The organism is Streptomyces sp. PsTaAH-124 (assembly GCF_000373685.1).
Classification (GTDB): Bacteria; Actinomycetota; Actinomycetes; order Streptomycetales; family Streptomycetaceae; genus Streptomyces; species Streptomyces andamanensis.
Genome location: NZ_KB892175.1, coordinates 1 through 57,671, shown reverse-complemented (window position 1 = coordinate 57,671; position 57,671 = coordinate 1). Strand labels below are relative to the sequence as shown.

General features: G+C 73.6%; 45 protein-coding genes, 1 tRNA gene and 4 pseudogenes (1 of these 50 running past the window's edge). 18 read left to right on the top strand and 32 right to left on the bottom strand.

Annotated features, from left to right (window positions below; genetic code table 11):
* Nucleotides 1-165, top strand: partial view of a hypothetical protein gene (locus tag B086_RS0121175; protein ID WP_018568427.1) — the 3' portion only. It extends 285 nt beyond the left edge of the window; 165 of the gene's 450 nt are visible here — the last part of the coding sequence; its start codon lies beyond the left edge, outside the window; it ends in the stop codon at nt 163-165.
* 115 nt (nt 166-280) lie between these two features.
* Nucleotides 281-811 (top strand): HAD domain-containing protein, encoded by a 531-nt coding sequence (locus B086_RS0121170; RefSeq protein ID WP_018568426.1) that lies wholly within the window; start codon nt 281-283, stop codon nt 809-811.
* A gap of 90 nt (nt 812-901) precedes the next feature.
* On the opposite strand, the gene B086_RS0121165 is transcribed toward B086_RS0121170, so the two are convergent.
* The 4 genes from B086_RS0121165 to B086_RS0121150 all read right to left on the bottom strand — a co-directional run bounded on the left by B086_RS0121165 (nt 902) and on the right by B086_RS0121150 (nt 7,351).
* Nucleotides 902-2,368 carry a Cys-Gln thioester bond-forming surface protein gene (locus B086_RS0121165; RefSeq protein ID WP_018568425.1) on the bottom strand — a complete coding sequence of 489 codons (1,467 nt, stop codon included), beginning with the start codon at nt 2,366-2,368 and terminating at the stop codon, nt 902-904.
* Nucleotides 2,369-2,625: 257 nt separating this feature from the next.
* On the bottom strand, nt 2,626-3,153 hold the full coding sequence (locus tag B086_RS0121160; protein ID WP_018568424.1) for a single-stranded DNA-binding protein: 528 nt from the start codon (nt 3,151-3,153) through the stop codon (nt 2,626-2,628).
* Between the two features lie 244 nt (nt 3,154-3,397).
* Nucleotides 3,398-5,599 (bottom strand): GTPase, encoded by a 2,202-nt coding sequence (locus tag B086_RS0121155; RefSeq protein ID WP_420712556.1) that lies wholly within the window; start codon nt 5,597-5,599, stop codon nt 3,398-3,400.
* Between the two features lie 129 nt (nt 5,600-5,728).
* The gene (locus B086_RS0121150) at nt 5,729-7,351 is read right to left on the bottom strand and encodes a dynamin family protein (protein ID WP_026252625.1); all 1,623 of its coding nucleotides are present in this window, start codon (nt 7,349-7,351) and stop codon (nt 5,729-5,731) included.
* 321 nt (nt 7,352-7,672) lie between these two features.
* Here B086_RS0121150 and B086_RS0121145 point away from each other — a divergent pair.
* A tRNA-Arg gene (locus B086_RS0121145) sits at nt 7,673-7,748 on the top strand.
* Nucleotides 7,749-8,021: 273 nt separating this feature from the next.
* Nucleotides 8,022-8,537: a potassium channel family protein gene (locus B086_RS0121140; RefSeq protein ID WP_018568421.1), complete on the top strand. Its 516-nt coding sequence runs from the start codon at nt 8,022-8,024 to the stop codon at nt 8,535-8,537.
* Nucleotides 8,538-8,547: 10 nt separating this feature from the next.
* Here the strand turns inward: B086_RS0121140 and B086_RS0121135 are convergent, their stop codons facing one another.
* The 4 genes from B086_RS0121135 to B086_RS0121120 form a co-directional block, all read right to left on the bottom strand.
* Nucleotides 8,548-8,976, bottom strand: coding sequence for an STAS domain-containing protein (locus tag B086_RS0121135; RefSeq protein ID WP_018568420.1), 429 nt, complete (start codon nt 8,974-8,976; stop codon nt 8,548-8,550).
* Nucleotides 8,977-9,170: 194 nt separating this feature from the next.
* Nucleotides 9,171-9,935: an IclR family transcriptional regulator gene (locus B086_RS0121130; protein ID WP_018568419.1), complete on the bottom strand. Its 765-nt coding sequence runs from the start codon at nt 9,933-9,935 to the stop codon at nt 9,171-9,173.
* Between the two features lie 238 nt (nt 9,936-10,173).
* Entirely contained in the window at nt 10,174-13,374 is a 3,201-nt protein-coding gene (locus B086_RS0121125; RefSeq protein ID WP_018568418.1) for a M28 family peptidase, read from the bottom strand.
* 240 nt (nt 13,375-13,614) lie between these two features.
* Nucleotides 13,615-15,132 carry a helix-turn-helix domain-containing protein gene (locus B086_RS0121120; RefSeq protein WP_018568417.1) on the bottom strand — a complete coding sequence of 506 codons (1,518 nt, stop codon included), beginning with the start codon at nt 15,130-15,132 and terminating at the stop codon, nt 13,615-13,617.
* Nucleotides 15,133-15,409: 277 nt separating this feature from the next.
* On the opposite strand from B086_RS0121120, the gene B086_RS0121115 reads away from it, so the two are divergent.
* Nucleotides 15,410-15,691, top strand: coding sequence for a chaplin (locus B086_RS0121115; protein ID WP_018568416.1), 282 nt, complete (start codon nt 15,410-15,412; stop codon nt 15,689-15,691).
* 158 nt (nt 15,692-15,849) lie between these two features.
* Here B086_RS0121115 and B086_RS0121110 read toward each other — a convergent pair whose 3' ends face one another.
* From B086_RS0121110 to B086_RS0121085, 6 genes are all read right to left on the bottom strand, one after another.
* Complete coding sequence (locus B086_RS0121110) at nt 15,850-16,716, bottom strand: tyrosinase family protein (RefSeq protein WP_018568415.1); 867 nt, start codon at nt 16,714-16,716, stop codon at nt 15,850-15,852.
* Complete coding sequence (locus B086_RS0121105) at nt 16,700-17,236, bottom strand: tyrosinase family oxidase copper chaperone (protein WP_018568414.1); 537 nt, start codon at nt 17,234-17,236, stop codon at nt 16,700-16,702. The genes B086_RS0121110 and B086_RS0121105 overlap by 17 nt, the downstream gene beginning before the upstream one ends.
* 256 nt (nt 17,237-17,492) lie before the next feature.
* Entirely contained in the window at nt 17,493-18,005 is a 513-nt protein-coding gene (locus B086_RS0121100) for a hypothetical protein (RefSeq protein ID WP_018568413.1), read from the bottom strand.
* 154 nt (nt 18,006-18,159) lie between these two features.
* Entirely contained in the window at nt 18,160-18,444 is a 285-nt protein-coding gene (locus B086_RS0121095) for a hypothetical protein (protein ID WP_018568412.1), read from the bottom strand.
* Between the two features lie 209 nt (nt 18,445-18,653).
* On the bottom strand, nt 18,654-19,511 hold the full coding sequence (locus tag B086_RS40475; RefSeq protein WP_018568411.1) for a hypothetical protein: 858 nt from the start codon (nt 19,509-19,511) through the stop codon (nt 18,654-18,656).
* A gap of 271 nt (nt 19,512-19,782) precedes the next feature.
* The gene (locus B086_RS0121085) at nt 19,783-20,022 is read right to left on the bottom strand and encodes a chaplin (RefSeq protein WP_018568410.1); all 240 of its coding nucleotides are present in this window, start codon (nt 20,020-20,022) and stop codon (nt 19,783-19,785) included.
* 244 nt (nt 20,023-20,266) lie between these two features.
* Here B086_RS0121085 and B086_RS0121080 point away from each other — a divergent pair, with 244 nt between their 5' ends.
* Genes B086_RS0121080 through B086_RS0121045 form a run of 8 tightly spaced genes read left to right on the top strand, consistent with a single transcriptional unit; the run spans nt 20,267 to nt 29,830 of the window.
* Nucleotides 20,267-21,532, top strand: a complete 1,266-nt coding sequence (locus B086_RS0121080; RefSeq protein WP_018568409.1) for a glycosyltransferase — start codon at nt 20,267-20,269, stop codon at nt 21,530-21,532.
* A complete protein-coding gene (locus B086_RS0121075) occupies nt 21,529-22,980 on the top strand; it encodes an exopolysaccharide biosynthesis polyprenyl glycosylphosphotransferase (protein WP_018568408.1) in 1,452 nt (483 codons plus the stop codon). The genes B086_RS0121080 and B086_RS0121075 overlap by 4 nt, the downstream gene beginning before the upstream one ends.
* A gap of 5 nt (nt 22,981-22,985) precedes the next feature.
* Entirely contained in the window at nt 22,986-24,377 is a 1,392-nt protein-coding gene (locus B086_RS0121070; RefSeq protein ID WP_018568407.1) for an O-antigen ligase family protein, read from the top strand.
* Nucleotides 24,374-26,071 carry a murein biosynthesis integral membrane protein MurJ gene (gene murJ, locus B086_RS0121065; protein WP_026252623.1) on the top strand — a complete coding sequence of 566 codons (1,698 nt, stop codon included), beginning with the start codon at nt 24,374-24,376 and terminating at the stop codon, nt 26,069-26,071. The genes B086_RS0121070 and murJ overlap by 4 nt, the downstream gene beginning before the upstream one ends.
* Entirely contained in the window at nt 26,055-26,828 is a 774-nt protein-coding gene (locus B086_RS0121060) for a polysaccharide deacetylase family protein (RefSeq protein ID WP_018568405.1), read from the top strand. The genes murJ and B086_RS0121060 overlap by 17 nt, the downstream gene beginning before the upstream one ends.
* 1 nt (nt 26,829) lies before the next feature.
* Complete coding sequence (locus tag B086_RS0121055) at nt 26,830-28,014, top strand: glycosyltransferase (protein ID WP_018568404.1); 1,185 nt, start codon at nt 26,830-26,832, stop codon at nt 28,012-28,014.
* Complete coding sequence (locus tag B086_RS0121050) at nt 28,011-28,664, top strand: hypothetical protein (RefSeq protein ID WP_018568403.1); 654 nt, start codon at nt 28,011-28,013, stop codon at nt 28,662-28,664. The genes B086_RS0121055 and B086_RS0121050 overlap by 4 nt, the downstream gene beginning before the upstream one ends.
* Nucleotides 28,661-29,830 carry a GNAT family N-acetyltransferase gene (locus tag B086_RS0121045; RefSeq protein ID WP_018568402.1) on the top strand — a complete coding sequence of 390 codons (1,170 nt, stop codon included), beginning with the start codon at nt 28,661-28,663 and terminating at the stop codon, nt 29,828-29,830. The genes B086_RS0121050 and B086_RS0121045 overlap by 4 nt, the downstream gene beginning before the upstream one ends.
* Here the strand turns inward: B086_RS0121045 and B086_RS40470 are convergent.
* From B086_RS40470 to B086_RS0121025, 4 genes are all read right to left on the bottom strand, one after another.
* Nucleotides 29,816-31,423 carry a glycoside hydrolase family 26 protein gene (locus B086_RS40470; protein ID WP_158690407.1) on the bottom strand — a complete coding sequence of 536 codons (1,608 nt, stop codon included), beginning with the start codon at nt 31,421-31,423 and terminating at the stop codon, nt 29,816-29,818. The genes B086_RS0121045 and B086_RS40470 overlap by 15 nt on opposite strands.
* Nucleotides 31,424-31,639: 216 nt before the next feature.
* Nucleotides 31,640-32,224 (bottom strand): chaplin, encoded by a 585-nt coding sequence (locus B086_RS46110; protein ID WP_026252620.1) that lies wholly within the window; start codon nt 32,222-32,224, stop codon nt 31,640-31,642.
* Between the two features lie 134 nt (nt 32,225-32,358).
* The gene (locus B086_RS0121030) at nt 32,359-32,586 is read right to left on the bottom strand and encodes a chaplin (RefSeq protein WP_018568399.1); all 228 of its coding nucleotides are present in this window, start codon (nt 32,584-32,586) and stop codon (nt 32,359-32,361) included.
* Between the two features lie 254 nt (nt 32,587-32,840).
* The gene (locus B086_RS0121025) at nt 32,841-33,233 is read right to left on the bottom strand and encodes a rodlin (RefSeq protein ID WP_026252619.1); all 393 of its coding nucleotides are present in this window, start codon (nt 33,231-33,233) and stop codon (nt 32,841-32,843) included.
* A gap of 247 nt (nt 33,234-33,480) precedes the next feature.
* Here B086_RS0121025 and B086_RS0121020 point away from each other — a divergent pair, with 247 nt between their 5' ends.
* A complete protein-coding gene (locus B086_RS0121020; protein WP_018568397.1) occupies nt 33,481-33,873 on the top strand; it encodes a rodlin in 393 nt (130 codons plus the stop codon).
* An 81-nt stretch (nt 33,874-33,954) separates the two neighbouring features.
* On the opposite strand, the gene B086_RS0121015 is transcribed toward B086_RS0121020, so the two are convergent.
* The 5 genes from B086_RS0121015 to iolC all read right to left on the bottom strand — a co-directional run bounded on the left by B086_RS0121015 (nt 33,955) and on the right by iolC (nt 42,472).
* Nucleotides 33,955-34,827 carry an ABC transporter permease gene (locus B086_RS0121015; RefSeq protein ID WP_018568396.1) on the bottom strand — a complete coding sequence of 291 codons (873 nt, stop codon included), beginning with the start codon at nt 34,825-34,827 and terminating at the stop codon, nt 33,955-33,957.
* Nucleotides 34,824-37,484 carry a CocE/NonD family hydrolase gene (locus tag B086_RS0121010; protein ID WP_018568395.1) on the bottom strand — a complete coding sequence of 887 codons (2,661 nt, stop codon included), beginning with the start codon at nt 37,482-37,484 and terminating at the stop codon, nt 34,824-34,826. Before B086_RS0121010 ends, B086_RS0121015 begins: the two co-directional genes overlap by 4 nt.
* Nucleotides 37,485-37,634: 150 nt before the next feature.
* A complete protein-coding gene (locus B086_RS0121005; RefSeq protein ID WP_018568394.1) occupies nt 37,635-39,053 on the bottom strand; it encodes an APC family permease in 1,419 nt (472 codons plus the stop codon).
* A 385-nt stretch (nt 39,054-39,438) separates the two neighbouring features.
* On the bottom strand, nt 39,439-40,941 hold the full coding sequence (gene mmsA / locus B086_RS0121000; RefSeq protein ID WP_018568393.1) for a CoA-acylating methylmalonate-semialdehyde dehydrogenase: 1,503 nt from the start codon (nt 40,939-40,941) through the stop codon (nt 39,439-39,441).
* A 580-nt stretch (nt 40,942-41,521) separates the two neighbouring features.
* Complete coding sequence (gene iolC, locus B086_RS0120995; RefSeq protein WP_018568392.1) at nt 41,522-42,472, bottom strand: 5-dehydro-2-deoxygluconokinase; 951 nt, start codon at nt 42,470-42,472, stop codon at nt 41,522-41,524.
* Nucleotides 42,473-42,803: 331 nt separating this feature from the next.
* On the opposite strand from iolC, the gene B086_RS0120990 reads away from it, so the two are divergent.
* From B086_RS0120990 to B086_RS0120980, 3 genes are all read left to right on the top strand, one after another.
* Nucleotides 42,804-43,004, top strand: a complete 201-nt coding sequence (locus B086_RS0120990; protein WP_018568391.1) for a helix-turn-helix transcriptional regulator — start codon at nt 42,804-42,806, stop codon at nt 43,002-43,004.
* A gap of 887 nt (nt 43,005-43,891) precedes the next feature.
* Nucleotides 43,892-44,131 (top strand): heavy-metal-associated domain-containing protein, encoded by a 240-nt coding sequence (locus B086_RS0120985; protein WP_018568390.1) that lies wholly within the window; start codon nt 43,892-43,894, stop codon nt 44,129-44,131.
* A gap of 144 nt (nt 44,132-44,275) precedes the next feature.
* Entirely contained in the window at nt 44,276-46,537 is a 2,262-nt protein-coding gene (locus B086_RS0120980; RefSeq protein ID WP_018568389.1) for a heavy metal translocating P-type ATPase, read from the top strand.
* A gap of 782 nt (nt 46,538-47,319) precedes the next feature.
* Here the strand turns inward: B086_RS0120980 and B086_RS0120975 are convergent.
* The 3 genes from B086_RS0120975 to B086_RS44640 all read right to left on the bottom strand — a co-directional run bounded on the left by B086_RS0120975 (nt 47,320) and on the right by B086_RS44640 (nt 51,487).
* Entirely contained in the window at nt 47,320-48,609 is a 1,290-nt protein-coding gene (locus tag B086_RS0120975; RefSeq protein WP_018568388.1) for a citrate synthase, read from the bottom strand.
* Nucleotides 48,610-48,922: 313 nt separating this feature from the next.
* Nucleotides 48,923-51,193, bottom strand: coding sequence for an ATP-dependent RecD-like DNA helicase (locus B086_RS0120970; RefSeq protein ID WP_078531151.1), 2,271 nt, complete (start codon nt 51,191-51,193; stop codon nt 48,923-48,925).
* A gap of 78 nt (nt 51,194-51,271) precedes the next feature.
* Nucleotides 51,272-51,487: a hypothetical protein gene (locus tag B086_RS44640; RefSeq protein ID WP_158690406.1), complete on the bottom strand. Its 216-nt coding sequence runs from the start codon at nt 51,485-51,487 to the stop codon at nt 51,272-51,274.
* Between the two features lie 134 nt (nt 51,488-51,621).
* On the opposite strand from B086_RS44640, the pseudogene B086_RS42975 reads away from it, so the two are divergent.
* Nucleotides 51,622-51,987: pseudogene (locus B086_RS42975) on the top strand (hypothetical protein); the annotation flags it as partial.
* A 12-nt stretch (nt 51,988-51,999) separates the two neighbouring features.
* On the opposite strand, the gene B086_RS0120960 reads toward B086_RS42975, so the two are convergent.
* The 6 genes and pseudogenes from B086_RS0120960 to B086_RS44635 form a co-directional block, all read right to left on the bottom strand.
* Complete coding sequence (locus B086_RS0120960) at nt 52,000-52,878, bottom strand: hypothetical protein (protein ID WP_158690405.1); 879 nt, start codon at nt 52,876-52,878, stop codon at nt 52,000-52,002.
* Nucleotides 52,879-53,262: 384 nt separating this feature from the next.
* Nucleotides 53,263-53,508 (bottom strand): SUKH-3 domain-containing protein, encoded by a 246-nt coding sequence (locus tag B086_RS46105; RefSeq protein WP_324604693.1) that lies wholly within the window; start codon nt 53,506-53,508, stop codon nt 53,263-53,265.
* A 36-nt stretch (nt 53,509-53,544) separates the two neighbouring features.
* Nucleotides 53,545-54,006, bottom strand: a pseudogene (locus tag B086_RS45045) (GNAT family N-acetyltransferase); the annotation flags it as partial.
* Nucleotides 54,007-54,180: 174 nt separating this feature from the next.
* Nucleotides 54,181-54,435: pseudogene (locus B086_RS46265) on the bottom strand (pentapeptide repeat-containing protein); the annotation flags it as partial.
* Between the two features lie 165 nt (nt 54,436-54,600).
* Nucleotides 54,601-55,386 (bottom strand): hypothetical protein, encoded by a 786-nt coding sequence (locus B086_RS45035; RefSeq protein WP_199785722.1) that lies wholly within the window; start codon nt 55,384-55,386, stop codon nt 54,601-54,603.
* A pseudogene (locus tag B086_RS44635) lies at nt 55,386-57,671 on the bottom strand (hypothetical protein); the annotation flags it as partial. The gene B086_RS45035 and the pseudogene B086_RS44635, both read right to left, overlap by 1 nt.

Sequence of the window (57,671 nt, the reverse complement as noted above, 5' to 3'; positions counted from 1 at the left end):
GTCGAGAGCGCCGGCCGCGCCACCCTCGGCGTCCTCGACTTCCATGACGCGGTGGCCGCGGGGCACGCCCCGGACTCGGCGCAGTACGTCCACGCCTGGCGCGCAGCCGGCCGGGCCCGTACAGCGCTGATCGAAGAGATGCGGACCGCCCTCCGCCGGACCTGAGGCTCCCAGGCTCCCCACGGCCGGTCCGAGCGGATACGCGTCGGCCCGGGACACCTGACCGGGGAGTCACTGGTGACGGCCGGGACTCGCCGCCCGGCCGGGCTACCGTACCGCTGTGACCAGCGCAGCGGAGCCTCCCCTCCTCTTCCTCGACGTCGACGGCCCGCTCATCCCCTTCGGATCCTCGAACGCCCCGCCGCCGGCCGCCGCCCTGCCCGCCGGGCCCGGGGGGAACCCGCTGCTGGACCGGCTGGACCCCGCCATCGGACCACGCCTCCTGGCCCTGGGCTGCACGCTCGTCTGGGCCACGACATGGATGCAGGACGCGAACGAGACCGTCGCCCCGCTCCTCGGCCTGCCGCGGCTTCCCGTGGTGCAGTGGCCGGCCACCGACCCGGACGACGGCCCCCGGGGCCTGCACTGGAAGACCCGCCCCCTGGTCGAGTGGGCCGACGGCCGGCCGTTCATCTGGCTGGACGACGAGATCACCGCCATGGACCACACCTGGGTCACCGCGCAGCACCCGGGCCGGTCCCTGCTCCACCGCGTCGACCCGGCCAGAGGGCTGGCGGACACCGACTTCCACGCGGTCGCGGGCTGGCTCGCCGCCATGGACCACCCACCGGGCGGACCGGCCACGCGGTGACATCCGAACGCTTCCCAGCTCGGCCACCGTCATCCGTCCCGGATGCGGGGATCGGTCGTGGAAATGAGCCCCGCGCGCATCCGGATCCGGTCAGTCCTGAGTGGTCCTCTTCTTGTGGAGGATGCTCAATGCCGTGGCGCCGAGGACCAGGAGGCTGAGGCCGATGGCGGCGATCAGGGGGGTGGTGTCGGAGCCGCCGGTGGCCGCGAGGTCGGGGGTGGTGGGGACGTTGCCCGCGGTGACCGGGGTGGGGGCCGGGGCCGGGGTGTCGAGGGTCTGGGTCTTGGTGCCGATCGCGGCACCCTGGGTCTTGCAGTCGAGGACGCCGGTGAAGCGCTGGGCGCGGCCGTCGGGGCCCACGAGGGTGAAGTCGTAGGGCTGGTCCTCCTGGAGGGGGATCGCGATGGTGCGGGTGGCGCCCGCGGGGACGCTGTGGGCGGTGCCCATCAGGTCGAAGGTGTACGGCTGGTCGCCCTTGTTGGTCACGCGGATGTCCAGGGTGCCCTTGGCGCAGTTCTTCTCGGCGGACAGGGCCGGTATCGGGCCGTGCTCGCCCCAGGTGGCGACGGCGGTCGCGGAGACCGTGGACTCGCTGGAGCCGGCCAGGATCTGGGTCTGGCTGCGGCTGTCGGAGGTGAAGGCGCGGCCGACCGGCACGGTGGTGGAGGCCAGGACGGTCAGTTCGGCGGAGCCCGCCGCGGCGTCCGGGGTCCGGGGGGTGCCGTCGGTGCTCTCGCCCGAGTCGGTGGCGCCCGTGGGGCTCTTGGGGATGTCGAAGTAGAGGCGGGTGCCGTTCTTCGCGGTGGTGACCGGCTTGCCGTCCTTGCCGACGATCCGTACACCGCCGGCGTCGGCGGGGGGCGACACCGTCACGCTGCTCGCGCCGGTGCGCACGGTGACCGGGCCCAGGCGTCCGCCGGGGCGGCCGGAGACGGCGGGCGGGTCCAGGCTGAGCGAGGCGCTCGGTTCCGCCTCGTCGCGGGCGCTGCGCTGGAGGTAGTCGGCGAGCTTCTCGGCGCGGGAGTCGACGGCGTCGACGCGGGCACCGTCGGAGTAGCGCCAGATGGCCACCTGGGTGCCGGCCGCCGCGTCCTGCTCGGTGAGGTTCTTGACCCCGGCCTTGGCGGCGAGCGCCGCGAGGTCGTTCACCTGGGGGTAGGAGTGCCCCAGGATCCAGCGGATCCTCCCGGCGTTCTTGTTGGCGCCGAGGGAGGTGCCGCTCCAGGGGGTCTCCTGGTACTTGGCGTCCTTCTGCGTGGGGTTGTGGATGTCGACGCAGTACGTCTGGAGCATGCCGCCGCCGTCCACGGCCATCTCGAACAGCCCTGCGGAGATCTGGTGGTTGCCGGTCTCGTCGTGCAGGACGGCGGCACCGTACGTCTTCAGACCGCCCATCACGGCGGTGGCCCCGCCCTGGCTCTGCGGCCTGCCGTCGGCGGCCGCCGGGCCGGCGGTTGCCAGCACGGCGGCGACGGCGAGCCCGGACGCCAGCGCCGCGGCGGCGAGACGGGCCGCCCCTCGCCCGCGCGCGGACGGCGCAGAGTACGAAGCACACACAGAATTCCCCTTCGAGCAGGACCCATTCACGTGGGGGTGCGGTCCCACCAGCAGAATCTCCAGGCCCATGAGCTACGTTCGGCATCCTAAGGACCCCTTGCACCGGCACTTGCTGTCAGGTCGTCAGGGGGCTGATCCGAATCGGAATCGTTATCGCCGCCACCGCCCGCGAGCAGGGCTTGTCGACAAATCAACCCTGCTCGCGGACGGAGGGCGGGTCCGGGCGGGTCCGGGCGGGTCCGGTGGACAGCCTGTCGTCAGGCCACCGCGGCAGGTTCCCGGTCCTGTTCACGGTTCTGCTCCCGATCCGGTTCCCGGTCCTCCGGCTCCGGACCCGATCGCTGTCGTGGCTGTGCGCGCGGTGCCGGATCCGGGGTCTCCCAAGAAGGCTCGGGGCGCGGCGGCTCGGTGGTCGCGGCCTGCTCCGGGCGGCCCGAGCGGCGGAACGCCGACGTACCCCGCGCCAGGTCGTGGCCGATGGCCGTGGCGTCGATGTCGGCCCAGGTCCTGCTGGTGCCGTCGCGGGTCTCCGTCCGTACTTTCAGGCGGCCCTGCACGAGCACGGGGTCGCCCACGTTCAGCGAGGCCATCGCGTTCGTGGCGAGCTGGCGGTTGGCCCACACCGTGAAGAAGTTGGTGTGCCCGTCCGTCCAGGCGTTCTTCTCCCGGTCCCAGTAGCGCGCGGTGACCGCGAGGCGGAACCTCGCCGAGGCACCCCCGGCCGGTTCGCGGTACACCGGCTGCGTCGCCACGTTGCCGACCACGCAGACCGTCGTCTCGTTCATCGTCCTGCCCCTCCCTCGCCCGGCCTTCCGGTCCGGGCGGACACCCGCACGGGTCCGTCCCGTACGGCTGCGTCCGCCGCATCCGCTGCGGCTGCCGCGCCGACCGCTTCCGTCGCAATCGCCGCGGCACCAGACTGCCGCCGCCGGGACGAGCCCGCCGGGCCCTGTGGAGCACCCCCCGCCTGTGGACAACCCGCTCACCCGATCGGGCGCCGAGTGCCTTCCGGCCCCGCCAGGGCTCCGCTCACCGCCCGCTCGCCCCCGTCACCCGGGCGTACTGCTCGCGAACCTCCCGGTAGCGCAGCAGTTCCGACGCCACCGGATCCAGCACCCGGGCCCGTCCGCACCCGGCGGCGGCCTCCCGCAAGCGGCGTTCGGCCTCCTGCCCGTATCTGCGGGCCGGGCCGCGGGCCGCGATGCGGCAGCTCCACTCCACGATGGGTCCGCCGACGATCCCGGCGATCATCAGCAGCACCGGCACACCGAGGTTCGGGGACAGGACACCGGCGATCTGGCCGACCAGCCACAGGCCGCCGACCACCTGGAGAATGGTCATCGACGCCTGCGCCATGACCGCCGCGGGCCACCAGCCCGGCCGCGGCGGACGGCCCGGGGGCAGACCGGCCCGCGCCGCGAGTTCGTCCAGGGCCTCGGACAGTCCCTGGGACCCGCGCACCGCGGCCTCGCGCACCGCCTGCGCCCAGGGCGCGGGCAGTCCGGCCGCCGCCCGTTCGGCCACCGTGCGCACCGCCTGTTCGACGCGCTGGCGCGCGGTGGCCTCCTCGTCGGGCTGCGCGCGTACCGGCAGCCGGCCCGTGGGGGGTTCGCGCCGGTCCTGGTACCAGCGCCACAGCCGCAGCCAGGGCGTGCCGCACGCGCGCCCGGCGTTGCGCAGCCAGGCGCGTTCGGCCGCCTCGCCCGCCGCGGTGGCGCCCACCGCGTCCGCGAGACGGGCCGCGAACTCCTCGCGCGCCTCCTCGCTCAGTCCGGGCCGCCGCCGGGTGTCGTACACCGGCCGGAGCCGGTCCGCCGCCGCGTCGACGTCGGCCGCGACCCGGCGGGCGGCGGCCCCGCGTTCGGCCACGAACTGGCCGAGCGACTCGCGCAGTTCCGGGATGCCGTCCCCGGTGAGCGCGGACAGGGCGAGCACGGTCGCGCCCGGTTCGCCGTACTCCCCGAGGGCCACGCCGTCCTCGTCGAGCAGTCGCCGCAAGTCGTCGAGGACCTGGTCGGCGGCCTCGCCGGGGAGCCGGTCGACCTGGTTGAGGACGACGAACATGACCTCCGCGTGGCCCGCCAGGGGGCGCAGATAGCGCTCGTGGAGGACGGCGTCGGCGTACTTCTCCGGGTCGACGACCCAGATGACCGCGTCGACGAGCCCGAGGATGCGGTCCACGTGCTCGCGGTGCTGCACGGCGGCCGAGTCGTGGTCGGGCAGGTCGACCAGGACCAGGCCGCGCAGCTGCGGGTCGGCGTCCGGGCCCTGCACGGGGCGCCTGCGCAGCCGGCCGGGGATGCCCAGGCGGTCGATGAGGCTCGCGGCGCCGTCGCTCCAACTGCACGCGATGGGGGCGGCGGTGGTCGGCCGGCGTACCCCGGTCTCCGAGATCGCCACGCCCGCGAGGGCGTTGAACAGCTGCGACTTGCCGCTGCCGGTGGCGCCCGCGATGGCGACGACGGTGTGCTGCCCGGACAGTCGGCGGCGCGCCGCCGCCTCGTCGAGGACGCGCCCCGCCTCGGCGAGGGTGCGGCTGTCCAGCCGGGTGCGGGAGAGCCCGACGAGTTCGCGCAGCGCGTCCAGCCGCGACCGCAGCGGTCCGTCGTAGGCGAGCGGCGGCACGGGCAGGGTCCGGGCGGGCCGGGGGTCCGCGTGCACGAGGTCGGCGGCGCTCGTGCCCGTGCCGGTCTCGGTGACCCGGCGCGCGATCAGCCCGTCGTCCCAGGCCCCAGAGCCGGACCCGGCCCCGACTCCGGACCCGTCGGCGCCGCCGCGGCCCGGGGCGTCGCCCTCCGTGCCGTGCGGGTGCCGGTCGTCGTCCCGCACGCGCGCGTGCGTCTCGTCGTCCCTCACGCGCGCGTGCCGCTCGTCGTCGTGCCCGCGCGCGTACCGCTCGTCCCGGTCCGCCTGCCGCGCGAGCGCGGTGGCGGCGGTCCTGCCGTCCCCGCCGCTCCTGCTGTCCGCACCGTCCCTGTCCTCCCTTTCCTCCCTGCCGCCACCGCTGCCCTCACCGGCCGGGGCGGCTCCGGCGGACCGGCCCGCCGGAACACCGCCGCCACCGCCACCACTGCTGCCGCCGCTGCCGCCGCCGCTGCCGCCACGGGCGTCGGCCCGTCCCGGATCGGGCCTCCCGGGGCCGGACCGCCCGGCCCCCCGCCCCGGCGCGTCCCGCGCCCCGTACCTGCCGGTGGCTACCGCACCGGCACCGGCACCCGCACCCGAGTCCACGTCCGCTCCCCCGCCCGGCCCCTCCGCGGCCTCCGCAGCCTCCGCGTGCTCCGCGTGCTCCGCACGGCCCGTGCGCGGGGCATGGGCGGTGTGTTCCGTTCGGTCCTGATCAGTGACGGCGGTCACCGGTCACCTCTCCTTCAGCAGTACGGACAGCGCGGCGATGAGTTCGGCCTGGGGTTCGGGGTGCACTTCCAGGGCGTCGAGCGGGGCCAGCCGGCGTTCCCGTTCGGTGTGCATCACGCGGTCCAGGTAGTCGGCGAGCAGCCGGCCGGCCCGGTCGCGCAGCCGCAGGGCGCCGTGCGCGCCGATCCGCTCGGCCAGCCCCTCCCCCGCGGACCGGCCCCGGCGGCCGCCCAGCAGTCCGGTCGCGGCCAGGGCGGCGACGACCTCGGGGTCCGGCGCGACGCTGCGGTCCAGCTCGCGCACCTCGTCCTCGGCGTACTCCTCCAGCTCGCGCCGCCAGCGCCGTACGGCAAGACCGATGCGGTGCTCGGCGCCCTCAGCGGCGGGGGCACGGTCGGCGAGTCCGGGCGCGGTGGCGGCTGGTTCGCGCCGCCAGGCGTCGTCGATGCGCTCGTCGGCGGCGGTCACGGCGCACAGCAGCAGCGCGCCGAGGCTCTCCACGAGCGCGTCGAGCAGTTCGCCCGCGGTGCAGTCCAGGGGGTAGGCGCGCCACCGCTTCAGGGCGTCCCCGGCGAGCACGGTCCCCGCCTGCAACCGGCCCCGCACGCGCGCGTGCTCGCCGTCGTAGGCGCTGTCGACGGCCGAGATCAGCCGCAGGGCAGCCGAGTGCTGCGCGGCGGCGGCACCGGCCAGTTCGGGCATCCGGAACTTGAGCGAGTCGAGCAGGCCCTGGGCGGTGCGGCCCATCGCGTAGCGGCGGGCCGCGGGATCCTGGGCGTGGTGGACGAGCCAGGTGCGCAGCGGGGCCACGGCGGTGGCGGGCAGCAGTCCGCCGCCCCAGGCGGACTCGGGCAGTTCGGGCACCGTGAAGCGCGGTACGTCGCCGAGCCCGGCCTTGGTGAGCAGCGCCCCGTACTGCCGGGAGACCTCGGAGACGACCTGGTGCGGGACCCGGTCGAGGACCGTCACGAGGGTGGCGTCGTACTCCTTGGCGGTGCGCAGCAGGTGCCAGGGGACGGCGTCGGCGTAGCGAGCGGCGGTGGTGACCATGACCCAGATGTCGGCGGCGCAGATCAGCTCGGCGGCCAGGGCCCGGTTCTCGGCGATCAGGGAGTCGATGTCGGGCGCGTCCAGCAGGGCGAGGCCCGGGGGCACCGTCTCCACGGTCTCGATGCGCAGCACGCGCGCGGGATCGTCCTCGGTCGGGGGGAGTTCGTCGCCGAGCGCCGTGGCGGCGGGGTCCTGGCGGGGCAGCCACACGCGCGCGAGGTCGGGCAGGACGCGCATGCCGCTGAACCAGTGATGGTCCTCCGGATGGCACACCAGGACCGGGGTCCGGGTCGTCGGCCGCAGGACCCCCGCCTCGCTGACCCGCCGTCCGACCAGGGAGTTGACGAGCGTGGACTTGCCCGCGCCGGTGGATCCGCCGACGACGGCCAGCAGCGGCGCGTCGGGTTCCCTCAACCGCGGTACCAGGTAGTCGTCGAGCTGGGCGAGCAGTTCGTCGCGGTTGGCACGCGCGCGTGGGGCCCCCGCGAGCGGCAGCGGGAAGCGTGCGGCGGCGACACGGTCGCGCAGGGCGGAGAGTGCTTCGAGCAGCTGAGGCCGTACGTCCAAGGTCACCACATGCGAAGAATGCCCAATTTTAGGGGAATTCTGAAGCATATGAGCATGTCTGCGTGCCGACGGAACACAAGGGATGGAACGGACGACTGGGGCGACGGCACAGGCCAGGCATAACGAGTGCACAACACCCGGTGCCCGAGGCATCAAAAGCGATGCACGATTCGCACCTGCCTGCGATTATCAGGACCGCTTCACCGAACCTCCACATCGAGCCACGGAGGCGAAGCGACAGGGGCAAGGACGCGGGAGCCCTATCCTTGTCCCCGGCGACGTCACGGAGCGGCCCGCACGGGCGGCACCACGGCGAGAGCCACCCACCAGGCCCCCGTAGCTCAGTGGATAGAGCAGGCGCCTTCTAAGCGCTTGGCCGCAGGTTCGAGTCCTGCCGGGGGCGCCACCGACATCCTGTCGGACCGGCGGCGCATACACGGATCACGGGCGCTCCGCCGCCCCGGAATCCGCCATTCACCGATCCTTCCTCCCCCGCTTCCCGGCCGCCGCCGTGCCGCCGCCTCCCGCCGCCCCGGGCCCGGACGCGCGCCCGGCGTGCGCCCCGTACCCCCGCGTTCTTTACTGGAGCCCGTCACCGGGGACCCGTACGGACGCCGTACGGACGCCGTACGGGAGGAGGCGGAGCGTGAGGGACGACGGCGCGGGTCGGGCGGGGTCCTTGCGCCGGGCCGCGGTCCCGGCGGGCGCGGTGCTCTTCGTGGGATCCCTGGTCACCGTCTACTTCCTGCTGCCCCTGGACAGGCTCGGACCGCACCGCCCGGTCCTGAGCTGGACGGTGTTCGTGCTGGTGCTCGCCGCGGTGGCGGCGCTGATCCTGCGGCAGATCCACGAGGTGCTCATCGACAGGCCGGGCACCCGGCCGGGTCTGGCCATCCCGGTCCTGATGGCCCTGTCCGTGCTGGTCTTCGCCGGCGGGTACTACGTCCTGTCCCGGCAGCCGGGCGAGATCACCGGGCTGAGCACCCGCATGGACGCGCTCTACTTCACCCTGGTGACCCTGGCGACCATCGGCTACGGCGACATCACCCCGCACGGCCAGTCCGCTCGGGTCGTCACCGTGCTCCAGATCCTCTACACGTTCGTCTTCCTCACCGCCGCGGGGGCGGCTCTCAGCCGACGCGTCCGCATGCTCATGGGGCAGGGGGGCGCCGGGCGCCCCGACGACCGGCCGTGAGGGGAGCCCGTCACGCCCGGTGGTGCGGCCAGCCCGCCAGACCGCTGCCCTCGGGGGCGTGCCGCGTCGCCTCGGCGACGGTGTCGTGGAAGGCGTAGACGGCGTGCAGGCCGCCGGCCTTGAACACCTTGAGGATGCGGGGGTCGGAGCAGGCGAGGGTCAGGGACCCGGCGTGCGACCGCAGACGCTTGGTGAGCGCGACGATCAGCCCCAGGCCCATCGAGTCCAGGAACGTCACCCGGCGCAGGTCCAGGACGAAGTGGCGGTGCCCCTCGTCGATGAGGCGCAGGACGGCCGCGCGGATCCCGGGAGCGGAACAGATGTCGACCTCGCCGCCCACGCCGACGACGGTCCAGCCGTTCGCCGTGCGCCGGCCGAGGACGTCGGCCTCCGGGGCCGGGAGGGGCTGGACCTGGGCCGGGATGGGCTGTATGGGCATCCGCACTCTTGCCTCGCTGTCTCTCTCGGTCTCTCTCGGTCTCTCTCGCCGTCCGGCGTACCGCGCCGCCCTCCCCTCGCACGGCGCGCGATCCCGGAATCGGATGACCTGGAGATCAAATAACCCATAGATCGCATTTGACGCGTCACATCCAGTAGACGTGTTTCGCGCATCACGTCACAAGAGTGCGGTTTTCAGATGGTGAGCGAGAGGCCCCTGGTCACCCGGTCCGCCGCCGCGAGCAGCCGCTCGACGGTCTCCTCGCCCGGGACCGGACGGTCGCGGTCCATGCGCAGGGAGACGCCGAGCGAGCCCAGGGTGTCGCCCCGGTACACGGGGACGGCGACACAGACGATCCCGAGGGAGTACTCCTCCAGGTCGGTCACGGCCGGGGCGTCGGGAAAGGCGTCCAGCCGCCGCAGCAGCTCCGTGCGGCGGGTGACGGTCCGGGGGGTGAGGTCGGCCAGCGGATGCCGGGAGAGGTACTCGCCGCGCGCCTCGTCGTCCAGCTCGCGCAGCACGCACTTGCCCAGCGCGGTGGCGTGCCCGGCGTCCTCGAAGCCCACCCACAGCTCGGCGCGCGGCGCCCGGGGGCCGTCGACGATCTCCGCCACCCGGATCTCGCCGTCCTCGTAGAAGGTGAGGTAGGCCGCGGCGGACAGGTCGTCGCGCAGGGCGCCGAGCACCGGGCGGACCCGGCTCAGCCGCGCCTGCGTCCGGCTCTCCTGGTGCAGCGCACCCAGCCGCTCGCCCAGGACGAAGGAGCCGTCCTCCAGTTTGCGCACATAGCCGTCGTGCACGAGGGTCCGCAGCAGGTGGTACGTGGTGGCCAGGGCCAGTCCGGTCTCCCGCGCCAGCTGCTTGGCCGGCGCGCCGCCCTCGTGGGCCCCGGCCGCCTCCAGCAGCCGGAACGCCCGCTGCACCGAGGAGATGAGGGTGGGGCCCTCCTGCGCACCCATACCTCCACCGTGCGGGCCGCGGGCGGGCTCGGCAAGCGCACACGGACCGGGCCCCGGCCGTCCCCCGGATGACGGGAGGGGACGGCCGGGGCCCGGGGCTCGGCCCACCCGGTGCGGCGACCGGGCGCTGCCGCGGGACGGACGGGTCCGCCCCACGGGCCGGGGATCGGCCCGGGATCAGCCCGGGATCAGCCGGACCGGCCCGGGGTCAGCCGGGGATCACAGGGACCCCCGCCGGTCACACCGGCTGCCAGAGGGCGGGGACGTTGGGCGGCTCCCAGCCCGGGTAGGCGGTGTGGCCCTGGAGGCACCGGTAGCTGACGCCGTTGTACGTCACGACGTCACCCGCCCGGTAGGTGGCGCCCTGCTGCCAGGTGGTCCCGCCGCCCCCGCCGGGCACCGTCAGGGTGTAGGTGGTGGTGTGCGTGGCCTCGCCGGCACCGGTGACGGTCAGCGTGTACGTACCGCCGGTGGTGCCCGCCGCGACCTGGACGGTGGCGGTGGCGGACTGGCCGGAGGTCACCGAGGCCGGGCTGAAGGAGACGCTCACCCCGGCCGGGGCGCCCGAGGCCGACAGCCGTACGGTCTGCGCGTCACCGCTGGTAGTCGCCGTGGCGATGGTCACCGAGGCGGAGGAACCGGGCTGGACGGTGCCGGTGGCCGGGTTCGCGGAGATCGAGAAGTCGTTGCCCGGCACGGGGGTGTCGCCGACCGAGGTCTTCCAGATCGTGTACGCGACACCGTCCGCGCTGCGGTTGAGCGCGGTGGCGTTGATGTTGCTGGTGGTGTCGCAGGAGGAGTGGTAGCAGGAGTCGTAGGAACGGCCCGCGGTGCCGCCCCACTTGGCGGCCTCGGAGGAGGACTTCACCGCGTCGGCGCCGGTGGCGTAGCCCGAGGTGGGGATGCCGACCTGCTGGAAGGAGTAGTCGTCGGAGCGGCCCTGGCCCTCGACGTTCTCCTGCGGGGCCAGGCCCAGCGAGTCCCAGTACGCCTTCATCGGGGCCGAGGCCGCCGAGTTCAGGTTGTTGACGAAGTAGCCCGCGTTGGTCGAGGCGACCATGTCGAAGTTGTAGTACGCCTTGATCCGGGAGCGGTCGGTGCCGGAGAGCGTGCGGGCGTAGAAGCTGGAGCCGTTCAGGCCCTGCTCCTCGTCGGTCCACCAGGCGAACCGGACCCGGTTCTTCATGGTCGGGTTGGTCTGCGCCAGGGTCAGCGCGTTCTCCAGCAGGGTCGCCGAACCGGAGCCGTTGTCGTTGATGCCGGGGCCCGCGGACACGCTGTCGAGGTGGGCGCCGAACATGTACACGTTGCTGGCGTCGCCCTTGGGCCACTCGGCGATCAGGTTGTTGCCCGCGCCGGAGGTGCAGCCCGAGGTGCAGGCCTGCTCGGTGACCGTGTAGCCGGCGGCCTGGAGCTTGTCCTTGAGGTAGGCGACCGAGGCGCGGTAACCGGCGGAGGTGGAGCGGCGGTTGCCGCCGTTCTGCGTGGCGATGGTGTTCAGCTGGGCCAGGTGCGCCTGAACCTTGGCCACGTCGACGTCGGGCGGGGTGCCCGGTTCGGTGCCGCCCCCGCCGACCGTCAGCGTGTACTGGGCGGTGTGGGTCTTGCCGCCCCCGCTGCCGGTGACGGTGATCTGGTACGTCCCGGCGGGCGTCGACGCCGCGGTGGTGACCGTCATGGCGGAGCTGGCGCCGGAGGTGACCGTCGCCGGGCTGAAGGAGACGTTCGCGCCCGCGGGGGCGCCCGAGGCGGTCAGCGAGACCTGCTGGGTGCCGCCGACGGCGGTGGTGCCGACGGTGCTGCGCGCGGAGGCGCCCGCCTGGACCGAGCCCGTGGCCGGGTTCAGCGCCAGCGTGAAGTCGGACTGCTCGATCTGGCAGGTCGGGTCACCGGTCTGGGCGCCGACGCTGATCGCGTCCCAGGCGGCCTTGGTGGCGGTGAACAGACCGCAGGTGGAGTCCAGGCTCTTGGCCGCGGTGAGCGTGGCGGTGCGGTAGCGCTTGTAGGTCATGCCGCTGGTCTTGAGCAGCATGCCGCCGTAGAAGACCTTGCCGGCGTTCTGGATGCCGACGCCGGTGACGGTGGAGTTGTTGCAGGTGGGGCTGGAGGGCTTGCCGCCGCCCGGGTTCGAGCCCTCGGCCAGCAGGTAGAACCAGTGGTTGAGCGGGCCGGCCGCCGCGTGCTCCTCGGTGGAGGGGATCGACGCCGAGTAGCAGTTCGGGTTGTTGCTGATCAGGCTCGGGTTGTACATGTTGCGGATCGGGCCGCGGCCCTGGAGGTTGATCATCTCGCCGACGGTGTAGTCGGGAGTGTCGTACGGCGACGGCTCGTTGGCGTACGCCTCGGTGAGGGCGCCCATGATGTCGCCGGTTCCCTCGCCCAGGCCGCTCTCGTGGTTGTCGCCGCCGGGCGTGAAGGTGTCCAGGCCGTGGCCGAACTCGTGGCCGACCACGTCGATCCCGGCGATCCACTCGTTGGCGCTGTTGTGCCCGATGGTGATGGTGGAGCCGTCCCAGTAGGCGTTCAGGTCGTTGAGGCCGACCTTGACCGGCCAGCTGCCGCCGTTGCCGTTGTGGCCGTTGCGCCCGAGCCAGTTCTTGAGCATGTCCGACTCTTTCTGCGCCGCGAACATCGCGTCGACGCAGCCGGTCTCCTTGCTCGTGGGGTTGCCCGTGCCCCAGTTGTCGGTGGACTTGGTGAACACACCGCCGCTGTAGTCCGAGCACTGGAGGCCGGGGCGGGTGGTGTCGCGCAGCACATAGCTGCTGCCCGAGCTGGAGGTGTCGATGGTCAGCGGGTTGGGGCCGTTCCACTTGCTGTTGCCGGTGCCCGCGTGCACCTCGTCGTGGGTGCCGAGGACCTTGCCGGTGCGGGCGTCCACGAAGACGTGCAGCCTGCTGGGCACGTTCGTGCCGGTACGCCCGCTCAGCACGGTCTCCCAGGCGAGGGCGGCGGCACCGTCCTCGACCCGGACCACCAGGCGCGGGGTGTCCGCCCTGTCGATGTGCGCGAGCCGGGCGCGGCTGGCCGCCGCCGCCCGGGAGGCGGTGACCGAGGGCTCGGTGGAGACGGAGATCCGGGCCCGGGTGGCGGACTGGACGCCGCGGACCGTGCCGGTGCCGTCGGCGAGGACGACCGCGTCGCCGCCCACGACCGGCAGGCCCTCGTAGGTGCGCTGGTAGGCGACCGAGTACAGGCCCTTGACCCAGGGGGTGACCTGCTGGCGGTCGTACTGCTCGTCCGGGCCCTTGGCGAGCGCGTCGAGGCCGCTGCGCACGGCCTGGTCGGCGGCGGCCACGGCCTTCGCGACGGGGGTCTGCTCCGGCGTGCCCGCGGTGGGTGCGGAAGCCGGTGCCGCCGCGGCGAACGAGGCCGGCACCACCACCCCCCCGAGCGTCACGGCCAGGGATATCCCGGCCACTGCCATCTTTCTCAGCATCGCGGCTCCTTGTGAGAGGTGTGCGGCCCTTGTCCGGCCGTCGCCCCCAGAGCATGGGCACGTCAATCCGGGATGGGGTGACGGTGACATGCCATGGTCTGGACCGGCCGAACCCTCACATCGACCCGCGGCCGGGTCAACGGTTTCCGGCCCGTGGTCCAGACCTGTCAAAATCCGGCAAGCGCGCGAACCGGCCGCGCTCCCCGCCGGTCCGGCACCACCACGGGCTCCTCGGTGGCCTCAGAGACGGGACCCCGTCACCTCCGCAGCGTCGGCCGCGCCCGCCGCCCTCAGCCGCTCGCGGTACTCCCGCACCTCCGCGAGATCGCCCCAGCGGCCGAAGAGCCTGCCATGCAGTCCGCGCAGTTCGGCGCTGATCATCAGCTCGCGCGCGGCCAGCGCCTCACGCAGCACCGGACCGGCCACGGCGACCGCCGCCCCGGGATCGCCCGCGCACGCCCAGCCGTCGGCCAGCCGCAGGGTGAGCAGCAGATGGGTGGCCCGCATCACCTCGGGCAGCCGGGCCCGCGAGCGCGCGGTGGCCTCGACGGCGCGCCGGGCCGTCGTACGGTCCCCGGTGGCCGCGGCCAGGTCGCGCAGCGCGCCGCCGATCGCCGACTCCACCCGCATCTCCCCCTCCGCGCCCGCCAGCCAGGGCGCCTCCAGGAGGTCGCGGCGGCCGAGCCGGGCGAAGCCGCGGCGGGCCGCGGTGATGTGCCGGCGGCACTCGGCGGCGTCGTGCCCGAGGGCGTACCCGCGCGCCTGGTACAGGCCGGACAGCGTGGCGACCCACCGCCGCCGGGGGTCCACCGCGCCGATGGCCTGCGCGTACGCCAAGGTCGAGCCGGGGTCCTCGTCCAGCCGGACCAGCGTGCACATGTCGCTGAGCAGGGTCGCCCGCGCCGGGGCGTCGTGCACGGCGTCCGCCCATCCCAGGCCGTGCCCGAACCAGGCCATGCCGATGCCGCCCTGGCCGCGCTGCATCCGCAGCCGCCCGGCGACCTGGGCGTACTGGGCGGCGAGCCGAAGCTGCCCGTACGGCAGCCGGCCCGTGGCGTTGACCTCCTCGGCCCAGCGCACCACCGAGCGCAGCAGCCGCTCCACGGTGGCCAGCGAGTCCGCGGTGGTCCGGTGGAACGCCTCGCGGATCAGACAGGCGAGCACGGCGGTCAGGGCGTGCAGCAGCTCCGCCTCCGCTCCCGTACCCGTTCCGGTCCCGCGCGCCCGCGCGGCCGCCGCCGCCACGCCCCGCGCGCCCGCCGTGCCGGTACGGGGGCCGATGCCCGCGGCGCCCGGGGAGCGGCCGGTCAGGGCGGCCAGCACCGCCAGCAGCTCCGGTAATTCCCCCAGGTCGGGCACCGCGCAGCCCGCCGTGCCGTGCAGCGGGCAGGCGAGGCCCTCGGCGGGCAGTTCCGCGGGCCACAGCCGGGGGTCCGGCGCCTCCCCGGCGCCGGGCGCGTCCGCTCCGGGCATGGCCCCGAACAGCTTCCGGTCCAGCGGCGGGCGGTCCGCCGCCGGTGGCGCCTCGCGCGGTGCGGCGGCGAGCGCGGCCAGCTCTCCCCCGGTCTCCAGGACCGCGTCCAGCCTCCGCACCAGACCGGCGGGCGGCTCCCGCAGCCCGCTCTCCAGCTTGCTGATGAGGGTGTGGTGATAGCCCACCCGCAGCCCCAGCTGCAACTGGGTGAGCCCGGCCTGTCTTCGCCGGGACCGCAACCGCCGCCCGAACTCGCCCCACGCCTGCACTGTCTCGACGGACATGGCCCCTCCCCGGACGAGGCTCGCGCCTTCTGCCGTGTGACACCCGGACTTCGCCTTCCCGCTACCGGACAGCACAGGGGAGCCGCCGCCACCGCGTCAATCGGGTTGGCCAAACAGCCGTCGAATTGGTCTCTACCAGCGCCCCGACCGGATCCACGCTGTTCAAAACGGGTGATCCGGGGAGATACGCCGTGACCCGGGCGGCCCGGTCGCGTTGAAGGGGAAGTGCGGCCGCGCGTCCTGCTGCCGCACTCACCGAGCAAGTTAGGAGAACGTGATGTCTCGCATCGCGAAGGCGGCTGCCGTCGCTCTCGGCACGGGTGCCGTGGTGATCAGCGGAGCCGGTCTCGCCATGGCGGACGCCGGCGCCGAGGGGGCGGCTGTCGGCTCGCCCGGCGTCGTGTCCGGCAACACGATCCAGGTCCCGGTCAACATCCCGGTGAACCTGTGCGGGAACACCATCGACGTCATCGGCGTCCTCAACCCCGCCTTCGGCAACACCTGCGCCAACATCGGGCACCTCGCCCAGGGTGACGGCTCCGGCGCCTACGGCGGCTGACACCGCCCGTCCGTCCGCACCGGACCCGCAAGGTCCGCACCGGACCGGCAAGAAGAGCCCCGGCACCTCGAGCGCCGGGGCTCTTCCCGTGGGCCGGACGGTGCGCCGGGCCGGGCCCACGGGCCCGTCACCGGCCGGGCGCACCGCCCCGGCGCGGGTCAGGCGTACCGGTAGATCCGGCTCACGTCCTCCAGCGAGTCCGGGGTGACGTCCCAGGGCGGCATCTTCTCGCGCCGGGCGACGATCCGGCCGCGCTGCGCGTCGCCCGGTCCGGGCGGCGCGGCGGGCAGGTAGCGGGCGCCCCGGTGGCGGCTCTGCCAGCGTGTCCACTGCAAGTCGAGGAAGGCGTGGTGGAGCCAGAAGACCGGGTCGTTGACCGAGGCGGCGCCCAGCATCGCACCGCCCACCCAGCGGTGCACGCGGTTGTGGTTGCGCCAGGAAACGCTGCCCCGGCCGGTGCCCCACCCCTCCAGCTTGTTGCGGAAGCCCCGGGTGACCGTGGAGTCCCAGGGCGCCACGTCGTAGGTGCCGTCCTTCAGCGCCCACTCCAGCTCGTTCTTGTCCGGGAGCTGGATCGGATCGCGGGAGCGGCCCAGGTCACGGGTGAGGAACTCCCCGTCGGTCACCCCCACCTTGAGGGTCCAGGCACCGTGCGCGTAAGCGAACGGACCGGTGGTCACCCGGCGGTCGGAGGCCCGGCCGTCGCCGCCCAGGAGGTCCGCGGTCCAGGGCGCCGAGGTGCGGGTGCGCTCCCGCGTCCAGTCCCAGTAGGGCACGGTCACCGAGGAGTCCACCCGGCGCAGCGCCTCTTCCAGCTCCAGCAGGAATCTGCGGTGCCAGGGCAGGAAGGACGGCGCCATGTGGGCCGGGCGCAGCCCGTTCTCGCCGTCGGCGGTGAAGTACGCGATGTGCGTGCGCACGAAGTCGTCGTACTGGCCCCGGCGTTTGATCTCCAGCAGCGCGTTCACGAACCGCCGCTTCTCCGAGGCGGTGAGCCGGGTGATGTTCTTACGCGTGTACGCCACCGTGCTCTCCCCCCGTGTAGGTGCCCGCGTACGGGACGCCCGCGCCGACCGGTCCGGGAGCCAGGTCGCGCAGCCGCCGCCCCGGTCCCATCTCGTCGACGGCGCCGCGGGCCGCCTCCAGGGGGGTGCGGTACGAGCCGTAGTGGTCGACCATGCTCAGCCAGGTGCCGTCGGCGCGGCGCATCAGGTGCAGCGGGCGGCCGTCCACCGTGACGTACCACTGGCCGGTGCCGCCGGCGCCGCGCTCCGGGGTCCACACCCCGCGGATGCGCCGGCCTCGGTAGGTCTCGTCGAAGGCGGTGCCGCCCGGGGTGCTCCACGGGCTGGTCCCGGTCCCGGGGGCGGTGCCCGGGGGCCGGGAGGCGGCGGTCACCGGGGCCAGCGCGGCGACGGCGGCGCAGGTGAGCAGCCGCCGCGCCACCTCCCGCCGTGTGCTGCCTCCGGTGCCCGCCGCGCCGCCGGTGCCGTCCGCCTCCGTGCTGCCCGCCTGTGCCGGTGTTCCGCCGTTGCCTGAGCGCATGGCCCGTCTCCTCGTCCGGTTCGGTCGCCCGAGCCGTCTGTCCGTCGCCGTAGGTCCGCGACCGTCTGTCGGTGGCCGTATGTCCGTAGCCGTTCGTCCGCAGCGGTAACCGCGGCGGACGGCGGACGGTCACCGGAATACGGCCGGATGGCGGTCGGGGAGCGCCCGTGCGGGCGGCGGGCGGCGGGCGGCGGGCGGCGGGCGGCGGGCGGCGGGCGGCGGGCGGCGGGGGAAGGAGCGAGGGAGGCAGGGGGGACTACAGGCCCTGGCCGGCCGTCAGGTTCGCTCCGGGCACGGCCTGGAGCGCGGGGGCGAGGACGCCCAGTTCCGGCTGGGTCAGCTCCGGCAGACCGGCGTTGCCGGGCCGGGGTCCGGTCAGCGGGCCGTCCACGGTCAGGCCCGGCGCCATGGCCCGCAGATCGGAGGCGGGCGCCGCGACGTCCACGTGGTCGAACCCGTCGCCCAGGACGTGCGCCAGCGGGGCCCGCACGTCCAGGCCGGGCAGTCCGCCGTCGACCGGCAGGCGCGGCAGCGCGCGCTCCGGCAGCAGCCTGCCCTCGACGAACCGGGGCCCCTCGGGGCTGCCGGCGGTGGGCAGCGGCAGCTCACCGCCCACGCTGGGCAGTTCCATGCCGAGGGCGCTCTCGGCACCGCCGAGCGGTACGGGGACGGGGACCGTCCCGACCGCCGCGGCGGGGGTGGCGGCGCCGACGGCTGCCGCCACGCCCGTGACGAGGGCGGCGAGGGTTCCTCGGGTGGTCGACTTCATGTCAGGCACGGTCCCTTTCAGGATTCGGTGGCTCAACGTCCGCACCGCTCAACGAGAGGGGTGCGGCGACCAGCGCACAATTCGCCCGGGTGCCGCAGTAGTACGACGGACACCAAGGACGACCGGTACGGCGGACGGGCGGGCGCGGCGGGCGTCAGCTCCGCAGCGGCAGACCGCCGAGCAGCGGACCGGCCGAGGAGTTCAGGCTCTGCGTGGCGCCGTTGACCGTGTGCAGCAGCGAGCCCTTCTTCTCGGTGTCGAGCGCGTCGGACTGGTGCTTGACCGGCATGACGTCGATGGGTTCCCTGGTCAGCGAGTTCACGGCGCCGTTGAGGCTGGTGGGCGTCAGGTCGGAGGTGTTCTGGGCGAACGCGGGCGCGGCGGCGCCGACGGCGACCAGGGATCCGGCGAGGACGGCGACCGTCTTGAGGGACTTCATCGTGCTCCTTTCGCGGCAGCGCGGTGCGCCACCGGAGGGGGACGGGATCTCCGTGCCTAACGAGCCCCGCGCGAGCCGGAAACCCCGGCACGGGAGATTGCCGAGTCCTCATACGAGATACGGAATACGGCAGCCGCCGCACCGGTCGCTGGTGCGGCCGGTGCGGCGGCTGGTACGGCGGGTCCGGCCGTCGTCGGTACGGATCCGGGCTACGCGCCCGCCGCGCCTGCCGCCGCCGGGACGGTCGCCGCCGGGGCGGGCGCCTCGGGCACGGTCGTGTCGGGGACGCCGATCTCGGGGATCTGGACGTCGGGGATCTGGAGGTCGGGGATCTGGAGGTCGGGGACGGCCGCGACGGGGTCCGTCAGGGCCGGCAGGGTCGAGGCGGTGGCCGCCGGGTTCGTGCCGGAGGCAGCGGGCTGCGTGGACAGGCCGCCGGCCGGCAGGCCGGTGCCGACCAGTGCGGTGAGCTCCTTGACCAGGCTGTCGGTGGCGGGGAGCACCTGGGTGCTGTCACCGGCGGCGATCGCCTTCAGCAGGCCGTCGAGGGCCTTGCGCACGGCGGCCAGCGCGTCGCTCGTGGGGTCGGCGGCGCGCGGCGCGGCGACTCGCGGAGTACCGGCGGCGGGCAGCAGGACACCCGTGCTCACGGGTGCGGCGGGAGCGGCGGGAGCGGCGGCGAAGGGCACCGTGGACGGTGTGGTGGACGTGGCCGCCGCCGGGGCGGTCTGGGCCGTACCGGCGGCGAGCGCCGCGTCCACCTGGGCCAGCGCGTCCTTCGCCGCGGTGCCGAGCTTCTGGGTGTCGGCGGCCGACAGCACGCCCTGCTCCGGGTCGAGCACGGCGGTCACCAGATCGCGGACCGGGGCGAGGGTGCCGCCGAGTCCGGCGAGGTTCTGTACCTGGCCGAGGAGCGTGCCGGGGTCGGGGAGCGGGGCCCGCGGCGCCGCCGCCGGGCCGCTTCCCCGGGCCGAGTCGGCCGCCATGGCGGCGGGGCCGCCGATCCCGGCCAGAAGGGCGGCGCAGAGGGCGGTGGAGGCGACACGCCGTGCTGGCAGACCACGCATGGGGGTTCCTTTCGCTGAGCACCGGATCTGGAGCCCACCGTGGAAGCGCCGGTCGCGGTCCGCAACCGATCATCCGCCCACCGCGTCCGCCCGCCCCCGGCCGCCGTGCGACGCCACGCGGTCCCACCTGGCGGGACGCGCATCCGGGGGGCTCCGGCGCGCGCCGTCCGATCGGGGGAACGGCACGGCCGCCCTCCCGCGGGCGCCCGTACAGCGGTGGGCGCCGGTTCCCGGGAGGGCGGCCGGCCGGAGGAGGTTCGCTGCGCCGGTGTCAGCCGTTGACGCAGGTGTTGCCGAACGCCGGGTTCAGCAGACCGATGACGTTGATGGAGTTGCCGCAGACGTTGACCGGCACGTGCACCGGGACCTGGATCACGTTGCCCGAGATGACGCCCGGCGAGTGGGCGGCGACGCCGCTCGCACCGCTGTCGGCGGCGGCGATGCCGGCACCGCCGGCGACAGCCGCGGCGGCGGCGGAGGTAAGGACCAGGCCCTTGGCGATACGCGACATGGAAAGGTGCTCCTTGCAGTTGACACACAAACACCCGGGCGGGCTGCCCGGCGCTGGGGTCAACGCGCGGCGCGCCCCCCGAGTTGTGCCGCCAAAAGAGTGATCTCCCGATCGGACCGGCTTCACAGTTCCGACACACTTGCCCGCTTTCGTCGCATAAGTACCTTTCGCGACTAGAGTTGCGGACCTCTTGCCCCACCCCTTTGTCGGCTTTATCGGCCATCCGAAAGAGGCAACGACGGTCATGCGGCTCCTTCTTCGGCCGCGGGTCCTGCACCTCACCCAGCCCGTGGACGGCGGGGTCGCGCGCGTCGTGACGGACCTGGTGCGGGCGCAGCTCGCGGACGGCTTCGGCGTGACCGTGGCCTGCCCGGACGGCGCGGACGGCCCGCTCGGCGGGCAGCTCCGGGCGCTCGGCGCGGATGTGCGCCCCTGGAACGCGGCGCGCGCGCCGGGGTGTTCGCTCCTCGGGGAGGTACGGCGGCTCACCCGTCTCGTCGACGACGTACGGCCCGATCTGGTGCACGCGCACAGCGCCAAGGCCGGGCTCGCCGGGCGGCTGGCCGTGCGCGGACGGATCCCGACCGTGTTCCAGCCGCACGCCTGGTCGTTCGAGGCGGTCGGCGGCGGCACCGCGGCGCTCGCGCGGGCGTGGGAGCGCTGGGGGGCGCGTTGGGCGGCGCGGGTGGTGTGTGTCAGCGAGGAGGAGCGCGCGACCGGCCTGCGCGCCGGGATCACCGCGCACTGGCACGTCGTCCCGAACGGCGTCGACCCCCGGCACTTCTCCCCGGCCCCCGGCCCCATCGACCCCGGGCACTCCTCCCCGGCCCCCGCCGACCCCACCGGCACCACCGACACCAGCCCCGCTACCGCCGGGGACGCCCCCCACGCCCCCCACGCCCCGCTCGTCGTCTGTGTCGGGCGGCTGTGCCGGCAGAAGGGGCAGGACGTCCTGCTGCGCGCCTGGGGCCCGGTCGCCGAACGGGTGCCCGGGGCGCGTCTCGTGCTGGTCGGGGACGGACCCGACCACGACCGGCTGCGGGACCTCGCCCCGCCCTCCGTGGCGTTCACCGGCGCCGTCGCCGACCCGCTGCCCTGGTACCGGGCGGCCGACGTGGTGGTGCTGCCGTCCCGGTGGGAGGGCATGGCGCTGGCCCCGCTGGAGGCGATGGCGTGTGCCCGGCCGGTGGTGGCCGCGGACGTCGGCGGCGCCCGGGAGAGCCTGCCGCCCGCGCTCGCCGCGCGCTGCCTGGTGCCCGCCGGGGACCCGGCGGCGCTGGCCCGCGCGGTGACCGCCCTGCTGCTCGACGCGCCGCTGCGCGCGGAACTGGGCCGGCTCGGGCGCGCCCATGTGCTGTCCGCGCACGACGTCCGGCGCCGCACCGCCGCGGTCACGGCGCTCTACCACGACCTGCTCGCCGCCCGCCCCGGCGCGGCCCGCCCGGCGCCGCAAGCGCCACCGGCCGAGCACGCCGTGCCCTCCGAGCACAGGGAGTCCACTCACTCGTGACCGCGGAAAGCACCGTTCCCCCGCCCGGCCTGGCCCCCGGCCTGCCGCCACGGAACCACGCAGGCACGGCCGTCCCGGTCCGCGGGCCGCGCCGCCAGGCACCCGGATTCCGCTTCCCGGCCCGCCGCCGACGCCCGCCGGTACCGGCGGGCGCGCCGCTGCCGCTGCTCCTCGCGGACGGTGCCGCCGCCCTGCTGGGCGCCGCCGCCGCGTTCGCCGGGGCCGAGCACCGGCCGCTGCTCGTCGCCCTGCTCGTGGCCGCCTCCCTGCTGCTGCGCCCGCAGCCGCCCGCGTCGCCGGTCCCGGCGGTCCTGGACGAACTGCCCGCCGTGTGCGGCCGGATCGCGGTGGCCTGGCTGGCGCTGGCCGCGCTGGTGGCGGCGTACCGGCCGGGGCACGCGCTGACCGCGGCCACCCTGCTGGCCGGGTGCGCGCTCCAGGCGGCGGTGGGCTGCGCGCTGCGCGGCGCGGTGCACGCCCGGCGGCGCGCGACGCTGCTGCGGCGTCCGCGCGCCGCCCTGGTGATCGGCCCGGAGGCAACCGCGCAGCGGGTGGCCGCCGCCCTGCTGCGGCACCCGCGGTGCGGGATGCGGCCGGTCGGGGTCGTCGCCGAGCACCCCCGGGGCGGCTCGGGCGGGCTGCCGGTGCTGACCCGCGGCGAGGACGTCGAGCGGGCGGTCGTGCAGAACGGAGTGCGGGCGGTGCTCGCCGTCCACCCGTGCGTACGGGCCGAACAGGGGCCGCTGCTGCGGGCGCTGGCCGAGTCGGGCTGCGCGGTGTGGGAGGTCGACGCGGACCCGCCGTCGTACGCCTCCAAGCAGCGGCTGGCCGGGTTCTCCTGCCGACGGCTCTCGATGGCGCCCGCGCGGCGCGGCAGCGCGGGCAAGCGGGCGCTGGACGTGCTGGTCTCCGGGCTCCTGCTGCTGCTCGCCGGGCCGCTGCTGCTGGGCTGCGCGGTGCTGCTGCGGCTGGCCGACGGGCCGGGCGTGGTCTTCCGGCAGGAGCGCATCGGCCGGGACGGCAGGCCCTTCACGCTGCTGAAGTTCCGTACCCACCGGCCCGCCGACGCCCACGAGTCGGCCACCCGCTGGAGCGTCGCGGGCGAGCGGGAGATGCGGCCGTTCTGCCGGATGCTGCGGCGCACCTCGCTCGACGAGCTGCCGCAGCTGTGGAACGTGCTGCGCGGCGACATGAGCCTGGTCGGCCCGCGCCCCGAACGCCCCTACTTCGCGCTCCGGTTCAGCCAGGACCACCCCGGTTACGCGGCCCGCCACCGGATGCGCACCGGCATCACCGGGCTGGCCCAGGTGCACGGGCTGCGCGGGGACACCTCGATCGAGGACCGGGCCCGCTTCGACAACGCCTACATCGACAACTGGTCGCTGTGGCAGGACGTCTGCATCCTGCTGCGCACCGCGGTCGCGCTGGTGCGGCCGACGGGGAGCTGACCGACGTGTCCCAGGCCGCCCTGCCCGAGCCGGCGCACCGCGGCGCCGAGGCCGCCCCGCCGGCCGCGCGGCGCGCCGCGCCGGTGGTCCGGCGGGTGCCGTACGGTCCGGTGCTGCCCGTGGTGGCGGTCCTCGCGGCGCTCGCCGTGCCGGTGGCGCCGGGCGGCGCGGGCGGCGCGGGTCCGGCCGACGTGGTCTCCGGGCTGCTGGTGCTGTGCTGCGCGCTGCGGCTGCTGCGCGCACGGCGGCGCCCGCTGACCCCGGTGGCCGCCGTGGTGCTCGGGCTGCCGGTGGCGGGCTTCGCCCTGGCGGCGCTGACCGCGCTGGCCGTGTCTCCCGCGCCCGCCGTGTGCGCGGGGCTCGCCCGGTATCTCCAGGTGTTCGTGCTGGTCCCGGCGGCCGTGCTGCTGCTGATCCGGGACCGCGCCGACTTCCGGGCGGCGGCCTGGGCGTTCGTGGGCCTCGCGCTGTGGCAGGGCGGCGTGGGCACGCACCAGTACCTCACCGGGACCGGCGCCTCCTACCAGGGCGCGCCGGTGCGGGCCGTGGGCACCTTCGGCGCCGGGGACGTGATGGGCATGGCCACGGCGGTCGCCCTGGGCCTGGTGTGCGCGACCGGTCTCGCGCTCGGCCGGGACACGCGCACGCGGGAGCGGGCGGTGGCCGCCGGATGCGCGGCGGTGCTGCTCGTGCCGCTGGCGCTCTCCTTCAGCCGGGGCGCCTGGATCGCCACGGCCGTGACCTGTGCGGCGCAACTGCTGCTGGCCGGGGTGCGGCGCGCGCTGGCGGCGGGCGCGGTACTGGCCGCGGCGGCGGTGGTCCTGGTGGGCGGCCTGGGCGTCGGGACGGCCCTGCTGGCGGAGCGGTTCGACAGCATCACCCGGGTCGCCGACGCCCCGGACCAGTCCGTACGCGACCGCTACGCGCTGTGGAGCGCCGCGGTCGGCAGCTGGCGCGAACATCCGGTGACGGGAGTGGGGTTGAAGAACTTTCCGCAGGTACGCGACGGGCACGCCCCGATGTCCCTGTCCGCGGCGAGCGACACCGGGGGCGCGGGCGCCGCGTTCCGGCGGCAGCCGCTGCTGTCGCCGCACAACATGTACCTCCTGGTCCTCAGCGAGCAGGGCCTGGCCGGGCTGACCGCGGTCGCCGGGAGCTGGCTGGCGCTGCTGGTGTGCGCGCTGCGGGGGCTGCGGCGCGCGCGGCGGGAGCGGCCCGCGCGGGCGGGCGGCCCCGCCTGCGGGCTCATCTCCTGCGGGCTGCTGCTATGGCAGCTCGTCGACTTCGCCTACGGGGACATCGGCGGCCCCTCGACGGTGCTGACCGCCCTGTCCTTCGGGCTGGTGGCGTGGTGGGCGACGGCCGCGGAGCCGGGTCCGGGAGGTGGCGCGCGATGACGGTGACGCCCCCTCCCCCACCGCCGCGCTCCGGCCCTCCGGGCGGCGACGGCACGGCGACCGTGCCGTCCGCGCGCGGCGCGGCGACGGCCGTCGGCGCCGTCCGCGCGCTCCCGGCCCCGGTCTCCGCCTCCCGGGGCTTCCTGGCCCGCGCCACCCTGGTCACCGTCGTGCTGTCGGTGGCGGGCTCGCTGCTCGGCCTGGTCCGGGACCAGTCGCTGGCCCGGCTGTTCGGCGCCGGGTCCGACACGGACGCCTTCCTGGTCGCCTGGACCGTGCCGGAGTTCGCCGCGACCCTGCTCATCGAGGACGGGCTGGCGTTCGCGCTGGTCCCGGCGTTCAGTGCGGCGCTGGCCCGGCGGGCGCGCGGCGGCGCGGGCGACCCGGTGCGCTCGCTGGTGACCGGCACGCTGCCCCGGCTGGCCTTCGCGTGCGCCGCGGTGTGCGCGCTGGCCGTCGGCGCCGCCCCGCAGCTCGTCCAGGTGCTGGCGCCGGGCCTGCCCGACCCGCGGCTGGCCGCCGACTGCACCCGGCTGACGGCGACCTGCGTGCTGAGCTTCGGACTCGCCGGGTACGGCAGCGCCGTGCTGCGGGCGCACGGCCGCTATGTGGCGCCCGCCTCGATCTATCTGGCCTACAACACCGGTGTGGTCGCCGCGATGTTCCTGCTGGGCGGCGCGTGGGGGGTGCGCTCGGCGGCGGCCGGGGTCGCGGTGGGCGGCTGTCTGATGGTGGCGGTCCAGGTGCCCGCCCTGTGGCAGCAGTTGCGCACCGGCGTACGCCCCGGACCCCGCACGGGCGCCCCGGGTGCCGCCGCGCACCCCATGGACTTCGCGGTCGTCGCCACGGTGCTGCTGTTCGCGCTGTGCCGCCAGTCGCAGGTGCTCATCGAGCGGTTCCTCGCCTCGCCGCTGCCCGCCGGGGCCATCTCGCACCTGAACTACGCGCAGAAGGTGGCCCAGATCCCGATGACGCTGTCGCTGATGCTGTGCACCGTCACCTTCCCGGTGGTGGCGCGGGCGCTCGCCGACGGCGACACCGTACGGGCCCGCGACCGCGTGGAACGCGACCTGGCGCTGGTCGCCGGCCTGGTGCTGCTGGGCGCGGCGGCGGTGATCGCCTGCGCCCCGCAGATCATCCAGCTCCTCTTCCAACGCGGCGCGTTCACGGCGGACGACACCGCCGCGACGGCCGGTGTCATGCGCGTGTACGCGCTCGGGCTGCTCGGCCAGGCGCTGGTGGGCGCCCTGGTCCGCTCGTACTTCTCCGGCGGGCGGCCCGCCTGGTACCCGGTGGCCGCGATGACCGCGGGCATCGTGGCGACCTCCTGGATCGGCGCCGCGGCCGTCGGTCCCTGGGGCGTGACGGGCATCGCCGCGGCCAACGCCGCCGGCATCACCCTCACGGCCGCGCTGCTGCTGGCCGGTACCGGCCGCTGCGGGGTGCCGCTGCGGGTGCGGCGGGTGCTGGCGGAGACGAGCCGGCCGCTGCGCGCCGCGGTGGTCGCCACCGCGGCCGGGGCGTGCGCGGCGGCCCTGCCCGGGTCCCCGGCGGCGGGCCTGGCGGCCGGGCTGCTGACCGTCACCGCCGTCCATGTCCTGCTCGCCCGTGCCCTCGGCGCCGAGGGCGTCGAACCCGTGTTCCGCTCCTTGCGCTCCGTCACCCGAAGGGTCCGGCATGGCCTCTCCCGCTGACACCGTCCCGCTCACCGGCACCGGCGAGCCCGCCGGTCCCCTCCCCGGGCCCTTCCCCTGGGTGGCGATGTACCACTCGGTGGGCGACCGCTCGCCCGACCCGTACCGCGTCACCGTGACGCCCGAGCGGCTCGCCGCGCAGCTGCGCTGGCTGCGGCGGCGCGGGCTGCGCGGGGTGTCCGTACGGGAGCTGCTGGCCGCCCGCGCGGCGGGCGGCGGGCAGGGCCTGGTCGGGCTCACCTTCGACGACGGCTACGCCGACTTCGTCACCGCCGCGCTGCCGCTGCTGCACCGGCACGCCTGCGGCGCCACGCTGTTCGTGCTGCCCGGCCGGCTCGGCGGGCACAACGCCTGGGACCCGCGCGGCCCGCGCAAGCCGCTGCTGAGCGCCGACGGCATCCGGCACGCGGCGGCCGAGGGCGTGGAGATCGGCTCGCACGGGCTCACCCACACCGACCTCACCCGGGCCGACGACGCGGCCCTCGCCGCCGAGGCCGGCACCAGCCGGGCGCTCCTCGAAGAGCTGACCGGCGCGCCCGTGGACGGCTTCTGCTATCCCTACGGCGCGGTGGACGCCCGGGTGCTGGCCGCCGTGCGCGAGGCCGGGTACGCGTACGCCTGCGCCGTCGCGCCCGGCCCGCTGACCGGACCGCACGCGCTGCCCCGGCTGCACATCGGGCAGCGGGACACGGCCTGGCGGCTGCACCTCAAGCACCGGCTGCACCCGCTGCGCCGCCGCCCTGTGCAGGGCGTGTGAGATGCGCGAACTGCGGGTCCTGCACATCATCACCGGTCTCGGCGTGGGCGGCGCCGAGCAGCAGTTGCGGCTGCTGCTGCGGCATCTGCCCGTCTCCTGCGACGTGGTGACGCTCACCCGGCCCGGCGCGGTCGCCGCCGGGCTGAGCGCCGACGGCGTCCGCGTCGTCCACCTCGGCATGGGCGGCAACCGCGACCTGTCCGCGCTGCCGCGCCTGGTCCGGGTGATCCGCGCGGGCCGCTACGACCTCGTGCACACCCACCTGTACCGGGCCTGCCTGTACGGCAGGATCGCCGCCCGGCTGGCCGGTGTCCGCGCTGTCGTCGCCACCGAGCACTCGCTCGGCGAAGGGCAGTTGGAGGGGCGCCCGCTGACGGCGGGGGTGCGCGCGCTGTACCTGGCCGGGGAACGGCTCGGCTCCACCACGGTCGCCGTCTCCGCCACGGTGGCCGACCGGCTCCGGCGCTGGGGCGTGCCCGCGCCGCGCATCGAGGTCGTCCCCAACGGCATCGACCTGGACCGCTTCCGCTTCGACGCGGCCCGGCGCGCCGCCACCCGCCGCCGTCTGGGCCTGCCCGAGGACGCGTATGTGATCGGCGGCATCGGGCGGCTGGCCGCGGGCAAGCGCTTCGACGTCGTGGTCCGCGCCCTGGCCCGGCTGCCCCGCGACCACTGGCTGCTGCTGGTGGGCGGCGGCCCCGAGGAGAGCGTGCTGCGCCGCACCGCCCATGAGGCGGGGGTCGCCGACCGGGTGCTGTTCGCCGGGGAGCGGCCCTGCGCACCGGACGGCTCGGCGGGCCCCGATCTGCCCGCGCTGGCCGCCGCGATGGACGTGCTGGCCTCGCCGTCCCCGCAGGAGGCGTTCGGTCTCGCGGTCGTGGAGGCGCTGGCCGCCGGGCTGCCCGTGCTGTACGCCTCCTGCCCGGCCGTGGAGGACCTGCCCGCGCACGCCGCCGCGGGCGCCCGGCGCGTCCGGGGCGGCCCCGAGGCGTACGCCCGCGCGATCACCGAGGTACGCGCCCGGGGTCCGCTCCCCCGTACGCCCCCGGACGCGGCCCGCCACTACAGCATCGCCCGCACCGCCGCCCGGCTGCTGGACGTGTACACGGCCACCCTGTCCGCCACCGCGTCCCGGCCCCCGGGCCGCCCCGCCCCGATCCCACCCCAGGAAGCGACCGCCCCATGACCGAGCAACCGTCCCGGCCCCGCCGCCTGTCCCTCGCCCGTGTCCGGCACCTGCCGCCCTGGTCCCTGGTCGCGGCCGGCACCGTGGCCGGCGGGCTGCTCGGCGGCGCCTACGGCGTCCTCGCGCCGCCCGTCTACTCGGCCACCAGCTATGTCGTGGCCGTCCCCGACCAGAAGTCCGACCCGGCCGCCGCGCTCGGCTTCGCCCAGGCGTACGGGCGGGTCGCCACCCAGGTCGCGGTGCTCGGGGACGCCCAGCGGCAGGCGGGCGTCCCGGTGCGGACCCTGCGGCGCGACGTGCGCGCGGAGACCTCGCCCGACGCGCCGATGATCGCCGTGACCGCCATCGCGGGCCGTCCGGGTCCGGCCGCCGCCATGGCCGACGCCGTCTCCGCCGCCCTCACCCGGCACGCCACGCAGACCACGGGCAGCACGCACATCTCCCTCGTCCGCTTCGCGCGCGCCGTACGCCCCACCGACCCGTCCTCGGCGTCCCCGGCGGTGACCGGGCTGGTCGGGGCGAGCGCGGGCGGTCTGCTCGGCGCCCTGGCCCTGCTGGTACGGCCCCGGCGGAACACGCCCGGCGACCCCACGCACCCCCCGGCGGTGCCCGGCCCGGCCCCCGCCGCCGACGTCCACGGCCGGCTGTGACCGCCACCCGCCTCGCGCCCCCGCCGCGCGCGGCCCAGCCCGGCCTCACCACGGAACTCGTCACCGACCCGCGCGCCTTCGCCGCCCTCGCCCCGCAGTGGACCCGCCTGGCCGGACACTGCGCCGCCGCCACCCCGTTCCAGAGCCACACCTGGCTGCACTCCTGGTGGCAGTCGTACGGCACCCCGGGGCGGCTGCGGCTCCTCCTGGTCCGCGAGGGCGCCGAACTGGTCGCCGCCGCGCCCCTGATGCTGCGCCGCGCGCCGGTGCCCGCGCTGGTCCCGCTCGGCGGGGCGGTCTCCGACTACGCCGACGTCCTGATCGACGACCGGCGTCCCGGCCCGGCGGCCGACGCGCTCACCGGGGCGCTGGCCGAGGCCGCCCGCACCGCGCTGATCGACCTGCGCGAGGTGCGGCCCGGCAGCGCCGCCGAACAGGTCTACGCCCGCTGGGACGGCCCCCGGCACCGCGCGCCGGACTCGCTCTGCCTGGAGCTGCCCGCCCTGCCCCTGGACGAGTTGGCCGCCCGGCTGCCGTCCGCCAGGGCCCAGCGGGTCCGCGCCCAACTGCGCAGGCTGCGCGCGCTCGGCGTGGAGCGGCGCGTCGTACGTCCCGAGGAGGCCGGCGCGGCCGTGGAGCGGCTGCTCGCGCTGCACCGGCTCCAGTGGCAGGGCCGCGGGGTCACCCCGGAGCATCTGCGGACGCGCTTCCAGGAGCACCTGGCGCGGGCGGCGGGCCCGATGGCGCGCGCCGGGGAGGCGGTGGTGACCGAGTTCCGGCTCGACGGCGAGGTGGTGGCCGTGGACCTCACCCTGCGCTCCGGCAGCCTGCTGGGCGGCTATCTGTACGGCGCCCATCCGCTGCTGCGCGAACACAAGGTCGATGTGGCGGTGATGCTGCTGGAGGCGTGCGCCGCGCACACCGGCGACGGCGCCCCGGACACGCTGAGCCTGCTGCGCGGCGACGAGCCCTACAAACACCGCTGGCGCCCCCGCCCGGTCGCCAACGAGCGGCTGCTGCTGGCCCGGCGGCACACCGCGCCCCTGCTGTCCGCGGTGCGCTGCGCGACGGCCGGCCGGACCCGGGCCAGGGACCTGCGTGCACGCGTGCGGCGCGGGGAGGGGAGCGGGGAGGGGCACGTGCGCCGTGGCCTAACGGACACCTGACGAGCCGTCCGCCACGGGCGCGGCGAGGGGTGCGGGGGCCGGTTCCGAGGGCGGCGCCGGGACCGACGGCGGTGTCGGGGACATGGTCTGAGGCGGCGTCAGGGCCGGCGCCTGCGGCGGGGTCGGGGCGGGCGCCGGTTGCGGGGCCGAGGTCTCCGGTTGCGGGGCCGAGGTCTCCGGTTGCGGGGCTGGGGCCTGGGGCAGGAGCGGGATGCCCGGGGGCGTGGGCGTCGGGGCGATGAGGTCCGTACGGCCGAAGAGGATCGCGCGGTAGACGCGCGAGGAGGCCGGGTTGGCCGCGCACTGCCAGACGCCGTGCGGGCAGTAGTCGGTCAGGGTGTTGTAGAGCGGCCGGTGCGCGTCGAACCAGGCGAGCATGGACCGCATGTACGCGGCGTTGTCGCCGTTGCGGAACAGCCCCCACTCCGGGTAGGAGACCGGCTTGTGGTGCGCCTTCGCGAAGTCCACGTGCGCCTGGAGTCCGTAGGGCTCGCGCACCTGCTGGTCGAAGGTCAGGCCGGTCGGCTGGTCGTAGGAGTCCATGCCGACGATGTCGACCACGTCGTCGCCCGGGTAGCACGCGGTCCAGGGCACCGCGTCCCGGCCGCGGTTCGGCGCGAAGTCGAAGCGGAACCGCTGGCCCGGCACCGAGCGCATCGCGGTGACGATGTGCCGCCAATAGGTCTTCCACGCCTCGGGGTCGGGGCCGCAGCGGTGGGTGTAGGTGGTGCCGTTCATCTCCCAGCCGAGCACGAGCACCGTGTCCGGCACCCGCAGCGCGACCAGCCGCTGGGCGAGGGCGCGGAAGTGCGCGTCGAACAGCCCGGCGGCGCCCTGCCGCAGCAGGTACCGCACCTGGCCGTCCGAGAAGTGGTCCTCGTTGCGCTCCAGCAGCGGGACGTTGAGGACGAGCAGCCGGTCGGGCCGCTGCTGCCGCCACTGCGCCCAGACGTCGAGGAAGCCGGGGGCGCCCTCGATGTCCCGCCAGCGGTCGCCGGGCAGATAGGTGTGGCCGACGCGCAGTTCGGCGCCGCCCAGCCAACTGCTGAGCTGTGCCATCCGGGCCACGCCCCGCGCGTCCGACTCCAGGAAGGCCCCGAAGGCGGGCCGCCGCATGCCGGGCACCTGCGCCGGGAGCGGCACCGGGGAGACCGGGGAGGCAGTGGGAGACGCGGGCGGAGCGGGTGGAGCGGGAGGAGAGGGCGTGGCGGCGGGCGCGGACGGGCTCTCGGCCGCGCCGGACGGACCCGGTGGCACCACGGGCGGACCGGGCGTCTCCCCGGGCGGTGCGCCCGGACTCGCCTCCGTGGCGGGCGGGTCGGGTACGGCCGTGGGCGGATCCGGCGGGACCAGGGGCGTGCCGGGCGGGAGCAGCACCGGCGAGGAAGGGTCCGCCACCAGCGAGGCGGGGTCCGCCGCCGACGCAGTGGGCGGCGCCGAGGACGGACTCGCCTGCGGCGCGGGCGGATTCGGCGGCGCCGCCGGGTCCGGGTCCGCCGCCCCTGCCGCGGCCCCGCAGGCCAGGGCGGCCGATACGACGGCCGCCGCCGTGACGGCGGCCAGCCTCCGGTTCCCGTGTCGCCGTGCAGTCATGCCCGCTCCTTCCCTCACGCCGCCACAAAGGTCCCTGACGGATCGTCAGCGTGTCCTCTGAAGTCAGGCACGGGAGGAGCGGGGGCGCCACCGCCGGTACGGCCTTCGGGTGCGCCGCGCCGCCGGCCGGGTGACATCGCCCGGAAACGGCCGCCGCCGCGACCGGCCGCCGGGGCGGCGCGGTCGCGGCGGCCTTGCGTCGGCCCCGCGGGCGGACTACCGGTGGGAACCGGCGGACCGGCCACGGCGGTAGAGGACCGTGCCACCGGCGATCAGCACCGCGCTGACGGCCGAGGCACCGATGAGCGCACCGGTGTTGCCGCTGCCGGTCTCCGCCATCTGCGGCGGGGTGTGCTCGACGGGCGGCGGGGTGGTGTGGTGCGTGGCCGGCGGAGTGCTCGGCGGGGTGGCGGGCGGGGTGCTCGGCGGCGGGGTCGAGCACGGCCCCGGGGAGGGCTCCTCGCCGTACGCGCCGGAGGAGGGCTGCTCCCCGTACGCGCCCTGGTCGTCGCAGTCGGGGGTGTGCGACGGCGGCGGGGTGGGCTTCTCGGTGTGGTCCGAGACGTTGGCGCACTTGTTGCCGAACGCGGGGTTGAGCGCGGCCGCCGCGTCGACGGTGTTGCCGCAGGCGTTCACCGGTACCTCGACCGGCGCCTGGATGGTGTTGCCGGACAGCACGCCGGGCGAACCCGCGCTGACTCCGTCCGCCGTCGAGTCGGCGAAAGCGGCGCTGCCGTACAGGGACAGCACGCTCGTCGCGGCTGCCGCCGCGAACACTCCCCTGCTCAGGGTCTGTCGCAATCTAGTGGTCTTCCTGCTCGAAGCCGCCGGGGCGGCTTGAGGAACGTTCAGATGAGGGAGGGCCGGCCCTGGGTCGCGAGTTCGACGTCCAAGGCCGGCCCTGACACGGCCCGGAGGCCGGTGTGCCCGCGCGGTCAGCCGTTGACGCAGGTGTTGCCGAACGAGGGGTTCAGCAGCGCGATGACGTCGATGGTGTTGCCGCACACGTTGATCGGGACGTGCACGGGGACCTGGATGGTGTTGCCGGAGATGACACCCGGCGAACCGACGGCGGCGCCCTCCGCGCCCGAGTCGGCGAAGGCGGGGGCGGCCATGCCCAGAGCCAGGATGGCGCCGGTCACGACAGCGACGCTCTTCTTCATGGAAGTTCCCTTCTCGGGGCGATGCGCCCCAATGACGGCGAGAAACCCAGTGCGCACGACCTCGAAAAGTCGCGGCCCTGAACGAGGAATAGACGTAATGGAAAACGGCGGAACGTAGATCGCCCGACAATTCACTCGATTGCCCCGCGCACCGTACGCCTCGCCCTCGGCTGCTCGGGCGAAAGAGTCCTGCGGAAAAGCCCAGGGCGACCGCCGGCACAGCAGCGGACGGCCCTGGGCCGGCCGGAATCGGCTCAGCTCTCGCCGTTAGCCGAGAGGACCGACAGGTCATCCAGCAGGTGCGACAGCGCACCGTCGCGCTTGGCCTGGGTGGAGTTGTCGGAGCACTGCTGGTTCTGCTTGTCCGACAGGACCGGGACGTCCTGCACGTTGACCAGCTGGAGCACGCCGACGTTGGTCTCGTTCAGACCCAGGCACGGCTTGTTGAGCGTGCCCTCGATCAGCGAGAGCTGGGGGCTCATGTCGCCCCTCGTCGCCGAGTTGCCGAACGACGTCGTGGAGCCGACGCCATTGGCGACGGACGGCCCGTTGTCGTTCCCGATGGCAAGCGCCGCGGGAGCAGCCGCCACCGATCCACCGACGACAGTTGCGGCGGCCGCAGCGGCGACCATTGCCTTCTTGAGCACTGCGCGTTCCTTTCCTCGTAGCGACGCAGGTCCTACTGCCTCCTCAACACGAGGGGAGATGTTTGGTTGCGGGGGTTCACCCGGTTGGCCCGCATGGCGTTCCCGAACGCCTGAAAATCACGGAGTCCGGAAAACACACAAACACTTCGCCGCATCCGCCGTGGGAGTGAACGGGAGAAACCCGCGCGCCTGAGGGGAGTTGACCAGGACGCTCCGGAGACGGGGTTTCCTCAGAAAGGACCGGCCAGTGATCAAGAAGTTTGTCGCCACCGCCGCCATCGCCGCCTCCGCGATGGGCGCCACCGCCGCCGCGGCCCCGCAGGCCCTCGCGATCGGCAACGACAGCGGCCCCACCGTCGGCAACGGCAACGGCGCGTGGGAGAGCTACGGCAACGCGACGACGTACGGCAACATGAGCCCGCAGATGGCGCTCATCCAGGGGTCGTTCAACCGGCCGTGCCTCGCGGTGGGCGAGCTGCCGGTCGGGGTGCTCCAGGCCGTGAACGTCCAGGACATCCCGATCCTGTCGGACAAGCAGAACCAGCAGTGCACGGAGAACTCCACGCAGGCCAAGCGGGACGGCGCGCTGGCGCACCTGCTGGAGGACGTGTCGATCCTGTCGGCGAACAGCGAGCGCTGACCGCCCCGGACCGCCGCGAGGAGCGGGCCGCCGAGTGTTCGGCGGCCCGCTCCCGTGCGTCCGGGCGGCGGCCCGCGACGCCTACGACACCACGTCCTTGCGGGCGAAGCCGCGGAAGGCGAGGGCGAAGAGCACCAGCGCGTAGGCGACGGAGACCGCCGTGCCCTGGATCATCCCGGCCCACTCGGGGTGCGGCTGCACGGCGTCGGCCCAGGCGAACTGCCAGTGCGCGGGCAGGAAGTCGCGCCAGTGGCCCAGCGCCGTGACGGCGTCCAGGACATTGCCCACGATGGTCAGTCCGACCGCGCCGCCGACCGCGCCCAGCGGCGCGTCGGTCCGCGTGGACAGCCAGAACGCGAGCCCGGCGGTGACCAGCTGGGAGACGAAGACGTACGCCACGACCACCACGAGGCGCTGGGCGGCGGTGCCCGCGGCGAGCGCGCCGCCGGTGGGGATCTGGAGCGGGCCCCAGCCGTAGGCGGCGGTGCCGACGGCGAGCGCGACCACGGGCAGCAGCACCATCGCGGCCAGGCTCAGGCCGAGCCCGACGACGAGCTTGGACCACAGCAGCCGGGCCCGGGGCACGGGCGCGGCCAGCAGATAGCGCAGCGAGGACCAGCTCGCCTCCGAGGCGACGGTGTCCCCGCAGAACAGCGCCACCGGGATCACCAGCAGGAAGCCGGCCGAGACGAACAGGCTGACCGCGGCGAAGTTGGCGCCCGACGCGGTGGCCGTGTCCATCAGGGTCACCTGGTTGTTGCGGCTGCCCGGGTCGCCGCCGATCGCGAAGGCCACGGCGAGCACGAACGGCAGGGCGGCCAGGATGCCGCCCATGATCAGGGTGCGGCGCCGCTTCAGCTGCCGGGCCAGCTCCACGCGCAGCGGCAGGGTGCGTCCGGCGTGGTAGCCGGAGGCGGTCTCCCCGGCCGCCGCTCCCTCGGTGAGCGTGCTCATGCGGAACCTCCGATCAGGGTGAGGAAGGCGTCCTCCAGGCGGCGGTGCGGGCCCACGGAGGCGACGGGCACGTCCAGCCGCACCAGCTCCACGACCAGGCGCTCGGCGGTGCCGCCGGGTTCGAGGCGGACCAGCAGGCCGTCGTCGGTGCGGACCGCCGAGGCCACGCCCGCCAGTGCGGCGACCTTCCCGGCCACCGGCTCGTCCACCGGGGTCGCGGTGCCGACCAGCAGGGTGTCGCCGGAGCCGATGATGTCGCGGACCGGACCCGCCTGGACCAGCCGTCCCCGGTCCATGACGACCAGGTGCGTGCAGGACTGCTCGACCTCGGCGAGCAGATGGCTGGAGACGATGACGGTGCGCCCGCCGGCCGCGTACCGGATCATCACCTCGCGCATCTCGCGGATCTGCGGCGGGTCGAGTCCGTTGGTCGGCTCGTCCAGGATCAGCAGGTCGGGCAGGCCCAGCATGGCCTGGGCGATGGCCAGGCGCTGGCGCATGCCCTGTGAGTAGGTGCGCACCGCGCGGGCCAGGGCGTCGCCGAGGCCCGCGATCTCCAGGGCCTCGTCCAGACGGGCGTCCTCGGCCGGGCGGCCGGTGGCCCGCCAGTACAGCTCCAGGTTCTCCCGGCCGGACAGGTGCGGCAGGAAGCCCGCGCCCTCGACGAAGGCGCCGACCCGGGACAGGACGGGCGCGCCGGGCCGGATCGCGTGGCCGAAGACGCGGATCTCGCCCTCGTCCGGCCGGATCAGGCCCATCAGCATGCGCAGGGTGGTCGTCTTGCCCGCGCCGTTGGGTCCGAGCAGGCCGAGCACCTGGCCGCGCTCCACCCGGAAGGACAGCTCGCGCACGGCGTACCGGTCGGCGGACTTGGCGTAGCGCTTGCTGAGGCCGGTGATCTGGAGCGGGACACCGGCGAGGGCCGGGTCGGGCGCGGGGGCCGCGGTGCGGCGGCGGGCGGTGAGCAGCAGGGCGAGGGCGAGCGCGGCGCCCGCGGCGGGCAGCCACCACACCCAGGAGGGCAGCGGGGCCGCCGCCGTGGTCACACCGGGCGCGGTGGGCACCGTCAGCGGGCCGCGCAGGGCCGCGGTGTAGGTGGCGGGGGCGGCCGGGGAGGCGTAGCCGAGGTCGGTGGAGGCGAGGACCAGGCGGAGCCGGTGGCCCTTCTGCACCTCGTGGTCGATGGCCGGGAGGGTGAGCCGGACGTCCTTGCCGGCCTTGGCGCCCTCGACGCGGACCGGGGTGACGAGCTGGGCGGGCAGCACCGGGCGGGCCGAGCCGGGTCCGACGTCGTACACCTTGGCGAACAGGACCGCGTCGTCGCCGGTGGAGGTGATGTGGACGGTGGCGGTCGGGGAGCCGGTGATGCGCAGGTCGTGGTCGACGGGGGCCGACTGGAAGCTCGCGTTCTGGCCGGGGAAGTCCAGGGAGACGCCGAGGCCGAGCGCGGAGAGCTGGGTCAGTGAGCCGCCGGCCGCCCCGGCGAGGCCGGGCAGGGCGGAGACGGCGGGCGGGCTGCCGCCGGGCGGGTTCTGGAAGCGCTGGGTGCCTCCGGCCAGGGCGACGGTGTGCGTACCGCTGCTCAGGCCGGGGTACGCGCTCGCGCTCGCGCCGCGCAGCAGGGCGGCGCCGTCGGTGGAGTCGACGCCGCCGGTGCGGGTGACGCGGAAGGCGGGGCCGGTGGCCGCGTCCTCGTCGCCCTTGAGATAGCGGTCGAACCAGCCTTCGACGCGGTCCTGGACGCGGGCGTTCTCCAGGTCGCCGCCGTCGTGGCCGCCCGCGATCCAGTCGACGTCGACGGGCGCGCCGCCCGCCCTGATGGCCCGCTGGGCGGCGTCGGCCTGGCCGAGCGGGAAGAGCGAGTCGGTCTGGCCCTGCACCAGCAGGGTGGGCACCTTGATCCGGGCGGCGACGGCGGACGGGGAGCGCTCCTGGAGCAGCCGGGTCGCCTCGGCGTCGGGCCGGCCGGACTCGGCGACCCGCTGGTACATCGCGCACAGCTCGGGCTGGAAGCGGGCGCAGCCGCCGCCGGAGTCGAAGAAGATCCCGGCCCAGAGCTTCTTGAAGACGCCGTTCGGGAAGAGGGCGTCCGCCAGGTTCCAGTAGGTGATCGCGGGGGCGATGGCGTCGACCCGGTGGTCGTACCCGGCGGCGAGCAGGGAGACGGCGCCGCCGTAGGAGGCGCCGGCCAGGCCGACGCGCGGGTCGCCGGGTCCGTCGAGGCGGACCTGCGGCTGCCGGGCCAGCCAGTCGATGAGCCGGCTGACGTCGGCGACCTCGCCCTTGGGGTCGTTCAGCCCGATCTTCCCGGTGGACCGGCCGAAGCCGCGGGCCGACCAGGTCAGCACCGCGTACCCGTCGGCGGCGAGGTCCTCGGCCTGCTGCCGTACGTCGTCCTTGGTGCCGCCGAAGCCGTGTCCGAGCAGGACGGCGGGGTGGCGGCCGGAGCCGGCCGGGGTGAACCAGGACGTGTCGATGCGCACGCCGGTGCCCAGGTCCATGATCCGGTCGCTCCGGTGGGCGGCGGGGCGGGCGTCGGCGGTGGCGGTCGCGGTCCAGGTGCCGGCCCCGGCGAGCACCGCGACGGCGGCCCCGGCGGCCAGCCACCGCCGGGGCCCGCGCAGCAGTGCCCGCGGTCCGGGCAGTCGCAGATCCATGCCACCACCGTACGGTCCGCCACCGACAGCGGATGCCACCGCCGGACCGAACCTCCGCCCCTCCCCCGGGAGTACGGCGCGGCGCCCGCGTACCACGGTTGCGGTACGCGGGCGCCGGGCCGTGGCGTCCGGGGCGGGGGCAGCCGGGGGTCAGACCTGTGCGTCCTCCGGGATGGACACCAGCCAGCGGGTGTCGCGGCGCGGGCGGAGGTAGAAGGCCCAGTAGAGGGTGGCGACGGCCATGATGCCGCCGGTCCACAGCAGGTAGGTGACCTCCTGCATGCTGAGGATGTAGGCGAGGACCGCGATCAGCAGCACGGGGACGGCGGGCCACAGCGGCATGCGCCAGGCGGGCGTGTGCCGGTGGGCGCCGCGGCGGGCCAGCAGGGCGGCGACCGCGACGAGCAGGTACATCGCGGTCACGGAGACGCCGGTGACGCCGTAGAGGGTGTCCAGGTTGACGAAGCAGAGGACCGCGCCGGGGATGCCGACCGCGAGCGTGGCGACCCAGGGGGAGCCGAAGCGGCCGAGCTTGGCGAAGACGGTGTTGACGGGTCCGGGCCAGGCCTTGTCGCGGGCGGAGGCGAACAGCACGCGGGAGTTCTGGATGACCATGACGATGCCCGCGTTGATGATGGCGAGGGCCACGCAGAGGCTGACGAAGGTGCCGACGGCGGAGTTGGACCAGGCGGTCACCATCGAGCTGAGGTCGCCGCCGGTGAGCTCCTTGATGTCGGAGGCGCCCATGGTGATGGCGACCACCGGCACCAGGATGATCACGGTGGAGATGGCGAGGGTGGCGAGGACGGTGCGGGCGACGTTGCGGCGCGGGTGCTCCAGCTCCTCGGAGAGGTAGACGGCGGTGGAGAAGCCCTGGGTGATGAACAGGGCGATGGCGAGTCCGGAGACCACCAGCATGGCCGTCACGGTGTCCGTGTGGCCGTCGCCGCCGGCGACCTGCATGGAGACCAGGCTGCCCGCGCCGCGGTGGCTGTGGGCGAAGCCGAGGACGGCGACCACACCGGCGGCGATGACCTCCAGCACCAGGAAGATGCCAGTGATCCAGGCGTTGGCGCGCAGGTCGAGCAGTCCGGCGAGGGTGGCGAGCAGCATCACACCGGCGCCGGTCATCGCCGGGTCGAGGTGCACGATCGGCGCCAGGTAGTCCGCGGTGCCCATGGCGATCACGGGCGGCACGATCATGACGACCAGCAGCGACAGCACGAAGACCAGCCAGCCCGCGAGCCGTCCGGCCATCGTGGAGACCATCGCGTACTCGCCGCCCGCGCTGGGGATGAGGGTGCCCAGCTCGGAGTAGCAGAACGCGACGGCGATGCAGAGCAGCGAGCCGATGGCGATGGTGAGGGCGGTGGCGGTGCCGAGCGAGCCGAACAGGTCGGGCACGACCACGAAGAGGGTGGAGGCGGGGGTGACGCACGAGAGGGTCAGCAGGGTGCCGCCGACGACGCCGATGGAGCGCTTGAGCTGCTGGGGGCTGCCCGTCGTCCCGTCGGGGCTGCCGGTCGCCGGTGCGACGGCGTCGTCGACAGGGCGGAGCGTGTCGGTCATGCGGCGGTTCCGATCGACTCGTGCGTCAGTGATGGGGGCTCGGGAGCGCTATCGCCTCCGGCGGCTTCGGTCGTACGTTCTCGTCATGTCGTCCGCTCCCGGCGCGAGCATGGAATCCCGACGAAAACCGTCCCGTCAATGGCTGTTCACCTTCGGAATCCGCACCTGGGACGGAGCCGTTCACGAATCTGTTTCACAGGCAACATTGCCGTAACACCGTATTCATCAAGCCTGAGCGAATGGTGACCTTGCTTTCCAAGGAGTCTTCCCGGGTAAACCTGCGTCACCCGTTTCCTCCCCCGGACGCGGGAATCGCAGGGCCGGGCGCAAAAAAAGTCGCGGCCGTCCGGTATCCGGACGGCCGCGAAGGGGGCTCGCGTCACGCTCAGTGGTTGCGCGGGAACCCGAGGTCGACGCCGGCCGGGGCCTCGGAGGGGTCGGGCCAGCGGGTGGTGACGACCTTGCCGCGGGTGTAGAAGTGCGTGCCGTCGTTGCCGTAGATGTGGTGGTCGCCGAAGAGCGAGTCCTTCCAGCCGCCGAAGGAGTGGTAGCCCACCGGCACCGGGATCGGCACGTTCACGCCGACCATGCCGGCCTCGATCTCCAGCTGGAAGCGGCGGGCGGCGCCGCCGTCCCGGGTGAAGATCGCGGTGCCGTTGCCGAACGGCGAGGCGTTGATCAGGGACACGCCGTCCTCGTAGGTGTCCACGCGCAGCACGCACAGCACCGGGCCGAAGATCTCGTCCTGGTACGCCTTCGCGGTCGTCGGCACCCGGTCGAGCAGCGACAGGCCGATCCAGTGGCCGTCCTCGTAGCCCTCCACGGTGTAGCCGGTGCCGTCCAGGACGACCTCGCAGCCCTCGTCGGCGGCGCCCTGCACATAGGAGGCGACCTTGTCGCGGTGGGCGGCGGTGATCAGCGGGCCCATCTCGGAGTCCGGGTCGGTGCCGGGACCGATCTTGATCTTCTCGGCGCGCTCGCGGATCTTCTCCACCAGCTCGTCGGCGACCGCCCCGACCGCGACGACGGCGGAGATGGCCATGCAGCGCTCACCGGCCGAGCCGTACGCCGCCGAGACCGCCGCGTCCGCCGCCGCGTCCAGGTCGGCGTCGGGCAGCACCAGCATGTGGTTCTTGGCGCCGCCGAGGGCCTGGACGCGCTTGCCGTTCGCCGAGGCCGTGGTGTGGATGTAGCGGGCGATCGGGGTGGAGCCGACGAAGGAGACCGCCTTGACGTCCGGGTGCTCCAGGAGGCGGTCGACGGCCACCTTGTCGCCCTGGACGACGTTGAACACGCCGTCGGGCAGCCCGGCCTCGGCCAGCAGCTCGGCGATCCGCAGCGCCGCCGAGGGGTCCTTCTCGCTGGGCTTGAGCACGAAGGTGTTGCCGCAGGCGATGGCGATCGGGAACATCCACAGCGGGACCATCGCCGGGAAGTTGAACGGCGTGATGCCCGCGACCACACCCAGCGGCTGCCGGATCGAGGACACGTCCACACGCGTGGCGACCTGCGTCGACAGCTCGCCCTTCAGCTGCACGTTGATGCCGCAGGCCAGGTCGACGATCTCCAGGCCGCGCGCGACCTCGCCGAGCGCGTCGGAGTGCACCTTGCCGTGCTCGGCGGTGATCAGCGCGGCGATCTCGTCGCGGTGCGCGTCCAGCAGCGCGCGGAAGCGGAACATGACCGAGGTGCGCTGCGCCAGCGAGGACTGCCCCCAGGAGCGGTAGGCGTCCCGGGCGGCGGCCACGGCCGCGTCCACCTCGGCCACGGAGGCGAACGCCACCTGGGTGGTGACCGCGCCGGTCGCCGGGTCCGTGACCGGACCGTACGACCCCGAGGCGCCTTCTACGGCCTTCCCGCCGATCCAGTGGTTGACGGTCTTGGTCATGCCGGGTCACTCCTTCGCAGATGGCGGCGTCGGGTCGAGACGTGCCGTTCGTGGGGCTCGCGTGCCGGGACCCGCCGAGGCCGGGGGCGGCCCCGGAAGGGGGCCGGGACCGCCGGTGCGGGGCGCGGCCGCCGTCACATGACCATCCCACCAGCAACGCGCCCGGAGCGCGCCCGACACTGTGTCTGCGGTTCACCGGTCGGCGTAGACACATGTGGGAGTGTCCCCGGCACCGCCGCGGGGCGCGGCAGCGGCGGCGGACCGCAGCAGCGGCGGGGACCTCCGGCGCGGGAGCCGTAGCGGGCGGGGAGTCGTCGCTCGCACTTCGCTCCTGCCAGGGCGAAGCGGTCTCCCGCGCCGGAGGCGATCGATGGCCGGCCGGCGCGCGCTGTCCGGATGGTGTCACCCAACACGCGCTCGCCGCCCGGGGTTTGGCACTCTCCCCCGGCCGGACCGGCAGGTATCTGCACCGTACAACCGGCGGGCGCGGTACGCCGAAGGCCCGCGGCGCCCGGGACCGCGCCCCCGGGCCGGACCTGTCCGGTCCGGACATCCGGGCGTCCGGGCCGGGCCTCCGGGCTCACCGCACCGCGCCCGCCGCGAGGGCCGACTCCACCTCGGCCGCGTCGGGCATCGCGGAGGAGCACTCCAGCCGGGAGGCGACGATGGCCCCGGCGGCGTTGGCGTACCGCATGACGTGCGCCAGGTCCCAGCCGGCGAGCAGCCCGTGGCAGAGGGAGCCGCCGAAGGCGTCCCCGGCGCCGAGGCCGTTGAGCACCTCGACCGGCAGCGGCGGCACCTCGGCGGCGCGGCCCGCGCGGTCGAGGGCGAGCACGCCCGCGGGGCCCTGCTTGACGACCGCCAGCTCGGCCCCGGCGTCCAGCAGGGCACGGGCGGCGGCCCGCGGCTCGCGCACTCCGGTGGCCACCTCCACCTCGTCCAGGTTGCCGACGGCGACGGTGGCGTGCCGCAGGGCCTCGGCGTAGAAGGGGCGGGCGGCAGCCGGGTCGGTCCAGAACACCGGGCGCCAGTCGAGGTCGAAGACGGTGTGCCCGGACCGCGCCCGGTGGGCGAGCGCGGCCAGCGTCGCTGTGCGGCTCGGCTCCTCGCTCAGTCCGGTGCCGGTGACCCAGAAGACCCGGGCGTCCGCGACGGCCGCCAGATCGAGGTCGTGGGCGTCGATCTCCAGGTCGGGCGCCTTGGGGCGGCGGTAGAAGTAGAGCGGGAAGTCGTCCGGCGGGAACACCTCGCAGAAGGTGACCGGCGTCGGCAGTCCGGGCACCGCCGTGACATGGCGGTCGTCGACGCCGAAGCCGCGCAGCGCCTCGTGCAGATAGTCGCCGAACGGGTCGTCCCCGGTCCGGGTGATCACCGCCGTGCGGCGGCCGAGGCGGGCCGCGGCGACCGCCACGTTCGCCGCCGAGCCGCCCAGGAACTTGCCGAAGGTGGAGACGCGGGACAGCGGCACGCCCGTCTGGAGCGGATAGAGGTCGACCCCGATCCGCCCCATGGTGATCACGTCGTACACCATCGGCTCCCCTTCGCGTCGGCTCCCCCGGTTCTAGTGCCGGAGGCGGAAGCCTGTCAATGCTTTGTCCGGACATTCGGACGAGAAGGGAACGTGTGGGGTAAGCCCGGGAGAAGCCCGGGGGAAGTCCGGCGCGCATCTGCCCCGTAAGCAACCTTCCCGTCACACATGTCCCGATTTCGTGACACGGCGGTCACAGCCGTACGACAGGCCCTTGCCGCCGGAGCGCGCGCCTCGTTCACGCGGCACAGGCTCTCTTGATCGCCGGCGCCGCGCCCGGCCCCCCGGCGGCCTTCCGGACCGCCTCCGTGGCGCGCGCGGGGAGGTGCACACCATGACCGACCGAACACTCTGGTCGTACAAGGAGATCGCGGCCCACATCCGGGTGCAGCCCGACACCGTGCGGTCCTACCGCAAACACGGCCTGCTGCCGCCGCCCGACCGGGTCGAGGGCGGGCGCCCCTTCTGGTACGCCGACACGGTGCGCGCCTGGGCGGCGGCCCGGCCGGGCAACCGGGGCCGCAGGTCCGGCTGAGCCCCCGGCCGCCCCGCCCCGGCGCGGCCGGGGTCACGGCCATCGGCTCCACGGGCGGATGCCCGTGCCCCCCCCCCCCCCCCGCGCCCGGCGCCGTTCCCATGACGGCGCCGGGCGCGGCGGGCGTGGCGGGTGCGGTGGTCGCGGCGGGTGCGGCGGGTGCGGCGGGTGCGGCGGGTGCGGCGGGTGCGGCCACCAGGCCGATGGTGGAGGCGGCCAGGAGGCCGGGGCGTACGCGCCGGAGGCGACCGGGCGCGCAGCGGTACCGGGCAGCGTGCGCGGCCATGCCGTGGCTGTCGGGGGGGGTGCCGGCTCCGGAGCGGTGGCGCGGGCCATGAGGACCGGGGCGGTGCCGGTCGCCGAGGACGGCAGGCCGACCCGGACGCGGCGGCCCCGGCGGCGCGGTCCGTCGACGGAGGCGGCGCGGGTGGCGGGCGGGCCGAGCGCGTCCAGGGACGGATGGGCGCCGCGGCGGCGGTCGACTCGCGGACCGCCGCGACGTCCGCCGCGCCGAAGCCGCGCACCGGCTCCGGCGCGCGGCGCCACGTCCACCGCGACCACCGGCGCCCCGGCCCGCTCCGCCGTTCGCGGACCTGCCGGTCGCCCGCCGCGCGGGCGGGGCAGGTGCCGCAGGCGCAGACGAGGGCGGGGTGGTCACCTGTTCGCCAGGCCGCCACTGGGTACCCCTCTTGCCCACCGCCTCGACCACCCCCGGCCCGCTCGCGCCCCGGCGCGTGCGGCGGCGTGACGGCCGGGGCCCGCGCCCTTCCGGTCGTGCGGCCACACCGCGCCACTCCTTTGATAAATACCCCCTAGGGGTATAGTGTCGAATGCAGTGAGCCCCTCTGGGCCACTCCCATCCCGCACACCACGACGAGGAGAGCGACATGACCGCCCAGACCGAGACCCCGGACACCGTCACCACCGTCTACAAGGTGAGCGGCATGAGCTGCGGACACTGCGAGGGCTCCGTCTCCGCCGAGATCTCCGAGCTGTCCGGGGTCAGCTCGGTGAAGGCCGTCGCCTCGACCGGCGAGGTCACCGTGGTCTCCGCCGCCCCGCTGGAGGAGGCCGCCGTGCGCGCCGCGGTGGATGAGGCCGGCTTCGAGCTCGTCGGCCGCGCCTGACCGCCCGGGGGCCGCTCCCCGCGCGCTCCCCGGCCACCCCGACTCGACACGTATCCCTCGACGACACGTATCTCTCGACACCGGGCCGTATCGACCAGCTGATACTGGTTCTGTACGGCCCGGTCCGCTCACTGGAGTACGGACATGACCAGCACCACCAGCACAGCGACACCGCCCGACACCGCCGGGCAGCACTCCGAGGTCGAGCTGCTCATCGGCGGGATGACCTGCGCCTCCTGCGCGGCCCGCGTGGAGAAGAAGCTCAACCGCATGGAGGGCGTGCACGCGACCGTCAACTTCGCCACCGAGAAGGCGAAGGTCAGCTACCCCCGGGGGGTAGCGGTCTCCGATCTCGTCGCGACGGTGGTGAAGACGGGGTACACCGCCGAGGAACCGCCGCCCCCGGAGCCGGAGCCCGCACAGCGGGAGGCCGCGGCGCCCGACGGCGACCCGGAGCTGACGGCGCTGCGCCAGCGCCTGACCGTCTCCGCGCTGCTCGCCGTCCCGGTCGTCCTGCTCTCCATGGTCCCGGCCCTCCAGTTCGACAACTGGCAGTGGCTGGCGCTGACCCTGGCCGCGCCGGTCGTCGTCTGGGGCGGGCTGCCCTTCCACCGGGCCGCGCTCACCAACGCCCGGCACGGCGCGGCCACCATGGACACCCTGGTCTCGGTCGGCACGCTCGCCGCGTTCGGCTGGTCGCTGTGGGCGCTGTTCCTCGGTGACGCGGGGATGCCCGGCATGCACGACGAGTTCCGGCTCACCGTCTCCCGGATGGACGCCGCCTCGACGATCTATCTGGAGGTCGCCTCCGGGGTCGTCGCCTTCCTGCTGCTCGGCCGCTATCTGGAGGCCCGCTCCAAGCGGCGGGCGGGCGCCGCGCTGCGCGCCCTGCTGGAGCTGGGCGCCAAGGACGTCTCCGTGCTGCGCGAGGGCCGCGAGGTCCGGCTGCCGGTGTCCGCGCTGGCCGTGGGCGACCGCTTCGTCGTCCGGCCCGGCGAGAAGATCGCCACCGACGGCACCGTCGTCGAGGGCACCTCGGCGGTGGACGCCTCCATGCTCACCGGGGAGTCCGTCCCGGCCGACGTGACCACCGGGGACACCGTCACCGGCGCCACCGTCAACGCGGGCGGCCGGCTGGTGGTGGAGGCCACCCGGGTCGGCGCCGACACCCAGCTCTCCCGGATGGCGAAGCTGGTCGAGGACGCGCAGAACGGCAAGGCCCAAGTGCAGCGGCTGGCCGACCGGATCTCGGCGGTCTTCGTGCCCGTGGTCCTGGTCATCGCCGTGGGCACCCTGCTGACCTGGCTGCTGGCCACCGGCGACGTCACCGCATCCTTCACCGCGGCCGTCGCGGTGCTGATCATCGCCTGCCCGTGCGCCCTGGGCCTGGCCACCCCGACCGCGCTGATGGTCGGCACCGGGCGCGGCGCCCAGCTCGGCATCCTCATCAAGGGCCCCGAGGTGCTGGAGTCCACCCGGCGCGTCGACACCGTCGTCCTGGACAAGACCGGCACCGTCACCACCGGCCGGATGACCCTCCAGGAGGTGCACGCGGCCGAGGGCACGGACGAGAAGCAGTTGCTGCGGCTCGCGGGCGCCCTGGAACACGCCTCCGAGCACCCCCTCGCCCGCGCGGTCGCGGCCGGCGCCGAGGAGCGCGTCGGGCCGCTGCCCGCCACCGAGCACTTCGAGAACGTCCCCGGGCGGGGCGTTCGCGGGCGCGTGGACGGCCATGAGGTCGTCGTCGGGCGCCTGTTCGAGGAGCTGCCCGAGGAGCTGGCCCGTGCCCGGCGCGCGGCCGAGGAGAACGGCCGTACGGCCGTCGTGGTCGGCTGGGACGGAACGGCCCGCGGTGTGCTGGCCGTGGCGGACGCGGTCAAGGAGACCAGCGCGGAGGCCGTGGCGCGGTTGCGCGCCCTCGGACTGCGGCCGGTGCTGCTGACCGGTGACAACCGGACGGTGGCCGAGTCGGTGGCGCGGGCGGTCGGCATCGACGCCGGTGACGTGATCGCCGAGGTGCTGCCCGAGGACAAGGTCGCGGCGGTACGGCGCCTTCAGGCGGAGGGCCGGACGGTGGCCATGGTCGGCGACGGCGTGAACGACGCCGCCGCGCTCGCCACCGCCGATCTGGGCCTGGCGATGGGCACCGGCACCGACGCCGCCATCGAGGCGGGCGACCTGACGCTGGTCCGCGGGGACCTGCGGGTGGCCGCGGACGCCATCCGGCTCTCCCGGCGGACGCTGGCCACCATCAAGGGCAACCTCGTGTGGGCCTTCGGCTACAACGTGGCCGCGCTGCCGCTGGCCGCCGCCGGACTGCTCAACCCGATGATCGCGGGCGCGGCGATGGCGTTCTCCTCGGTCTTCGTGGTGACCAACAGCCTGCGGCTGCGCAGGTTCCGCTGAGCCGGACCGGCCCGCCGGACGTACCGGTCCCGCCGCGGAAGTGCCGGTTCCGCGGCGGACATACCGGTTGGGAGACGGAAGTGCCGGACCCCCTGGAGTCCGGCGCGCGCCTCACATAAGCTCTTCACAAGGCTCGCGCATCATCCTTACGCTTGGGTCTCGATCGCCATATCAGGGCTCTTGCGCACCTATGGGACATATGCAAGAGACGCATGTCACAGTGATGTGAACGTAACCATCGAAGGGGTTCGAAGGTCTAAGTTTGGCGATGTCAGGAAGCGTCTTGGGGGGCGCCGACTGGCGTCTGGGGATGTCTTGGGGGACTTCCCTGGAACTGCGTTGCCGGGACACGTACGTCGGGAAGCTTTGAGCGGCCCTCCCGGGTGTGCGCTGTCCCGGCACAGCGCGGAGCGGTAACGGTGCGGGCGCCGGTCGGCGCACGCACCGAGACAACTGAGGCAGCAGTACGGCAGTACGAAGAACAGCGGTTCAGGCGCTGGTTTTCTCACAGACGCCCGGCCGGATCCCGTGGGGGGAATCCGATACCGGGACATGGGAAGGCGCCCTGGTCGCCGGCCCGTGGGGGGACTGGCACGCCGGGGCGCCTTCCGCTTCCCGCCGCCCTCTCCTTCCCTCGCCCTCCTCTCCGCTCGGCCCCTTGCCACCTTCCGGACGGCTCCGAACAGCTCCGAACGGCTCCGGACACACGAAGGCCCCGCACCCACCGGCTGACCGGCGGAAACGGGGCCCGGGGCGCAAGGCCCGTGCGGCGAAGCGGCGCCTCAGCGCTCCTCGACCGGGACGAAGTCGCGCTCGACGACGCCCGTGTAGATCTGGCGCGGGCGGCCGATGCGGGACCCCGGCTCCTTGATCATTTCCTGCCACTGGGCGATCCAGCCCGGCAGCCGGCCCAGGGCGAACAGGACCGTGAACATCTCGGTCGGGAAGCCCATGGCCCGGTAGATCAGACCGGTGTAGAAGTCGACGTTCGGGTAGAGCTTGCGCTCGACGAAGTAGTCGTCGGAGAGCGCGTGCTCCTCCAGCTTCAGGGCGATGTCGAGCAGCTCGTCGTCCTTGCCCAGCGCGGAGAGCACGTCGTGCGCGGCGGCCTTGATGATCTTGGCGCGCGGGTCGAAGTTCTTGTAGACCCGGTGGCCGAAGCCCATCAGGCGGACGCCGTCCTCCTTGTTCTTCACCTTGCGGATGAAGGTGTCGACGTCGGAGCCGGAGTCGCGGATGCCCTCCAGCATCTCCAGCACGGACTGGTTGGCGCCGCCGTGCAGCGGGCCCCACAGCGCGTTGATGCCGGCCGAGATGGAGGCGAACATGTTGGCCTGCGAGGAGCCGACGAGGCGGACCGTGGAGGTCGAACAGTTCTGCTCGTGGTCCGCGTGCAGGATCAGCAGCTTGTCCAGCGCGGAGACGACGACCGGGTCGGGCTCGTAGTCGTCGGCGGGGACCGAGAAGGTCATCCGCAGGAAGTTCTCCACATAGGAGAGATCGTTGCGCGGGTAGACGAACGGGTGGCCGATCGACTTCTTGTACGCGTACGCCGCGATCGTCGGGAGCTTGGCGAGCAGCCGGACCGTGGACAGGTCGCGCTGCTTCTCGTCGAACGGGTTGTGGCTGTCCTGGTAGAAGGTGGACAGCGCCGAGACGACCGAGGACAGCATCGCCATCGGGTGGGCGTCGCGCGGGAACCCCTTGTAGAAGTTCTTGACGTCCTCGTGCAGCAGGGTGTGCCGCGTGATCTCGTTCTTGAAGGTGGAGAGCTCGTCGACGGTCGGCAGCTCACCGTTGATGAGCAGGTAGGCCACCTCAAGGAAGGTGGAGCGCTCGGCGAGCTGCTCGATGGGGTAGCCGCGGTACCGGAGAATGCCCTGCTCGCCGTCGAGATAGGTGACGGCGGATTTGTACGCGGCCGTGTTGCCGTAGCCGCTGTCCAGAGTCACCAGACCGGTCTGGGCGCGGAGCTTCCCGATGTCGAAGCCCTTGTCGCCGACGGTGCTGTCGATCACCGGGTAGGTGTACTCGTCGCCGTCGTACCGCAGTACTACAGAGTTGTCGCTCACGTCTTCCCTCACCGACGTAGTGCCTCATCTTCGAGGTGCCCTGACTGTCTCTACCATCCCCCATTTGGCTCAGGAGAGTGCACTCGGGGTCGACCATTGGGCCTATGGGCGGCACTCAGTGCCGCCAACCTGCTCATCCTGCCCCCTCGGAGCAGTGTCGGGAAGTGTTCTGTGACCTTTGCGACTCGTTTGATCGATCATTTTTTGCGCGACGGGCCCGCGCCGGGGGCGGCGACGGGATTTTCCGGGCCAGGAGCGGCCCGTTCGTCAGATTTTGTCGCCCTTCCGGGCCTTCTCTGGCCGTTCTGCGGCTTCAGGCGCCCCGGAGCCGGAAATCCAGCGCCGTGCAGCGGCGTCCCGCCGAGACCGTGCGCACCGCCTGGCCGACGGCCCGGCGCGAGCCGACGAGCACCACCAGCCGCTTGGCCCGGGTCACCGCCGTGTAGAGCAGGTTGCGCTGGAGCATCATCCAGGCGCCGGTGGTCACCGGGATCACCACGGCCGGGTACTCGCTGCCCTGGGAGCGGTGGATGGTGACCGCGTACGCGTGCGCCAGCTCGTCCAGTTCGTCGAACTCGTAGGGCACCTCCTCGTCCTCGTCGGTCAGCACCGTCAGCCGCTGGTCGACCGGGTCGAGCGAAGTGACCACGCCCACGGTGCCGTTGAAGACGCCGTTCGCCCCTTTCTCGTAATTGTTGCGGATCTGGGTGACTTTGTCGCCGACCCGGAAGACCCGCCCGCCGAATCGCTTCTCCGCGAGATCGGGGCGGCCCGGCGTGATGGCCTGCTGGAGCAGCCCGTTGAGCGTGCCGGCGCCCGCCGGGCCCCGGTGCATGGGCGCGAGCACCTGCACGTCCCGGCGCGGATCGAGCCCGAACCTGGCCGGGATCCGCCGCGCCGCCACGTCCACGGTGAGCCGGCCCGCCTCCTCCGTGTCGTCCTCGACGAAGAGGAAGAAGTCCTTCAGACCGTCGGTGAGCGGCTGCTGCCCGGAGTTGATGCGGTGCGCGTTGGTGACCACGCCGGACTGCTGGGCCTGGCGGAAGACCCGGGTCAGGCGCACCGCCGGGACCGGGCTCCGCTCGGCCAGCAGATCCCTGAGCACCTCGCCCGCGCCCACACTGGGCAACTGGTCCACGTCCCCCACGAACAGCAGGTGCGCCCCCGGCGGTACGGCCTTGACCAGCTTGTTGGCGAGCAGCAGGTCCAGCATGGACGCCTCGTCGACCACGACGAGGTCGGCGTCCAGCGGCCGGTCCCGGTCGTACGCCGCGTCGCCGCCGGGCTTCAGCTCCAGCAGCCGGTGGACGGTGGACGCCTCGGCGCCGGTCAGCTCGGACAGCCGCTTGGCGGCCCGGCCGGTCGGCGCGGCCAGCACCACCTTCGCCCTCCTGGCGCGGGCCAGCTCCACGATCGAGCGCACGGTGAAGGACTTGCCGCAGCCGGGCCCGCCGGTCAGCACCGCCACCTTCTCGGTCAGCGCGAGCCGGACGGCCGCCTCCTGCTCGGGCGCGAGATCGGCCCCCGTCCGTCCGCGCAGCCAGCCCAGCGCCTTGTCCCAGGCCACGTCCCGGAAGTGCGGCATCCGGTCCTGCTCGGTACGCAGCAGACGCAGCACCTGCGCGGACAGGGAGAGCTCGGCGCGGTGGAACGGCACCAGGTACACGGCGCTGACGGACTCCGCCGCCTCCCCCTCGGCCGCGGGCACCTTCTCCCGTACGACCCCGGGGTCGCCGCCGTCCTCGTCCGGCTCCGCGAGGGCGGCCAGGCACTCGATGACCAGCCCGGTGTCCACCTGGAGCAGCTTCACCGCGTCGGCGATCAGCCGCTCCTCGGGCAGGAAGCAGTTGCCCTGGTCGGCGGACTGCGACAGCGCGTACTGGAGTCCTGCCTTGACCCGCTCCGGGCTGTCGTGCGGGATGCCGACAGATCGGGCGATCTTGTCGGCGGTCAGGAAGCCGATGCCCCAGACGTCGGCGGCGAGCCGGTACGGCTGGTTCTTCACCACGGAGATCGACGCGTCGCCGTACTTCTTGTAGATGCGCACGGCGACGGAGGTGGACACCTCGACCGTCTGGAGGAAGAGCATGACCTCCTTGATCGCCTTCTGCTCCTCCCAGGCGTCGGCGATCTTCCTGGTCCGCTTGGGCCCGAGGCCGGGGACCTCGATGAGCCGCTTGGGCTCCTCCTCGATGATCCGCAGGGTGTCGGTGCCGAAGTGCTGGGTGATCCGGTCCGCGAAGACCGGCCCGATCCCCTTGACCAGACCGGAGCCGAGGTAGCGGCGGATGCCCTGGACGGTGGCCGGCAGGACCGTCGTGTAGTTCTCGACGTGGAACTGCTTCCCGTACTGCGGATGGGACCCCCAGCGGCCCTCCAGCCGCAGCGACTCCCCCACCTGCGCACCGAGCAGCGCCCCGACGACGGTCAGCAGATCACCGGCGCCTCTGCCGGTGTCCACGCGCGCGACCGTGTACCCGTTCTCCTCGTTCGCGTACGTGATCCGCTCCAGCACCCCTTCGACCACGGCGAACCGCCGCTCACCGTCACCCTGGGCCGCCTGGGTCCCCGCCTGTCGAGCCATGATCCGACGGTACCGGTGGGGGGTGACAGTGGGGGCGGGGCGGGGCGGACCCGGCGGCTCAGGGGCCGCCCCGGGTGATCAGCAGCCGGAGCCGGTTCCCGGGTACGAACCCCACAGCCAGTTGCAGCTGGTCGGGTTGCAGCTGTCGGCGTTGCACTCGAACTCGTACGCCGCTGTCTTCCGGCCGGCCTCGCTGTGCGACGCCCCGACGTAGGAAGCAGCACCGAACCCGAGGGCACCCGCGAGGGCCAGGGCGGCGACGGCACGACGGGTGATGTTTCTCCGTATTTTCATGAACTACAGCATAGCCAGGGGCATTTGGGGACATCCAGAGTTTCGCGGGAGGGGGCTCTTGTCGGACGCGGGCACGAGTTTCGGACGTGGGCGCGACTTACGGCGGCCCGGCTCGTTGATCGTCTCGTACGGAACTGAAGTCCCTGGCTTCCGCCCTGGGAACCATCGACCCCGACAACGCCGCGGTCTTCGTGCAATTCGTCGACTCCTGCCTGGCCGACCCCCAGGCGCAACAGATGTGGAGGGAACTGATGACGGCGATCCAGTACTTCTGGCGGCATCCGCTGGCCGAGCAGGTGCGCGAGGAGGGTGTGGAACAGGGACGGCTCCAGGACCGGCGGGAGATGACGCTGCGCATCATCGAGTGGCGCGGCATCCCCGTGACGGACGCCATCCGCGAGCGGGTGAACACCTGCTCCGACCTCGACCAGCTCGAAGCCTGGGCCCAGCGGGCGGTGCGGGCGGCGGACGCGGAGGAGTTGTTCGCCGGGGAGGACTGACGGAGGTCCCTGTCACTTCGGTTCCGCCCATGGGAGGTACTGGGGGCGGCGGTTCCAGTACCAGGCACGACCGGGTGGCGGGGCCGTCGTAGCCGTCTCGGTGCGGAGGGCGGCGGAGAGGGCGTGCCCGGCGTCGTTCAGCGTCGACGCACGGTACTCGCCGTCCAGTTCCCGCAGTAGCCCGGTGGCTTCGTGCCGTAGGCCGTCGGGGAGGTCCGCCAGGGCCGCCGCGAGTGTGTCGCGCCACGCCAGATCCTCGGCGTACAGGGCTGCGGAGTACCAGCCGCGAGGCGGCCAGCCGCTCCGCAGCCGCACACACAACCGCTCCCAGCCGGCCAACGCTCCGCGAGCTCTCCGCTCCGGCCCGCTCACCGCGCCCGTGGGCAGCACCGCGTCGGTCAGCGGCGTCGGCACCGGAAAGGCGCGCACCACCTCCGGGAGGTGGAGGACGGGCACATGGGGCATGCCGGTGATCGGCGCCTCGGCCGCTTCCACGGAGAATCCGGCCTCCGGGCCACCGGGTTCGGCCACGCGCGCGAGTGTGACCCCGCCGCCGGGCAGAGCGACCCTGTTGATCCAGGGCAGCCCACCGTCCCAGGTGTGGAACACGGGCACGCGGAGCCGCCCGGCCAGGTGGACGGCCAGCGCCTCCCCCGCGGGCCGCCGCTCGACCTCTCGCGCCGCGTACACGCCGAGGACCCATGAGAGGTCCCCGGCAGCGGCTCGGGCGAGGTGCTCGTACTCGCAGGTGACGAGGGCGTCCCAGTTCCGCGACCGCACCTCGGACTGCTCCGAGACGTCGACGCCGGAGACGGGGACGCGGAACGCCTCGGCCAGGATCCGCCGTATCTCCTCGGGAGAGGCCGCGGCCGGGGTCAGGAAGACGTCCATCCGCAGCATGGTGTCAGGTGGCGGACGAGCCCTTGGTGATCGTTGACCGTGTCCGAGGTGATGGCCGCCTTCGGACAGACCGCGGCCGCCCTCCGTGAACGCGTTCACGGCCTGGGCTTTCCCGGCGTCGCGACGTTCTACGTGTGGCACGACGCGCAGGCCGGGCAGCTCCGCCGCTCGACCGGCTCCGTTCCTCCGGTCCTCCGGATGCCCTGCCGTTCGGCGGCGCGTACGCGGCTTGCGACCGCCTCGGTCCGGTCGTCGAAGGGTTCCTGGCCGCCGGCGAGCCGGGGATCGGGCCCTTCGAGAGGACCACTGGGCCCTCACGGCTGCAAAAGATCCAAGAGGCGGCCTCTTCGCAGGGATGAGAGGGATTAGCGGGTCTCACCGAAGAGGTCCTCCGCGTCGGGATACGCCTCCGACCTCAGGAGGCGAGAAAAGGTGTCGAACTCGTCCTTTCCCATGAGGTCCCCCCGGTGTGGTGCAGCATGAAGAATGACCATGCTCGTCCACCAGAACGATGCCGTACTCGGACCGTTCGTATCCCACGGGGAACAGTCGGGTCCCCAGCGCAGCCGCCAACTCGACGATCGCTGCCGCATCTCCGTCGTAGCCAACGGTCGGCTTCATGATCAGGTCGTTCCGCGCGTACGACGAGACGTCCGCACCTGGTGGACGGACCAGGAAGGCGTCGACCGGGTCTTCTGCTTCCAGGGCGAAGCCGTGGCGTTCGTACAGGCGGCGGGCGGGGCTGCCCTGGAGGACGTTCAGGGCGACGGTCTCGCCCTGGGCGTCGGCTCGCCGGAGCAGTGCGCGGAGAACGGCGGAGCCGAGGCCCCGGCCCTGGTGGTGTGGGGCGAGGTAGAAGTGCTCCAGCCACCGCCTGCCGTCGACCGGACGGAAGGTCACACAGCCCGCGAGCGCGCAGCCGGCCTCGATGACCGAGGTGTACCGCGAGGAGAAGGAGTCGCGCAGCCGCTGCCGCACCCGGTGTTCGTCGTAGCGTCCGAGGCGTTCCAGATCGGCGCGCATGACCTCGGCCCGTAGCTCCGCGATCGGCTCGACGTCGGCCGCCCTCGCGGGACGCAGGGTCCAGGCCGTCGTGGGCCTCGCCACCTCGGTTTTCATGGGCGGAGTATGGCACTGCGCAGGCGGGTGCAACCTCGGGAAATCGGAGCGCGCGTGCGTCAGTTGACCGGAACTCCTGCCCCTACCCGGCGGAGGCGACGACCCGGACGAGGACCGCGCCGCTGAGGTCCGCAGACCGGAAGTCCACGGCCGGCAGGGCGGACCCATGAACTGAGTGCCACGGCAGCTGGCTCTCATGGCATCCACGTCACACAGGGAAGACTTCGCCAGATCCGCCCCGTCGAGAACCGCTTCCCTCATGACGGCATCGTCGAGTTCGACCTGCACCAGTGAGGAGCCCGTCAGATCGGCTCTGCTGAAGTCCGCTGCCAGAGCGTACGAGTGGTACAGATCGGCCCCGACGAGCCTCGTACCGATCAGCTTCGCGTCGATGAACGTCGATGAACATCGACTCGGAGAAATCACCATGCGAGAGGTCGGCACCGCTGAGGTTCAGACCGATGGCGTCGAGACCGGCATCCTCGTCCAGCCGTTCACGCAACCGCCGCGCGGCGAACCTGTCGTCCGGAAACCTGGAGAGGGTACAGTCGTCCGTCCTGCTGATCCTTGTTTCCCTTTGCGGACCTTCGATGGCTATCGAGCGCCCGTCAGGCGCTTGGTCACGGATTCGATGAACGCGGCAGCTTCCCGCTCCGAAATCTCCACATGGTCCACATCGTTTTCTCCCAGTTCGTATCGACGCATATACTCCGTAGGCTCCCACCGCAGGTTGCGCGTGAATGCCTCGTCATGTGTTGCGCCCTCCCTTCCGACCTTTCGCCTCCTTACGATGCCGAGCGGGGCGGTGCGAGAGTAACCATCGCCGACCTTGGCGTAGTACGTAATACGACCCGTTGCGTCTTGGTCGAGCGCGTCAAGCGTGGAGGCCTCAAGCGTGAGGAACGGCTCGGCCCTGAGGTTCGACTCAAAATTCCCGTAAGGAATCATCACACCGTAGAGGTCGATGAATTCCTCGACCGAATACCCACCGCCCCTCCCATACATGAGCAGCAGTGGTTCGTACGGATCGGGAAGGTCGGGCAAGCCTTCCGCGTGCGCTGCGTGAAAATCCGGCCACCGCACGGCACCGCGGCACGTTCTCGCAGTCGACGGAGTGGGTACCATACGCATCAGAAATTCATCCAGCTCTCTCTCCACTTCCGGATCGAAGGAGAAAGCCGGATCGATGAACTCTGTGATGTCAAAGAAGGGCCATTCGGCTTGCGCACCATAATTTTCTGCCCAAAGGGCGGAACGGCGCATGAATTCACGCATCAAGAGTGCCCGCGATCGGGTGTGCGCAGTGGCAGTGTCCCAGTCGCCGTACCACTCCACCGTACGCAGACGTTCCAGTACGGTGCGCGACAGTTCGGTACTCACTACAGCTCCAACCCCTTCGAGCGCAATTGCTGGTGAATTGCTTTCACTACATCATCGAGGTTGGACAGGTCATCGGCCAGAACGACCCCAGGGTGCTCCATCCCCAAGGACCTCCAGTGGCGGAACCCCCCGATCTTGTCGTTGGGCGCCAGATCGTGGGCTCCTGCGTCGCGCACATCCTGCGGGAACTGAGGTCGGTAGTACTTACCGTCAGACGGGTCCAACTCCCACAAGTGATCATACTCGCGGATGTACGGGAGGCCCGACTTCATGAGGCTGCTCTCCACGTACTCATGCGCCATGAGGTGCTTGAACTGCTGTACTCCTTCCTCGCTCAGCTTTCCTTCCCTGGCTGCGAACCACAGCTCGCCGATGTCCCTGCGAGGAGTAAAGAGGCCCTTCTTTGTGGTGCCGGGACCGATGGCCACCTCATGCTGGGACCGGAACAAGTGACTCTTCACCTGCCGGAGCACCGATTCGTCGACACCCGTGTTCTTCGAGATAGCGGGCAGCTCCACCCGATTTTCCGTCGACCTGATGTGCTCGTACATCTCGGCTGCGACCACAGAATCCGGGTCATGAATGGGATCAGGCTTCTCCACCCAGCCGGCACCGCTCCAGCCGCCCTGCGGCCCCTCTGTGTACGGACTCTCACCAGGCGATTCCTGGTGTCCGTGTGACGTCCCCTGGCCGTGCCCCGTCGGCTCGACGGAGTGCTCGGGGTCGTGGAGGTCGGATGCCTGGTGATCGTGCGGGGGACCATGTGGCTCGTGCGTAGGAGGCACGGCATGCCCGGCACTCCCGCCGGATTCCCTGCTGATGGCCGGGACAACGTCCGCGGATCCATGGGCGCCGAGCCGGATGTCAGCTGCTCCATGAGGCACCGGTACCCTGCCGAACAGCTCGGTCTGCTCAACTTTGATGGCGGCGAGTTCCTCGGGGGAAACCCCAGGCAAGCGCTCCTTCTCATAGAGGATGTGGCCGTCCATCTTGGCTGTGAAGCTGTCGGCAGTGTGGAACTGCACTTCGAACGCCTGGCCACTGACAGGGTCCCGCCAGGTGGAGTTGATCCCCTTGTATCCCGCCGAGTCCCAAGTGTTCTTGTAGGTGACGTTCTCGAAACCCTTGGCCTGTAGTTCATCGATCGCCTGCTGAACACCATGTGTGTAGCGCTCCACCGGCACCTCCATGGTGTAGCGGATGGAGTCTTTGATGCCTCCCAGAACCTCGTCGGGACGCCTGCCGATGTTCTCGAACAGGTCTGTGGCGAGCTTGCGTTTGAGGGAGTCCGCTCCCTTCAGTCGGTACTCGAGCCCGATGAGCTTCCCCTCGTCGACCCGGCTCGCAACAGACTGCATCGACTGAGTGATGTCAGGTTCGGCCTTCTTGGAACGATCCATGAACTCGTCGGCCACCCGGTTCGCCTCGGGATCGAGATGCAGCCCGTTCTCACCTGCCCACGAGCCGTCCGGCATGGAACCGGAGGGTCCGTCGGGCACGTTCGCCATCGGTCCGTCGAGATCGATGTCCCGTGGGAGGTGCGTGTCCCCTCCGCCGCCGAGGTCGGATTCGTGTCCGTGAGCCCCTCCGTGCGGATCATGGTGATCCACCGTGGAGCCGTCGTGACCGTCCCCGACGTGACTGTCGTGGTGGGGGCGGTCAGCACCCTCGTTGCCGTTGGGGTGTCCCGACGGCGACTCGTGAACGGCTGACGGCTCTGTTCCGTGGTGATGCACGCTGCCATCAGAGGGGTGGCCACCACCGTGAGCCGAGGACGCAGTGGGCCTGCTGTCCCCGATTCCATGCACGTCTCCGAGGTCGTGACTGGTGTTGCTGCCAAGTCGGATGTGTTCACCGGCGTGTTCCGCGGTGTGGGGGGTGGCGCCGACGAGGGCGGGTTCGCGGGTGGGGTCGGAGGTGTGCGGGAGGTTGGTTTCTGCGGTGGGGGGTTTGTGGAGTTCGTCGGCGTGGATGAGGACGTTGCCGTCGCCGTCGACGATGTGCCCGTCCGGGTGCCCGTACAGCGGACCCGTACCGTCCGGAGCCGGCAGGGGGTGGGCGCCGTCGTGGACGACGGGGACGTCGTCGGGGAGTTTGAAGGTGCCGTTCGGCAGTTTTGTGGCTCCCTCGGGGAGGGGGGTGCCCTCGGGGAGGTGGAAGCTGCCGTCGGGGAGCCGGAAGGCGTCCTTGGGGAGGGTGATCGCGTTCTCGGGGAGGGCCGGGATGTCGATCTTGCCGATGCCCTTCAGGGCCTTGGTGATGTCCCCGATCTTCGACAGGCCCGC

Bases quoted from the DNA above. Each gene is read 5' to 3' on its own strand.
- B086_RS0121160 (WP_018568424.1), bottom strand. From the start codon at position 3,153: ATGAACGAGACGACGGTCTGCGTGGTCGGCAACGTGGCGACGCAGCCG.
- B086_RS0121135 (WP_018568420.1), bottom strand. From the start codon at position 8,976: ATGCCCATACAGCCCATCCCGGCCCAGGTCCAGCCCCTCCCGGCCCCG.
- B086_RS0121130 (WP_018568419.1), bottom strand. From the start codon at position 9,935: ATGGGTGCGCAGGAGGGCCCCACCCTCATCTCCTCGGTGCAGCGGGCG.
- B086_RS0121125 (WP_018568418.1), bottom strand. From the start codon at position 13,374: ATGCTGAGAAAGATGGCAGTGGCCGGGATATCCCTGGCCGTGACGCTC.
- B086_RS0121120 (WP_018568417.1), bottom strand. From the start codon at position 15,132: ATGTCCGTCGAGACAGTGCAGGCGTGGGGCGAGTTCGGGCGGCGGTTG.
- B086_RS0121115 (WP_018568416.1), top strand. From the start codon at position 15,410: ATGTCTCGCATCGCGAAGGCGGCTGCCGTCGCTCTCGGCACGGGTGCC.
- B086_RS0121105 (WP_018568414.1), bottom strand. From the start codon at position 17,236: ATGCGCTCAGGCAACGGCGGAACACCGGCACAGGCGGGCAGCACGGAG.
- B086_RS0121100 (WP_018568413.1), bottom strand. From the start codon at position 18,005: ATGAAGTCGACCACCCGAGGAACCCTCGCCGCCCTCGTCACGGGCGTG.
- B086_RS0121095 (WP_018568412.1), bottom strand. From the start codon at position 18,444: ATGAAGTCCCTCAAGACGGTCGCCGTCCTCGCCGGATCCCTGGTCGCC.
- B086_RS40475 (WP_018568411.1), bottom strand. From the start codon at position 19,511: ATGCGTGGTCTGCCAGCACGGCGTGTCGCCTCCACCGCCCTCTGCGCC.
- B086_RS0121085 (WP_018568410.1), bottom strand. From the start codon at position 20,022: ATGTCGCGTATCGCCAAGGGCCTGGTCCTTACCTCCGCCGCCGCCGCG.
- B086_RS0121080 (WP_018568409.1), top strand. From the start codon at position 20,267: ATGCGGCTCCTTCTTCGGCCGCGGGTCCTGCACCTCACCCAGCCCGTG.
- murJ (WP_026252623.1), top strand. From the start codon at position 24,374: ATGACGGTGACGCCCCCTCCCCCACCGCCGCGCTCCGGCCCTCCGGGC.
- B086_RS0121060 (WP_018568405.1), top strand. From the start codon at position 26,055: ATGGCCTCTCCCGCTGACACCGTCCCGCTCACCGGCACCGGCGAGCCC.
- B086_RS0121055 (WP_018568404.1), top strand. From the start codon at position 26,830: ATGCGCGAACTGCGGGTCCTGCACATCATCACCGGTCTCGGCGTGGGC.
- B086_RS0121050 (WP_018568403.1), top strand. From the start codon at position 28,011: ATGACCGAGCAACCGTCCCGGCCCCGCCGCCTGTCCCTCGCCCGTGTC.
- B086_RS40470 (WP_158690407.1), bottom strand. From the start codon at position 31,423: ATGACTGCACGGCGACACGGGAACCGGAGGCTGGCCGCCGTCACGGCG.
- B086_RS0121030 (WP_018568399.1), bottom strand. From the start codon at position 32,586: ATGAAGAAGAGCGTCGCTGTCGTGACCGGCGCCATCCTGGCTCTGGGC.
- B086_RS0121015 (WP_018568396.1), bottom strand. From the start codon at position 34,827: ATGAGCACGCTCACCGAGGGAGCGGCGGCCGGGGAGACCGCCTCCGGC.
- B086_RS0121010 (WP_018568395.1), bottom strand. From the start codon at position 37,484: ATGGATCTGCGACTGCCCGGACCGCGGGCACTGCTGCGCGGGCCCCGG.
- B086_RS0121005 (WP_018568394.1), bottom strand. From the start codon at position 39,053: ATGACCGACACGCTCCGCCCTGTCGACGACGCCGTCGCACCGGCGACC.
- mmsA (WP_018568393.1), bottom strand. From the start codon at position 40,941: ATGACCAAGACCGTCAACCACTGGATCGGCGGGAAGGCCGTAGAAGGC.
- iolC (WP_018568392.1), bottom strand. From the start codon at position 42,472: ATGGTGTACGACGTGATCACCATGGGGCGGATCGGGGTCGACCTCTAT.
- B086_RS0120990 (WP_018568391.1), top strand. From the start codon at position 42,804: ATGACCGACCGAACACTCTGGTCGTACAAGGAGATCGCGGCCCACATC.
- B086_RS0120985 (WP_018568390.1), top strand. From the start codon at position 43,892: ATGACCGCCCAGACCGAGACCCCGGACACCGTCACCACCGTCTACAAG.
- B086_RS0120980 (WP_018568389.1), top strand. From the start codon at position 44,276: ATGACCAGCACCACCAGCACAGCGACACCGCCCGACACCGCCGGGCAG.
- B086_RS0120970 (WP_078531151.1), bottom strand. From the start codon at position 51,193: ATGGCTCGACAGGCGGGGACCCAGGCGGCCCAGGGTGACGGTGAGCGG.
- B086_RS44640 (WP_158690406.1), bottom strand. From the start codon at position 51,487: ATGAAAATACGGAGAAACATCACCCGTCGTGCCGTCGCCGCCCTGGCC.
- B086_RS0120960 (WP_158690405.1), bottom strand. From the start codon at position 52,878: ATGGACGTCTTCCTGACCCCGGCCGCGGCCTCTCCCGAGGAGATACGG.
- B086_RS46105 (WP_324604693.1), bottom strand. From the start codon at position 53,508: ATGAAGCCGACCGTTGGCTACGACGGAGATGCGGCAGCGATCGTCGAG.